This window comes from Chryseobacterium sp. 22458, assembly GCF_052044975.1.
Classification (GTDB): Bacteria; Bacteroidota; Bacteroidia; order Flavobacteriales; family Weeksellaceae; genus Chryseobacterium.
The window spans coordinates 1-57,671 of record NZ_JBQEOA010000004.1; the positions used below are offsets into that span (position 1 = coordinate 1).

Here is a 57,671-nt window from a genome sequence, read left to right on the forward strand (position 1 = left end):
CTTTACAACAGGTATAGATCCAGGTTTTGGCTAAAGCCTATGGAATTATTCTTTTGGATGAGAACGGGCTAAAGCCCGTCCCTATTGAATGAGGTGTGGCTTAATACTTCTATTATTATCCCTTACTCTTTTTTATCCCAATCCCAATCCTGTTCTTATTCAGGATTGCTCATTACTCATTACTTATTACTCATTATTAATCCATATCTGACGTTCAACCGTACAACAAAAACTATTTCTCCTGGTAAACCTGTTTTACTCAAATAATTTCAATAAGTTTGTACTGGTTTTCTAAAATAATTATAATGTCAGGAAACATTCTGATCATCGATGATGAGATCAAGCTCCTTAAGTTACTGGGGATGATCCTTTCTCAAGAAAATTTTAATGTAAAAGAAGCTTCTACGGCACGTTCTGCAATGACAATGCTTGAGCAGTATGATTTTGATGTTGTTTTAAGTGATGTCCGCCTGCCTGATGCTTTTGGTGTAGATCTGGTAAATTCGATCAAAACAAAATATCCTCATTTGGAAATCATTCTGATGACTGCATTTGGTAATATTACAGATGCTGTTCAGGCTATGAAAAATGGGGCTTATGACTATCTCGTAAAAGGCGATGATAATGAGAAAATTATTCCGCTGGTATATAAAGCTCTTGATAAAGTAAAAGATAACAAATCCAGAATCATTCAGCCTGCTAATACGGCAAAAGGTTTTGAACAGATTATCGGTAAATCACCAGCCATTCTGCAAGCTAAAAAATTGGCTGAAAAAGTTGCTTTAACAGATGCAGCTGTACTTTTAACCGGAGAAACAGGTACCGGGAAAGAAGTTTTTGCCAATGCCATTCATGAAGGAAGTGACCGTAAGAAGAATAGCTTTGTGGCGATCAATTGTTCCGCATTCAGTAAGGAAATTCTGGAGAGCGAACTTTTTGGCCATAAACAAGGAGCTTTTACAGGAGCTCTGAAGGATAAGAAAGGTCTGATTGAAGAAGCCAATGGTGGCACACTGTTTCTGGATGAAATTGGGGAAATGCCTGTAGAACTGCAGGCCAAGTTGCTTCGTGTTTTGGAAACAAAAGAGTTTATCAAAATGGGAGAAACTAAGGTCTCAAAATCCGATTTCAGATTGGTGGCAGCAACCAACAGAGATCTGGAACAGGAGATAAGGCAAGGAAACTTCAGAGAAGATCTGTATTTCAGGCTGAATGTTTTTGAAATCACTCTTCCGGCTTTAAGAGAGCGCAAAGAAGACCTGAAGATGCTGGCCAAGAATTTTATTGATCTTTTTTCAAACAAGCTGCATTTAACCTCTGTTGAAGTAACGCCTGATTATTACAAAGTACTTGAAAAAAATGATTGGAAGGGAAATATCCGTGAATTGAGAAATGCCGTAGAACGGAGCTTAATTTTGATGGATCATAATACACTGGATGCAGAAAGTCTTCCTCATTATGCTGAAAGAGCCACAGAAAGCGATTCTCTAAGCATCAGATCGTTAGAAAAAATACATATCCAGAAAGTTTTACAGTATACAAAAGGAAATAAAGCCGAAGCAGCCAGACTTCTTGAAATTGGTATTGCCACATTATACCGTAAACTGGAAGAATACGGATTAAAATAATCAATTTATCATTTTAATAAAGAGCCTATCATTTTGATAGGCTTTCGTGTTTTTATGAAGTATTGTAATTGTTTGTAATCATCTGTATGATAGTTTTTTAAGTGTTTTATTTTCAGATTGGAATTCCTTTTGGCATAAGGTATCTGAATAAAATATTTAAAAATGACAATTTCAAGAAAAACGTTTAAAAAACGGAAGCATTCCACTTTTAGTCTGCTGATTGTATCGTACGTATTGCTGACCCTTTTAACCCTAATGATTAAGATATGATGCTCATAAGTTTAATTCTGCTTTTTGCAGTTTTGTTTTGGCTTTTATATAAATCAGTTGAATTTTTTGATAGAATATAAATTATGTGGAGTTTATTTTTCCTTTCAATACTTGCCTTTGTGTATATCTGTTATGTTTTAATGAAACCTGAAAAATTTTAAACGGTTATGAATACAGAAATTTTAGGCATTATAGCAATGTTTGCCATCACATTAGTTATCGGGATATTTTTAGGTAAATACATAGCTAATGTATATGGATACAAAAAAACTTTTCTTGATCCGGTTTTTGAACCCATCGAAAAGTTAATTTATAAAATATCGGGAATTAATCCTAACCGTCAGATGAACTGGAAACAGAATATGTATGCCATGCTGGCGATTAATCTGGTTTGGTTCATCATTGGTTTTCTTCTTTTACTGAACCAATCCTGGCTTCCTTTAAATCCTGATGGAAATCCGAATATGTCACCCGATCTGGCTTTTAATACAACTATTTCCTTCTTAGTCAACTGTAATTTACAGCATTATTCGGGAGAAACAGGAGTAAGTTATCTGAGCCAGCTTTATCTGATGTTTTTACAGTTTGTAACAGCTGCAACGGGAATGGCGGCAATGGCTGTTCTTTTCAAAGCTTTTAAAGAAAAAACCAGTACTGAACTTGGTAACTTCTACGATTATTTCACCAAATCGGTGATCAGAATTCTGGTTCCTATAAGCGTAATTGTTGCTTTAATTCTATCTATCAACGGAAGTCCTATGACTTTCGAAGGAAAAGATCACATCATAACACTGGAAGGCCAGAAGGCTGATGTTTCCAGAGGTCCGGTATCTGCATTTGTTGCAATCAAACATTTGGGTACTAATGGTGGTGGCTTTTTCGGAGCGAACTCAGCACATCCCCTTGAAAATCCTAATTATATGACCAATATGACAGAGATGATTACTCAGATGATCATTCCTTTTGCATTGGTATTTGCACTGGGTTTTTATCTGAATAAAAGAAAGTTGTCATGGGTTATCTTTACCGTAATGACAGTTGGTTTTCTTGCTCTTACCATTCCGAATGTTGTGAATGAAACGGGTGGAAACCCTCTGATTACACAAATGGGAACAGATAGCAGCCTGGGAGCAATGGAAGGAAAGGAAATCCGCTTCGGAAGTGCAGCATCCGGTTATTGGAGTATTGCAACAACGGTAATTTCTACAGGATCCGTAAACGCAATGCATGACAGTACAATGCCTCTTTCGGGGATGAATGAATTGCTTGCGATGATGATCAACTGTTTCTACGGAGGATGTGGTGTCGGAATTCTGAATTATTTCATTTTTATTATTCTCGCCGTATTTATCAGCGGCCTGATGGTGGGAAGAACTCCGGAATTTATGGGTAAAAAGATTGAAGCCAAAGAGATGAAAATCGCTATGATTGTAGCTTTATTCCATCCTTTTTTAATTCTTGTAGGAACGGCCTTAACTGCTTATTTACCGGAATTTGGAGCAAAAACATTAAATAACCCGGGCTTTCATGGCTTCAGCGAAATGCTGTATGAATTTACCTCTTCTTCAGCCAATAACGGATCCGGTTTTGAAGGATTGGGAGATAACACCCCTTGGTGGAATATCTCAACAGGGATCGTATTACTGCTGTCAAGATTTATTCCGATTATAGGCCCGGTAGCGATTGCAGGACTGCTGGCACAGAAGAAATTTATTCCGGAAAGTTCAGGAACACTGAAAACGGATACAGCCACTTTCGGATTCATGACCCTGGCGGTGATTTTACTGATTGCAGCGCTATCTTTCTTCCCTGCATTGACCTTAGGTCCTATTGCAGAGCAGATTCAGTATTTCTCAAAATAAATGTGAACATTAAAAATTAAAATCAATATTCAACCATTAAGGGAGCTGAAAAGTGTGAGGAAGCTAGTCTGACACTTACTGAAACGTTCACTTATATTATCCATATCTATCCTTATTATTTGGCAGACCTTGATGGTGATTATTGATTTACAATGATATAAACTCTTTCAAAAAAATGAAAAATCAGTCACAAACATTATTTCAGAGAGATTTGGTAAACGAAGCGATCAAACAGTCCTTCGTAAAGCTGAATCCGAAAATTATGTTTAAAAATCCTGTAATGTTCCTGGTGGAGATCGGAACCATTGTCATGTTTATCGTAAGCATGTTTAGTCTTACTGGTGATAAAACCCAGGGAAGCTTTTCCTATAACTTTTTAGTATTTATTATTTTATTTTTCACCGTTCTTTTTGCAAATTTTGCAGAAGCTATTGCAGAGGCAAGAGGAAAAGCACAGGCAGATACTCTTAGAAAGACAAGAGAGGAAACTCCAGCTAAATTAGTGCTTGATAATAAACCAGGATTTCAGGTAGAAACAAGACTGAAGATGTCTGCTGAAATGACATTAGGCGATATTTTTCTTTGTGAGGCCGGAGATCAGATTCCGATGGATGGTGAAATTATTGAAGGTCTGGCAACCATTGATGAATCTGCCATTACCGGAGAAAGTGCACCTGTCATCCGTGAAGCCGGAGGAGATAAAAGCTCTGTAACCGGAGGGACGAAAGTACTTTCAGACAGAATTAAAGTAAAAGTAACTACAAAACCCGGAGAATCCTTCTTAGATAAAATGATTGCCCTTGTAGAAGGAGCATCAAGACAGAAAACACCCAACGAAATCGCATTAACCATACTTCTGGCAGGATTTACCCTTACATTTATTATTGTTACCCTCACTTTAAAGCCATTTGCAGATTATGCGCAGACTCCGATTACCATAGCGGCATTTATATCTCTTTTCGTTTGTCTTATTCCGACAACCATCGGTGGTCTGCTTTCTGCAATCGGGATTGCGGGGATGGACAGGGCTTTGAGAGCGAATGTGATTACAAAAAGTGGTAAAGCAGTGGAAACTGCGGGAGATATTGATGTTCTGTTGCTTGATAAAACCGGAACAATCACTATCGGAAACCGTAAGGCAACCCAGTTTCATCCTGCAAACGGAATCGAACTTGACAAATTTATTAAAGCTTCTGCATTAAGTTCCGTAGCCGATGAAACTCCGGAAGGAAAATCAATCATTGAACTGAGCGCTTTAAAATCTGAAGATTTGCTGGTTGCTAATCCTGTCTACATCGATTTTACAGCAGAAACAAGAACTTCAGGAATTGATTTTGACGAAACCAGAATTCGTAAAGGAGCTTATGATACCATAAAAAAACTGACTGAAAAAGCCGGGAATAGCTTCCCGCAGGAAACCCAGGATGCGGTAACCAAAATTTCTGAAAACGGAGGAACTCCTTTGGTAGTTTCTGTGAATGAGAAGGTGTGGGGCGTTATTGAGCTTCAGGATATCATTAAAACCGGTATCCAGGAACGTTTCCAAAGATTGAGAAAAATGGGGGTAAAAACGGTGATGGTAACCGGAGATAATCCTTTGACGGCAAAATTTATCGCAGAAAAAGCCGGAGTAGACGACTTTATTGCAGAAGCTAAACCGGAAGATAAGATGAACTACATCAAAAAAGAGCAGCAGGAAGGTAAGCTGGTCGCTATGATGGGGGACGGAACGAACGATGCACCGGCACTCGCCCAGGCTGATGTAGGTGTTGCAATGAACAGCGGAACACAGGCAGCCAAGGAAGCTGGTAACATGGTAGACCTTGATAATGACCCTACCAAACTGATTGAAATTGTAGAAATCGGGAAACAGCTGCTGATGACAAGAGGAACGTTGACAACTTTCAGTATTGCGAATGATGTTGCGAAGTATTTTGCGATTATTCCGGCATTGTTTATCACATTTATTCCATCTCTTCAGAAGCTGAATATCATGAACCTTCACAGCCCGGAAACAGCTATACTGTCAGCAGTGATCTTTAATGCGGTGATCATTCCGTTCCTGATTCCGCTGGCATTGAAAGGAGTCGCTTACAAACCAATCGGGGCCAGTGCATTATTGAGAAGAAATCTTTTGATCTACGGTCTGGGCGGAGTAATCGTTCCTTTCATTGGAATCAAAATCATTGACTTGGTCATCAGTTTATTCTATTAAAATTAAAAAAATGAAAAATCATATTGTTTCAGCATTCAGATTAACTCTTGTGATGCTGGTGGTTACAGGTATTTATCTTGGTGTTGTATACGGAGGTTCTAAAATACTTCCTAACAAAGGAAACGGAGAAATTGTTTACAATAAAGGACAGAAGTTTTATGCGAATATCGGACAGGAATTCAAATCTGAAAAATACTTCCACGGCCGTCCTTCTTCAGTCAATTATAATGCAGCAGGAAGCGGGGGAAGCAACAAAGGTCCAAGCAATAAAGAATATTTGGAAATTGTACAGAAAAGAATTGATACTTTAAAAATGAAAAATCCTGAAATGGGAAATACAAAAGTTCCCGTAGAGCTTGTTACGGCAAGTGGAAGCGGGCTGGATCCGGATATTTCTGAAGAAGGAGCTTTGTATCAGGCCAAAAGAATTGCAAAAGTGAGAAACCTTTCAGAAGAGCAGATCCAAAACTTAATTAATAACCAAACTGAGAAGCCTTTCTTAGGACTTTTCGGGCCTTCAAAAGTAAATGTTCTGAAGCTTAATATTGCTTTAGACCAATTAAAATAATAAATTTAATAATCAATCATGTCAAGATTTTAAAACTTGACATGATGAATACACCTTAAAACTAACGTGAAAAAATATCTAGCTATATGTGCACTATCAGGGCTGTTTTTAGCCAAAGCACAATCATCAGATTCATTGAAAACAGGCAATAAAATTACGTTTTCCGCTTATGCAGAACTCTTTTACACCTACGATTTTAATGAGCCTGGAAATCATATGCGTCAAAATTTTCTCTACTCATATAACAGACATAATGAAATGAATCTTAATCTGGGTTTAGTTAAAGCCAATTACCAAAGTGAAAATATCCGAGCTAATATTGCTTTAATGGCAGGAACTTACGCTCAGGATAATATGGCTGCTGAACAAAATGCCCTACGCTACATAAATGAAGCCAATATCGGAATCAAAATTTCTAAAAATAAAAACCTGTGGATTGATGCAGGGATTATGCCTTCGCATATTGGCTGGGAAAGTGCCATAGGAAAAGATAATCTTAACCTGACAAGAAGTTTTGCAGCAGAAAACTCACCGTATTTTGAAACCGGAGCCAAAATTTCCTACACCTCAGATAACGGAAAATGGTTTGTAAGCGGATTAATTTTGAATGGCTGGCAGCGTATTGCGAAACCGGAAGGAAATCAGAGTATTTCTTTCGGACATCAGTTGACTTATAAACCGAATGATAAAATTACCCTGAACAGCAGTTCATTTATTGGAAATGATAAAGCAAAAGAAGACAAGAGAATGCGATATTTCCATGATTTGTACGGAAGCTTTCAGCTGACAGAAAGGTTCTTAGCATTATTGGGATTTGATATCGGGGCAGAACAGAAATCAAAGGGAAGCAGCCGGTATAATATATGGTACAGCCCGAATGTGCAGATGAAATATCAGCTTGATAACAAATGGGCACTGGCAGGGCGGCTTGAGTATTATAACGATAAAAACGGAGTTATTATCAGTACAGAAACACCCAACGGATTTCAGACTTTCGGATATTCACTGAACGTAGATTATGCTGTTTTCAAGAATGTGGTTTTCCGTACGGAAGCAAGAGGTTTTACTTCTAAAGATGCTGTTTTTGCGAAAAATGATGAGTTCAGAAAAGGAAACTTCTTTGTGACAACAAGCTTAGCGGTGTGGTTTTAACCCGATAAAAAAGTGTTTAAAATAAAACTAAAAAGAATCAAATCAATGTCATCAGCAAAAGATTTTTTAGAACTGATCCAGAAATCCCGTAAAGGAAAATTCAAGATTTATATAGGGATGAGTGCAGGCGTGGGAAAGACCTTCCGGATGCTTCAGGAGGCACATTCTCTTTTACGGAACGGCATTGATGTAAAGATAGGATATATTGAAACCCATGGCCGGGAAGAAACCGTAGCCCTTGTAGAAGGAATACCTGAAGTTGGACGCAAATCCGTTTTTTATAAAGGAAAGAATCTGGAAGAAATGGATCTTCAGGCCATTATCAACGAACATCCGGAAGTGGTGCTGGTAGATGAGCTGGCCCATACGAATGTAGAAGGATCCAAAAATAAAAAAAGATGGCAGGATGTACTGGAAATTTTAGAGAGCGGAATCAATGTGATCAGCGCTATGAACATCCAGCACATTGAAAGCCTGAACGAAGAGGTAAAAAAAATTACCGGAATAGAAGTCGCAGAAAGAGTTCCTGATAAAATTCTGGCGCTGGCTGATGAAGTGGTAAATATTGACCTGACAGCCGATGAACTGCTTACCCGTTTGAAAGAAGGTAAAATCTATAAAAAAGAAAAAATTCAAACGGCACTCAGCAACTTTTTCCAAAGTGGGCACATTCTGCAGCTTCGTGAGCTGGCTTTAAAAGAAGTAGCTACTCACGTGGAAAGAAAAGTGGAAACTGAAATCAAGACCGGGAATTTTAAACCTATAAAATTCCTGGCCTGCATCAGCAGTAATGAAAAGATTGCCAAAACAATCATCCGGAAAACAGCCCGATTAGCCAGCTATTACAACAGCCCGTGGACAGTTCTCTATATTCAGAAACCGTCCGAAAATCCTGAAAAAATAGCGTTGGATAAACAGCGGTATTTGATTAATAATTTTAATTTAGCACAGGAATTGGGGGCAAAAGTGGTCCGGATCAAAGAAAACAGTGTTCATAACGGAATTCTGGAGTATGTGATTGCCCATAATATCACTACAGTCTGCATCGGGAAACCCCATGCAAAGTTCTGGCAGCGGCTGCTGGGATACAGCTGGATCTATACCCTGATGAACAGACTGAATGAGAGACAGATAGATATTATTATTTTATCTTAAAAGTAATGAAATCGTAATGACTTGGAAACACAAACCCCGATAAAGATGACGCGATTGCATAGGTCTTTTAAAAAGCAATAAGTATCTTCATATGAAACTTAAAACGAAACTTACCCTGGGCGTAGGCCTGTTATTTTTACTGATTGTTCTGCTTTCAGTGATAGGTTCTGTATACATCAACAAATTAAAATCCGATACTGAAAAGATCCTTACAGCCAATTACAACAGCCTGGAATTTTCCAAAAATATGCTTCTGGCTCTTGACAATATCAGTACAGACAGTACAGTGGCCATCGCTGATTTCCAGAAAAATAATAAGCTACAGGAAAAGAACCTCACAGAATTCGGAGAGAAAGAAGCCACCCAAAACCTGAACCTGCATTTCAACAGCTACCTGAAAGAACCAAGTTCCAATAAAGAAAAACTGATCCGGGAAGATCTGGCCAAAATAATGTCCTTGAATATGAAGGGAATAGAACGTAAAAGCGATATTGCCATCATCACGGCAGAGAATGCCACGTTCTGGATTGTGAGTTTAGGAACTGTATGCTTTCTGATTGCTTTTGTACTGCTTTTCAACCTGCCGCAGACAATTGCAGAGCCTATCAATCAGCTGACCTTCAGTATCAGACAGATTGCAGATAAGAATTATAACGAAAGAGTTCATTTTAAAGGAAGTGAAGAATTCAATGGCCTTGCAGAATCATTCAATACAATGGCAGAGAAACTGCAGGAATATGAAAGCAGTACACTTTCAAAACAGCTGATGGATAAAAAACGGATTGAAACCCTGGTCAACAATATGCATGATGCTGTTATTGGTCTTGATGAAAACCATTTTATCTACATGATCAATGATGAAGCGCTGAAGATCACCAACCTTCATAAAGAAGAGATTATTGGTAAAACAGCTCATGAAGTGGCAGTGAATAATGATCTGATGCGTGAACTGCTGAAAAACATTGATCATCCGGTAAAAGATCCTATTAAAATTGTCCGTGATAATAAGGAAAATTATTTTGAACAGGATATTGTTCCTATTAATATCATAAAAACAGGTGAGAGGGAGAAGAAAAATATCGGTAAAGTAATTCTTCTGCGTAATATCACTCCGTTTAAAGAGCTGGATTTTGCGAAAACCAATTTCATCGCTACTATTTCTCATGAATTGAAAACTCCTATTTCTGCCATAAAAATGGGGGTACAGTTACTTGGCAATCAAAAATTCGGGGATCTGAATGAACAGCAGCAGGAATTGCTGAAGAGCATCAATGAAGACGGGCAGCGATTACTGGATATCACCGGAGAGCTGCTTAATCTCTCTCAGGTCGAATCCGGCAACATCCGGCTGACCATTGAAAAATGTGCCCCGAAAGAGATTGTACAGACTGCCGTGAAAAATGTTGAAAAACTTGCCGAACAGAAAAATATCTCCATCAGTACAGAATTCTTTTTAGAAGATAATGACCTTGTAATGGCTGATTTTGACAAAACAGTGTGGGTCATGAATAATTTCCTGACAAATGCCGTGAAACATTCTTTTCAGGATGAAAGTATCCGTATTCTGGTAGAAAAAGAAGAATCCTTTATTCAGTTCAGTATTACCGATACCGGAAGCGGAATTGATGAAAAATACCACCGTCAGATTTTTGACCGTTACTTTCAGGTTCCGGGAGAGCATCAGAATGGTACCGGGCTCGGCCTGGCTATTTCGAAAAATTTCATTGAGAAACAGAATGGTGAAATTGGAGTAAACAGTTCCCTGAATCACGGCAGTACTTTTTATTTCAGATTACCGGTGTCATAAAATTGTTAGACTAATTTCAACCTTACAGGTTTTTTAAAGGCCTGTAAGGTTTATTTATAGAAGGTAAAAATAGTTTTATCAGATTTTTTATACCTCAGCTTTTTAAGTTTTATATATTTGAATGTAATAAAATTCAATAGTAAAGTTATAATCATGAAGGAAGTTCATTTCTATTCCGGTAAAATCAAAAGTCTGATCATGCTTATTGTCTCAAGTATCTTTACTGTTGGACTTTATCATATCGGTTTTAAGAATGACAGTCTTTTTCTGATGATGATATTATATCTCGCATTTGTACTTTTTTTATTTGGAATTGTCTATTCTTTACTGTTATTGTTCCGCACAAAACCTTTATTAACAGTTACCGGTCAGCAGATGATCATTTATAATGTGTTGAGAAAACCAACGACGATTAATTTTGATGATGTTCTTCTTTTTTGTACATCGGATATGAAGCATCATGGAATTAAAACAACCGAATTTATTCATATTGTACTTAAGCATCCAAAGAAAAATTCCAATCTGTTGAATAATATTTCTCCCGGACTGTTCGGGAATTCCGAGAGTCGTGAATACAGCTTTCAGATTGATATGATCAATGTGAAAACTAAAGTTTTGCTGGAATTGTTACAAAGTAAAATAAAACCTTACAGTCTGTTAAATAAGTAATAAAGTCATTAATTAACAGAATCACACAATTAAAAGAAGACGGATATACTAAATGATGTAAATTCGTCTTTATATTTGTTATAAAACTAGAAATGAAAAGATCAATAATTTCCAATAACAGATGAATGCATTAGAATCATCTGTCGAACATCTTTATGGGACCTTCTCAGTCTATCCGCCTGTACCCTGCATGAGCGGATGCCCTTGCTGTGTTTCGGAAGCAGACAAGGAAAACCTTCATATCAGGCCGTTGAGGGAATTGGAAGAGAATGATCTTCTAAAGTATGTATTTAAAGCTTTGACAACCTGGGGGAGTATTGAAGATTTTAAACATTTCCTTCCCAGGTTATTTGAAATTCTTGCAAAAGGAGGTTTAATTGCTTATTTAGATACGATAATAGGTAAATTAGAGTACGGGAAATTTGAAATGTGGCCGGAAAATGAAAGAGCTGCAGTTGAAACTTTTTTATTGAAGTGGTGGCAGAATCATGTGGAAACCCAATCTTATTTTGATCATGAAGCGTTTACCGGTATCTATAAAATAACCGGAGAGCTTGACAGAATGTTGGCGTGTTGGGAAACTGATTTTCAGAAAAACGGTTTTAGAGTCTTTGTTGATTGTATTGATCATTATTACCTTGATATGATTTACGATGGTAAAAATTTCAGGGACTTCAAAAGAGATGATATAAAAAGAATCAATTTATGGATTGCGAAAAATAAAGACAATCTGGAAAAAGGTTTTTTCTATTTTGAAAATAGAGAGGCAGAATTTGCAGAGATGATTTCCAATGCATTGTTTACTGTTGAAAAGAACTGTAAAAACCTGAAATAAATACCGTAACCAATGGAAGTTTTTATTATTTATACCGTTTCGGTTTTTGGGTTGGCCAATCTGTATTATTTTCAGTTTTCCATGAAAGAGAAAGAGACCTGGAAAAAAACTATGCTGAGGCTAATGGCAGGGTTTTCAGTCCTGATTTTTATGGCTGCGGTTGTTCTATGCATAGCAGATGTAAGAGGGAAGATCGAAGATGCCGGAACATTTTTTATTTTTTTACTTATTGGCAATATCATGATGCCAGTGTATCTGCTGCTGCTTTTACTTCTCAATAATGTGGTCAATAATATGATCGTGTTTGTTAAAAGCTATGGAACCTATACATTTATATTTTCCTTACTCACTTTTTTCGGATTGCCTCTGATCACTTTTATTTTGTACGGAGCTGCAGGCCTTCTTTTTGGTTTGGAATAAAAAAGACTGCATAACGTTATGCAGCCTTTTTATAAATGGTCTGAAAGATTATTCTTTAATGAATTTCTGTACAGATACTTTATCTTTTAAAAATAATTTAATCCAATAATTTCCTTTGGACAGGCTGGAAACATCTACGGTATTTTTTTTCGTTCCCATAGAATTCATAATTCTTCCGGCTGTATCATAAATTTCAGCTTTGATCACTTCATCCCAAGATTGGATATACAGAATATCTTTGACCGGATTAGGATAGATCCCAATTGTATTCTTATCATTTTTGATTTCTGAAGTTACCAATGTACCTGCAACTGAGGTTGTATAAGTATTGGTAACAACCGGAGCATTGTAATCAAAATAGATTCTGGCCGTATTGCTGAAACTATCACCGGTATTCAGAGTAGATTTTGTCTTAATCTTAAATGACAGATAACCGTCATTATGGGCATCATCAAAAGGTAACTGAATATTTTCGAAAATGAATTCTAAAATATTAGGACCTGTTACTCGTGTCACAAAGCTATGGCTTCCATGCAGAGGAATCAAACTGGAAATATCAAATTTTGAAGTGTCAATTTCATCCTTTACTACAATATTTCTGGCATTGGCCGTTCCCGTATTTTCAAACCGGATCAGGTAGTGCACGTAGTCTCCAACCTGGGTTTGGGTGATAGAAGTACCTTCCAGGCAGGTCTTGTCATTCGGATCAAAAGAGTTTACAACCGTCTGATTTAATGTAAAATTATTATCTGCAGGTGTTTCATCAGTCGCTCCATTAATCTGTGCGGTATAATGTAAAATATCACCACCCTCTAACGGCGGAGTCTGGATAGGGGTATTTAATTTAAAAGTTACCGTGATTTCTTTGGTTTCAAAAGGAAGAAGATTGGTGAAGTTCCAGCTCAATGTCCCAGTAGACTGAGAGACAGGCGTAAGGGTAGAACTTAGATAATCAACCACATTATCATTATAATTAAACAGCAGGGTACCGGATTGTGTGGTATTTGCTTTGTTTTTAAAGATGATTTTATATTGAGATTCAAAACCGGGTGAAGCTGCCGTTACAGGTATAATAACCGTTTCCAGATCATGATGTACACCACTAGGAGTTATACAGAAGTTTTGATTGAACGGGCTAACCTGTTGAGGAAAACTGACAGTGACATTGGCCGGAGAAATGTTGAAGTATGCCGGGTTTTCAAGGACCGGAGTTACTGTATGTGTACCTGTCTGCACCGGAACGGAATAATTTCCTGAAATATCGGCAATCATGCTTCCTGTAGTTCCGGCTCCTGCGATAGTAAATTTCTGGAAAGCCCTGTTGGGGTCATTCGGGTCACAACCGTTATTGTTGCCGTCTGTTTTTGTATTTCCCCGGATTGTATAGAATGTTCCGCCAGGAGTGAATGAGCAGTATGAATTGACTGTAGTGGTGGGTAATAATGAATTCATATTGGCAATCTCAAAGTCATCCGCACAGATATATTTAAGATTAGGCGTACCTGAAAAAGACGAAGGAATAACCTGCGTAAAATTATTAATACCGTTTTTAATCAGTAAAGACTGAAGATTGGGATTCATATCACATGCGAACACCTTGAGTTTTTCATTCTGTGAAAGATCAATGGTTGTAAATTTATTATAAGTACAATCCAATGTTTCAAGTTTTTGAAAAGCATTGAAATTGAGCGATGTAAAAGAATTTCCGGGGATCATTAGATAAAGCAGATTGGGCGTCTGGTTTAAAGGAAGTGTTTGAAGTTTATTGGCAGTTAAGTTTAAGTTGACAAGATTGGTATTGTTATTTAAATAAATATTTTGAAGCTGGCACTGTGTCATGTTTACTTCATATAAATTGGTCAGCCCGGATAAGTCGATGGAAGGCATGCTGCAAAAGAAGATATCCAGATCATATAGCTGGCTGCAGCCCTGAACATTTACAGATGAGAGCACATAGCATCTGCTGAGGTCCAGCTTATACAATGCTGTACTGTTACTCAGGTCAACACTTTGTAATAACGGAAAAAGGTCTATATAAAGATCAGTCAGATTGGTAAAGCTTTTTATCCCTTCTATTGAAACAACATTACTGGAAAAAGAGGTATAATTTTGCAGAACAAAAGTATCGAAGTTCAATTTACTGATGTTGGCCGCTTCAGATAACTGAATTTCCCCGTCATGATTCGTATCGATAGAGGTACTATTGCCCATAAGATCCCTGGCCATATAAGGGATATTGGAGGTCAGCAGTTTCTTAAAATTGGCATCAGGAATATTGACGGTCTGAGCGTGAAACACCGCAATAATCATCATGGAGATGATCAGGTAGATTTTTTTCATGGATTTAGTTGGCTGGTTTTTAGTTTTTAATTATTTGGTTGCAAATAGGAGACAAATGTAAACTTTTAAGCATATAGTCAGTTAATTTTTTTTAATTTTTTTTGATTGGCTTTTAAGGTTTTAAAAACAAAAAAAGCTGTGAAATTCATCACAGCCAATAGTATTATAATCAGGTTATAAATCTGTTATTGCTTTTCAATCAGATCCAGGAACTGCTGTTCATCAAGAATACCGATGGTTCCTATATCCTGTGCTTTTTTCAGCTTGCTTCCCGCTTTTTCACCTACCACAAGATAGTTGAGGTTTTTCGATACGGCAGAAATATTTTTTCCGCCATGTTTCTCTACCATTTCCTCAGCGGCTTCTCTGGTAAATAATGACAGTTTACCTGTGAAAAGGAATGTTTTTCCTTCCAGAATATCAGAGAGTACTTCATTGGTACTTTCTCCTTTCTCAAGCTGTACTCCGTAAGATTTCAGACGTTCGATCATCAGAACGTTTTCAGAATTGTTGAAAAACTCTGCAATGCTGATGGCGATCTTTGTTCCGATATCCTCTACCTGGCAAAGCTCTTCAACAGTAGCGTTTTTCAGCTCCTCAATGGTAGGGAAGTTTTTAACCAGTTTTTTCGCTACAGTTTCACCCACATGCTTGATCCCGATTCCGTATAATACCTTTTCAAATGGAATTTCTTTTGACTTTTCAATCCCCGTGATGATATTCTGTGCCGATTTTTCAGCCATTCTCTCCAGAGGAAGCAGCTGTTCTTTCGTTAAAACATACAGATCCGCAGGATTTTCAATCAATTTCTCCCTGTAAAGCTGTTCAATTGTTTCACCACCCAGATTTTCAATATTCAGAGCCTTTCTGGAAACATAGTGAATCATTCTTCCTACCACCTGAGGCGGGCAGTGAAGTTCATTCGGACAGAAGTGGATGGCCTGGTCTTCAACTTTTACCAGTTCCGTTCCACATTCAGGGCAATGTCTGATGTATTCTATTTCTTTGCTTTCTTCAGTTCTTTTATCCGTATTCACCCCTACGATCTTCGGAATGATCTCACCGCCTTTTTCTACATACACAAAATCATGCTCATGCAGATCCAGCTTTTTGATGATATCTTCATTGTGAAGAGAGGCCCTTTTCACGATCGTTCCAGCCAGCAAAACAGGCTTTAGATTGGCAACAGGAGTGATGGCTCCGGTTCTTCCTACCTGATAAGAAACACTTTGAAGCTCAGTTTCTACCTTTTCTGCTTTAAATTTATAAGCCATTGCCCAACGTGGGGATTTTGCGGTATATCCCAGCTGTCTCTGTTGCTGTAAAGAATTCACTTTTAAGACAATTCCGTCAATTTCAAAAGGAAGATTATGACGCTCAGTATCCCAGAATGTGATAAATTCCTTTACTTCATCCAGAGTTTTGCACAGCTTAGCCTGCTGGGAGGTTTTAAAGCCCCAGCTCTGCGCCTTTTGAAGCAGTTCCCAGTGGGTATCTGCCGGAACCTCATCTGAAATAAACTGATACAATACAGAAGATAAACCACGCTTTCTTACCTCACCGCTATCCTGCATTTTCAGACTTCCGCTTGCCGTATTCCTTGGATTCATGAATGGATCCAGACCTTCTTCCTCACGAAGCTTATTGATCTTGTCGAAATTTTTTCTGGTCAGGTAAATCTCTCCACGCATAAAAAACTGTGATGGAAAATCACCTTTCAACGTCAATGGAATATCTGAAATGGTACGGACGTTCGGAGTGATTTCATCTCCCTGAAAACCATCTCCACGGGTTACGGCCTGTGTCAGCTTCCCGTTTTCATAAAGAATGGAAATAGAGGCACCGTCATATTTCAGTTCCGCAACAAATTCTACCGGGTCAGCAATGGTTTTGATAATCCTTTTTTCCCAGTCTTCCAGATCGTCAAAATCATAGGAATTATCCAGTGAATACATTCTGAACTTATGCTGAATCGTAGGAAAAACCTTGGTAATACCGCCTCCTACACGTACCGTAGGTGAGTTTTCATCATAGAATTCGGGATGCTTGGCTTCCAGATCCTGAAGTTCCTGAAGGAGCATATCAAACTCATAATCAGTAACGGTAGGAGTATCCAGAAGGTAGTAATTTTCGTTATGCTGGTGAAGCTCTTTACGGAGCTGTTCTATCTTTTGTTGAATATTTTCAGACATGGGTTGTATATCTTTTGAGCAAAAATAACTAAAGTAACGTGAATTCGGGATAAAAACTTCCGGTTTTTAGACAGGTTTGAAACCGGGTGATGAAAGCCGGAAGTTGTGAAACTCTCAAAGAATAAGCATTCTGTGTATTTCCATCACTGGAATAATAACATCCGGCTTCTTTCTTCCAGCTCATTTTACTCTCAACTTTCTTAATCCGGGGTTCAGCCTAATGTCATCCATTAAAAAAATAGCAGAATTAAATGGCATAGGAAAATTAAAAATACGTAATATACCTCAACAAACTGGTTCTGTACGGGATAGAATAAGTGTTCAGATTAATTTAACATAATATTCGGATTTAATTAAAAAAATGTTAAAGTTCCCTTAAATAGTAAGCCTTTAAAGTCAAAATACCTTTGCACATCTAATTTGAAGACATGAGAAAAGTAAAGATTGTACTGGGATTATTGTTTTTAGGGCTTGGTTCAATGGCTTATGCACAGACCACACAGGCTTCTATCATAGGAAAAGTAACCGGACCGGGAAGTACCGCTCAGGAAAAAATGAAAGTAACCATCGTAAACGAATCCACAGGATTCAGAACGGAGACGGAAACGAACTCAAAAGGAGAATATATCTTTAAAGAAATTCCTCTTGGGGGCCCTTATACGGTGATTGTAAATGAGGATAAAAAAGAAGGATACAACATCAACTTTGGGGATCAGATTACTGTAAATATGGACCTGGGCGGTGAGAAGAATATTGAGGAGGTAAAAATTACCGGAAACCTGAAAAATAAGATCGGAAACCTTGGCGCAGCTACGGCCATTACTGCTAAAAACATCAGCATACTTCCAGTGAACGGAAGAAATTTTACCAGTCTTACAGAATTGTCTCCCTTAAGCGGAAAAGGCGGAAGTTTGTCCGGACAGCTCGGATCTTCCACCAATTTTACCATTGACGGAATGACGGCTAAAAATCCAACTTCTGCCGGATCTACAACCAGTAGAAGTGGTGCTCCTTTCTCCATCTCGATTGAAGCTGTACGTGAATTCAAAATTACCACCAACCAATATGATGTTACTCTGGGAAGAAGTGGTGGCGGAACCGTAAGTGCTGTTACTAAATCGGGAACCAATAAATTCTCGGGAAGTGCCTGGGAGTATCTGAGAACGAACTGGCTTTCCAGTCCTTATGATATCAGAGGAAACAAAAGACAGAATGATTTCTCTACCTCTCAGTTCGGATTTTCATTAGGCGGACCCATCATTAAAAATAAATTACATTTCTTCGTAGCATGGGATCATCAGCTGGATTCAAGACCTTTGCTTATTGCAGATATCAGATCTCCGGAGGACGAGAAAAGGTTGAATACCACCACACAGACCCTGAATCAGTTTCTGGATATTGCAAGATCAAAATATGGAGTAGGGAACAGCCCGCAGTTCGGAAGCTTTGATAAAGTAAGAAACTCAGATGCTGCCTTTTTACGTTTAGACTGGCAGATCAATGAAAAGCACTTACTGACATTGAGAAATAACTTCACCTACGATCTTAATAAAAACGGACTGGGAGATAATACCAATATCACTTTCTTTGAATCTTACGGAAATGACAAAAATCTTGACAACAGCTTATTGCTGACCCTGAGATCCAATCTGAAATCTAACCTGACCAACGAGCTGAAGGCACAGTATCTGTATACTTTCCAGAACAGTTATCAGAATGATGAGCTGGGTAAGCCGGTTCCAAGAGCTATTGTTGAAAATGTGATGTCTCCGGGAGTAGGTTCTACCAATATCCAGATCGGAGGCCACCGTTTTGCGCAGGAAAGCTTTAAAAATAATGTATTCCAGATTGTAGATAACCTGTATTACAACACAGATAAAGTAAAATATACCTTTGGAGCAGATCTCATGTATACCACTTCAAAATCTATATACGGAAGTGAGGTAAACGGAAGGTTCCATTTTCAGGGAATTGGGAATTTTGAAACCATGACGCCTTCACGGTTTTACAGGGAAGTTCCTTTGATGGAAGATCCGTCTGTAAGATCAAATATCTGGAATATCGGTTTTTATGGGCAATTTCAGACCAAAATCGCCAAAGGGCTTGATTTAATGGCAGGTTTAAGATTTGACTACGGTGGATATCCTAAAGCAGAATTCAATCAAAAGCTATATGATGAGATGGGTATCCGAACAGATAATAAAATAAAATCATTTGTGATTCAGCCCAGATTTCAGTTTGACTGGAATATCAATGAGCAAGGTAAGGATTTCTTAAAATTCGGAGCCGGAATATTCTCGTCTGATATTAATAATTATATGATCATCAATAACCTGGTGTTTGACGGGAAGCATCTGGCAACAGTGGATGTAACTTCTAATGAGGTTCCGTTCCCGGATTTCAACAGTTACAGAAACGATTACAATACGGTTCCTACACTTTCCCAATACCAGATTCCTACCATCAATTATACAGGAAAAGATGCTAAGATTCCGATCGTGTATAAAGCCAATATCTCATATACTCATTTCTTCAATGAAAGATTCAGAGCAGGAATTGCAGGGTATATGGCATTGGGAAGAAACAACTATTATTACTATGACAGAAATATGGCAGCCAATCCGTTCTTTACATTAGATAATGAAGGAGGAAGAGGGGTTTTTGTTCCGCTGGAATCTTTGAAAGAGGGTAGAATAGACTGGAAAGCAGGGAGAATCAACAACAAATTCGGAAGAGTGCTGGAGCTTGTAAGTGATGGTAAGGTGAATCAGTTCTCATTCGTGGTTGATACCAGCTACCGTTACTGGAAAGACGGAGAGATCACAGCAAGTTACACATGGTCTGATATCAAAGACAATACTTCTTATAACGGAAATGTAGCCAATTCTGCAACATTGTCTACAATGATACAAAGTGATCCGAGAGATCTGAGGATGACCTATTCTGATAACCAGTTCAGGAATAAAGTGGTCATCTATGGAAATTCTCCTACAATAGCAGGATTTACGCTGGGGATAAGATATTCAGGAATAGGAGGAACCCGTTTCTCTGTAACATCAGGAGGAAATGTGAACGGAGACTTTGTAGATAATAATGACCTTGCTTATATCTTCCCGAATATTGCCCAGACCATTCTGGACGATCCGCAGGTAGGTGAAGCCCTGAAAAACTACATCAGTGATTATAACGGTAAAATTGCAGAGCGTAACGGAGGTAAAAATGGTTTCTACGGAGTCTGGGATCTGAGAGTTGCAAAGAAAATAAAGTTTGACAAAATAGGCGCCTTTGAGTTGTCTGTAGATATTTTCAACGTAGCCAACCTTCTGAATAAAGAATGGGGAGTGAATAAATCATACGGAAATACATCGCTGTACAGGATCAATAAATTCAATCCGGATACAAGGCAGTTTGAATATGCGAAAAATATCAGCGGAAGCGGACTGGCGCCTTTAACAGGGAACCCATACCAGATCCAGATCGGAGCAAAATACAGCTTCTGATAGACAGTTTTTTAAACCACAAAGAATGTAAAAGAACCCTCAGTTTCTAAACCAATTTCAACCTTAGCTTTAGTCTGAAAATCTTTATGTCTTTGTGGTTTACATTTTTTAATACTTATCTTTATCAAAAAGTTCCAGGACTTTGTTTTAATTATCTAAATTATATTATGAAAAATTTTATCTTAGGCTTAGCAGTTTTAAGTACGGTTCTCATGAAAGCACAAACTCAGATTATAGCACACAGAGGATATTTTCAGACTCAGCCTCCAACAACGGAAAATTCTTTAAAATCTCTGGAAAATGCCCAGAAGCTAAAAGTTTACGGTTCAGAATTTGACGTGAGAATGACAAAAGATGGTGTATTGGTAATCAATCATGATGAGCATCACGGTAAAATGGAAATTTCGGAAACTTCTTTCAAAGAACTGGAGCAGCTGAAATTATCGAACGGAGAAAAATTTCCCACTTTAAAAGATTATTTAAAAAAGGGGAAGAAAGATCCGTCAGTAAAACTGATCGTTGAGATTAAGCCTGCCAAAACTCCGGAGATAGAAAACGAGATCACTCAGAAAACCATCCGGATGATCAAAGATATGAAGCTGGAATCTCAGAGTGAATTTATTTCATTCAGCTTAAATATCTGCAAGGAGATCAAAAAGCTGGCACCTTCTTTTAAAGTTCAGTATCTGAACGGGGAATTGTCGCCGGAACAGATCAGAAAAGAAGGATTGGACGGAATGGATTACCACTTCAGTGTATTTCAGAAAAACCCGACATGGATTGCTGAAGCGAAAGCACTCAACCTTATCACAAACTCATGGACTGTGAATGATGTTGCGGTATATGAAGAATTAAAAAAGCAGGGAATAGGATTTGTAACAACCAATATCCCTGAACAGCTGAAAAATAAATAGTATTGTCATTCTGATAGAGCTTAGCCATCTGTTATTTTCCAAAATTACAATGGGGAACCCTCATCATTCCCCTCCTCCGGAGGGGTGGCAAATCAAAGATTTGACGGGGTGGTTCACAGCTCATCCACAGTACTTAACAAAAGACACAGTCTGCACTTACAAAAGTGCAGACTGTGTCTTTTTTATTGAAAAAATCCCTAATTATACTAATCAATAGTCAATTAGAATAAGTTTATTTATTGTAATATATTGATTATTAAATTGTTGTATTTGTTTTGTGGTATTATCTCATGTGAAGACAATAAAGATACATAAATATAACCGTGAACCGGCATTAAAAATCCTTAATTCCTTAAAATCTTGTTTGATAGTATGTTATCTAATGTTGTTAAGGAAAAGTTAACATATTATTCAATAATCTTTTAAAAAACGTTAAAATAGTATTAAAACCGTACTCATAATGTCGTTTTAATTTTGCGCAAACAAAAGGAAATGCGTAAAGAGACACAAAAACTGTTGGTTTTGTCACTGTTAGGATTATTCAGTGCCCATCTGACGGCTCAGCAGAAAGCTAAGAAAGACAGTATTAAAGGAATTGACGAAGTAGTCGTTACTGCTTTGGGAATCAAAAGAGAAGACAGGTCTTTGGGATATTCTACTCAAACTGTCAAATCTGAGGAAATCCTGCGAACTCAGAACAACAACTGGGCGCAGGCGCTAGAGGGTAAAGTTGCCGGATTGAAGATTCAGACTGCCGGGGCCGGACCTCTTGGAACAAGCCGTATCACCCTTCGTGGAGACATTTCTATGAGTATTGGAAACAATGATGCGCTGATTGTTGTGGATGGTGTCCCTTTAAGCGGAAGAAAAACCGGGACCGGAACAGCCGCCTATGGTGCCGGATCAGGAGGAGATCTGCCCATTGATTATGGAGACAGTTTCAACAGCATCAATCCGGATGATATCGAATCTATTTCCATTCTGAAAGGTCCTACCGCATCTGCTTTATACGGTTCCAGAGGATCAAGGGGAGCAGTTATGATTACAACCAAATCCGGAAAGACCAGAAAAGGAAAAGTTCAGGTAACCTTAAACTCTTACACAAGCTTTGACAGCGTTCTGAAATGGCCGGATTATCAGTATGAATACGGGCAGGGAACCCAGCAGAGAGATAAAAACGGAAACTACTATTATTCTTACGGAGCTTCTGTGGATGGAGTGAATACAGGATCCACCAGTAGTGCTTTCGGGCCTAAATTTGAAGGCCAGTATTACTTTCAGTATGATCCGGCCATAGAAGGGCAGAGCCTGGAAAGAAAACTGTGGAGACCTTATAAAAACAATATCAAAGACTTCTGGCAGGTAGGTTCCAATTATTCCAACAGCTTGTCTGTGGAGCATTCCAATGAAAGTACTGCTTTCAGAACATCTCTTTCTTATCTGAAAAATGAATGGATGATGCCGAATACAGGTTTCGACAGATTAAATGCAGCCTTGTCACTGGATCATAAACTGAGCAGCAGACTGAAGATCGGAACCAAAATCAATTTCAGCAATACGAAAAGTGATAACCTTCCTGCAACGGGTTACAATAACCAGTCGATTTCCTATTTCATGATTTTCCAGAATCCGAATGTAGACCTGGACTGGTATAAGCCGATCTGGAGAAAAGGAGCCGAGCAGATAGATCAGGTACATCCTTTCAGTTCCTATATTGATAATCCTTATCTGATCGCTTACGAAAACCTGAACAGTACAAACAAAAAAATAATAACCGGAAATATCAACATCAGCTACCAGCTGGCAAAGAATTTTGATATCGTCTATAAAACAGGTCTGGAATGGAGCAATGAGCTTCGCACCCAAAGAAGACCGTGGAGCTCTGCCAATTATCTGAAAGGATTTTACAGAGAACAATACATCCGGTATTTTGACCTTAATAATGATATCCTTCTTACTTACAAAAATAAATTCGGTGACTTTGGCGTGACAGCTTCTGCAGGAGGAAATATCAGGTATCATGAATACACGATGAATGATTACAGGGCAATAGGACTCAACAGGGCCGGACTTTACCAGCTTTCCAATGCCACTTCACAGGATTTTAAGCTTGCCAGCCCTAATGATAACCAGGTGAATAGTGTATATGCATTAGCCAACTTCAGCTATAAAGATATGATCTTCCTGGATGTGACGGCAAGAAACGACTGGAGCAGTACGCTTCCAAGCCACAATAGATCATATTTCTATCCGTCGGTAGCTTCTTCATTTGTTTTATCTGATATTTTTAAATTAAAATCAGATAATTTAAACCTTTGGAAACTTAGATTATCATGGTCACAGGTAGGAAACGACACTTACAACTACATGCTTGAAAAATATTATGATAACAGTGTGTTTACAGGATCGGTAGAATCCCCTTCCTTATACCCGAATCCAAACCTTAAACCGGAAATGATCACGAACATAGAAGGAGGAATGGATTTCAATCTTCTGAAAAACAGACTGATCTTCAACTTTACATTTTATCAGAATAACTCCAAAGACCAGTCGATCATTATTCCTGTGTTGTATGAAACAGGGTATAATAAAAGGATCATCAACTCCGGTGAGCTGAGAAACAGAGGTATTGAAATGTCCCTGAGTGCTTACCCTGTCAAAACGAAAAACTTCTCCTGGAATGTGAATGCCAACTGGTCTATGAATAGGAACAAAATCCTTTCCTTACCTGAAGAATTTAAAGGAGCACCTTATACAATGGGAAGTATAGGCGGTGTGGTGTATTATAATGCTGTAGTGGGCGGTTCTTTGGGAGATATGTACGGATACGGACTGATGTATTCGCCGGACGGGCAGGTGATTTATGGCACTGACGGCCTTACCGCAAAACCGAATGAAATGAAAAAGATAGGAAATGCCTACCCGAAGTGGAGAGCAGGTCTTCAGAACGAATTCAGGTATAAAAATATCAGTGTAAGCTTTTCATTTGACGGCCAGTATAAAGGAACTGCCTATTCGCAGTCCCATCACAAAATGTCTGAACAGGGGAAACTTACCCATACACTTGTGGGAAGAGATAATCCGGGTGGTCTTATAATAGGGGAAGGAGTAGTTCAGAATCCGGACGGAAGCTTTTCTCCCAATACAAAAGGAATTCCTGTTTACACCTATTACGGAGATTATTACAGAAGGGCCAATGTGGAAACCAACTCATTCGATACCTCATTCATTAAGCTGAGAGATGCGAGAATCTCTTATTCTTTCCCGAAATCCACTATTGAACCTTTAAAAGTTACAGATATTACCCTTGCCTTATTCGGAAGAAACCTTTGGATGTGGTCAAAATTCCCATTATTTGATCCGGAAGTGGCTACCCTTGATAATTCCACCATTACTCCGGGTGTGGAAATAGGACAGTTGCCGCAGTCCAGAACAATCGGAATTCAGTTAAACGTTAAATTTTAAAAAATCAGAAAATGAAAAAACTAGTCTATATATGCTCATTTCTTGCCCTTGTAAGCAGTGTTGTTTCCTGTGACAGGAACCTTGACGAGATCAATAAAGATAAAAGCAGAATCAATGTTCCTGTTGCCAGTGCATTGCTGGTTCCGGTACAGTATAATATGTCTGTAGTGGGATACAACAGGGCTAATGATTTTACCTTTGACATCATGCAGGTATCCCTGGATTTCCCTAATGAAGGAAACTCACTGAGCAGGTATTACATCACAGAAAATACAGGATCCGGTTTCTGGAACAATTCTTACAAATGGCTGAAGCAGGTAGATGATCTGAAAAAAGCGGCCATTAATGAAGGAGACAAAAATTATCAGGCTATTTCCATGGTTTTGAATGCATGGATCTATTCCAACCTTACTGATACCTATGGCGATGTCCCTTTTTCACAGGCATCACAGCTGGATGATAATATTTTACAGCCTAAGTTTGATAAGCAGAAAGATATTTATGTGCGTTTGTTGGATGATCTTAAAACCGCCAACTCCCTATTCATTACCAATAAAATGCTTACGGGAGGAGATCTTTTCTATAAAGCAGATACAGATCCGAACGGGATCAACAACTGGAAAAAATTCTGTAATTCACTTTCCCTGAGATTACTGACAAGAATTTTAAGCAAAGAGGGTGAAGTAAACGTCAAAGAAAGAATTCAGGAAATTGCCAATAATCCTGCAGTATATCCGGTTTTTCAAAGCAATGCTGATGCTGCAAAGCTTGATATCACAGGAGTTTCCCCATTGATGCCGCCTATTGCAAGACCTCAGGATTTTACTACCGGAAGAGCCGCTTCAGACTTCTTTGTACAGGCTTTAAAAGCCAATAATGATCCCCGTATCCCAATGTTCCTTAGCCAGGCAAAAGACCTGAAAGGAAATAATATAGGATATGTGGGTGCACCGTCAGGATATCCTTTCGGGACCGTATTTACTTATCAGCCTTCAAACCTTAATCAGAACCTGGCAAAGGCACCCATGAAGATTTTTGTATATCCTTATGCCGAGCTTCAGTTTACAATGGCCGAGCTTGCCCTTAAAGGCATCATCAGCGGAAGTGCAAAAAACTATTACGAAAACGGTGTGAAAGCTTCTATAGAACAGTGGGGAGCGGTAACTCCTGCCAATTATTTCGACAACCCGAATGTCACTTATGAAGCAGATCTGAAAAAAATAATGCTCCAGAAATACATCGCCTTATTCTTTGTAGACCATCAGCAGTGGTTTGAAAAAAGAAGAACAGGATTCCCGGTACTTCCCAATAACGGAGGATTATTGAATAACGGCAATCTTCCGCAGAGACTGATGTATCCCCCTAATCCCAAAGTATTGAATACAGCAAATTATCAGGCAGCAGTACAGCAGATGGGCGGAGATGATATCAATGTGAAAATGTGGTGGAATAAATAACTGTTTTTTTAATTAAATACTAAAAAATATGAAAAGTAATATAAAACTTCTTTTGCCTTGTATGCTGGTTTCTGCAATGGCATTTTCCCAGTCTTCCGTTTCAGGGTATGTATATGAAGACATTAATAAAAACCAGAAAAAGGAGAACCGTGAAAAAGGAATGGAAGGAGTAGCAGTCTCTAATGGAATTCAGGTTGTGCTGACAGATAAAAACGGACGTTACAGTCTCCCTGTAAAGGATGATCAGACCATTTTTGTGATCAAGCCTTCAGGATATCAGACCGCTTTGAACAGTAATAACCTGCCTCAGTTTTATTATCATCATAAAACAAAAGGTTCACCGGCAGATTTTAAATATAAAGGAGTTGCACCCACAGGAGAACTTCCAAAAGAGCTGAACTTCCCGCTTTACAGACAAAATGAAAACAAAACCTTTGATATCCTTGTTTTTGGAGATCCGCAGCCTTACACAGAAAAAGAGCTGGATTACTTCAGGAGAGGAATTGTAAATGAAGTTAAAAATACCAGGAAAAATGCAGTATTAGGAATCAGTCTGGGCGATCTGGTAGGAGATAACCTGAGCTTACAGAAACCCTATGCTGATGTGATGAAGGAAATTGGCCTGCCGTGGTATAATGTAATGGGAAACCACGATATGAATTATGATGCCAAAGAAGATAAACAATCTGATGAAACTTTTGAAGCGAATTTTGGCCCGGCCAACTATTCTTTCAATTATGGTAATGTACATTTTATCATTTTAGATGATATTCTTTATCCAGATCCAAGAGACGGTAAAGGCTACTGGGGAGGCTTCCGTGAAGATCAGCTTCAGTTTATTGAAAACGACCTGAAATTAGTAAACAAAGACAAACTGATTGTAGTATCTTTCCATATTCCGCTGGAACATAAAAACGAGGACAGCTTCAGGAACAGTGACCGTCAGAAGTTATTTGACTTTTTAAATCCGTTCCAGAATGTATTGCTGTTATCTGCACATACCCATATTCAGCAACAGATTTTCTATGGAAAAAAAGAAGGCTGGAACGGAATCCGGGAACTGCATGAATATAATGCAGGAACTACTTGTGGAGACTGGTATTCCGGAACCCCTGACGATACAGGTCTTCCTACTTCTACTATGAGGGACGGTACAGCGAAAGGGTATTCTTTTATCAGTTTTAATGACAATCAATATAAAATAAAATACAAAACTGCAGGTAAACCTGAAGACTATCAGATCAAATTATATGTTCCGAAAGTGATTCCATTCCCGTCGAAAACATCTGCAAAAATATTGGCAAACTTCTTTATGGGAAGCAAAAAAGACAAGGTTGAATACAGAATAGACAACGGAAAATGGGAACAAATGGAGTATGACGAAACCATTGACCCGAATTTTGCCCTTTCTGTTTTCAAATGGGATACTACGGCAAAGATTTTAGAGGGAAGAAGACCTTCCAATCCTGAAATGTCAAAACATATCTGGGAAGCAGGTTTTCCAAAGAAACTATCATTGGGAAAACATACCGTGGAGGTAAAAGCTGTTGACATGTTCGGAAATGAATTCTCCGCTTCAGAAGAATTTGAAGTACAGAATTCAATTCAGATTCCTTAAGCTTTTTATTTTTTTTACTATACCTTTTTTAGATTTTGAAGCCGGTTCAGCAAAAGACCGGCTTTTATTTTTGCAGAGGTTAAACCACAAAAATTACAAAAGATTTCTTTAAGCACTTTAGTACATGAGTAATACTGTATAACTAAGTTCAATTTACATGAAAATCAGAGATTTCATAAACTTTGGTGTACTTTATATGCTCAAAGCTTGTTACTTCAAATTTCAAATACCTTAAGTGCTTAAAACTTTTTGGCCTTTTGTGGTTCAATAATATAAATCTCAGTTGTTATCCCAACCATAAAAAAGTATTAAATCTCCATTTTCCCCATCCCATAAAAATGTTCTTTCGTAAATTTGCATCACGAAAAGTATTACTACTATGAATATAAACGGAAAAAATGCCATCATCACAGGTGGCGGAAGAGGATTAGGGAAAGCTGTAGCTTTAGCTCTGGCCAATGAAGGAGTAAACGTTGCCATTACAGGAAGAAACGAAGAAAACCTTAAAATGACGGTTGAGGAAATCAAAAAACTGGGAGTAAACTCTGCCTATGCAGTTTTTTCTGTAGACAATGAAATTCAGGTAAAAGCAGGAATAGAATCTTTGGCAGAACAATTGGGAGGAATTGACATTTTAATCAACAATGCCGGAATCGGAGATTTTGGTACTATTGAAGAAATGCCTTCTGAAACATGGGAGCAGGTCATTAAAACCAATCTGTTCGGGGTGTACTACGCCGCTAAAGCAGCTCACCCGTTTATGAAAGCTAGAGGGGAAGGTGATATCGTAAACGTAGCATCTACAGCAGGATTGAAAGGAGGTCCGAATATGTCTGCCTATGCCGCTTCAAAAGCTGCAGTGGTATCTTTATCCCAGTCTATGATGGCAGAATGGAGAAAGCAGAACATCCGTGTGATCACCCTTACACCAAGTACCATTGCCTCTGATATGAGCATCCAGGGAGGTCTTACAGACGGAAATCCTGATAAAGTATTGCAGCCCGAAGACTTTGCAGAGTGGGTAAGAGATATTCTGAAAATGAACAGAAGAGCATTGATTGCGAATGGTTCTATTTTCTCTACCAATCCTTAAAAAGGATAAAATTCAGAAAGAAATAAAATTCAATAGGAGCGGGCTTTAGCCCGCTTTCTTTATAAAATACCTTCAAATGGCTTTAGCCGAAACCTAAAAATGAAGTCAGGATTTTAATCTGCGCAATCAGCATAATCTGCGAGCGATTAAAATGATAACAACGACCCTTCAGTTTTTGGAAAAGAAACGTAAATTCTCCGACTTTACCCAAAACTTATCCCTTCCATTTTTTTAACAATAATAACATTAGTATTTTTGCAGCAAATTACTCACATGCAAAATTATTTAGAATTCAATTTCAAGATTTCTCCATTACAACCCTGGAATGAGATATTAATGGCAGAACTTATAGAAATAGGTTTTGACAGCTTTACAGAAGAAATTGACGGAATTTTAGGATATATCCAGACTGATTTATTCAATGAAGATCAGCTGAAAGCACTTCCGATATTTGAAAATGAAAATGTAAAAATCGAATATTCTTTCGAAGAAATGCCGAATATCAACTGGAACGAAGAATGGGAAAAGAATTTCTCCCCGATCAATATTGATGATAAAGTACTGATCAGAGCAGAATTCCATGAATCGGTAACGGGAATGCATGAAATTATCATCCAGCCTAAAATGTCTTTCGGAACAGGGCATCACCCTACCACCCATTTGATGATCCAGCAGATGATGGATATTGATTTTAATGGTAAAAAAGTACTCGATATGGGATGTGGAACTTCCGTATTGGCAATCTATGCAAAACAGCAGGGAGCCGGAGATACCAAAGCAATCGACATTGATGAATGGTCTGTAGAAAATTCAAAAGAAAATGCAGTAAGAAACAATGTTGAGCTGGATATTGAACAAGGAACAGCTGAAAATCTTGGGCAGGAACATTTTGATATCATCCTGGCAAACATCAACAGAAATATTCTTATCTCTGATATCCCAACCTATGTTTCTGTATTGAATGACGGAGGAAAACTATTACTTTCAGGACTTTGTTTCTTTGATGTAGATGATATTATTGAAGTCTGCAGAGAAAGCGGTCTTGAGCTGAAAAAACAGTTGCAGCGTGAAGAATGGGTAAGCCTGCTGCTTGAAAAATAATAAAAACAAATACAAATATGAAAACTTTTTTGACGGCTTTATTTTTACTGACGCTGCAGTTGATGGCAGCACAGGAAAATGAAATCTATGCAGATGGTGTTTTTGGTTTTGAAGAGAATAAAACCCAGAAAATTTTTACAGATTGGACGAGAGTCAGAAAAGACCCCGCTGTGAATGCTCAGATTGTAGATTCATTACAGACCAATCAGCAGGTTATGATCATTAAAAAGGAAGAAACAGTTCCCGTTCTGAAGCTGGGGGAAAGAAAAGCCAATTGGTATAAAATTTCTTACCAGAAAGGAGATACAATTGCTGAAGGATATGTTTGGGGTGGTAATCTTTGTGTAGGATTTCGTAATAAAAACGGTTATGATTTCCTCTTCGGACTGTCAAAAACAGTGGAAAGAAAAAACAAGGAATATAACGATACTGAAAAGCAGAATATTGCCGGTATAAAAGTAATGGAAGGTAATATGCTTATTGATGAGGTCTTTTTCAATACAGGAATGGACGAAGAGTTAAGTACTGCAGCTTTTACTATTGAAAGCAATCATAAACTGCAGAATGTTGAATTCACTCTGAAGGCAATGGTTTCCGGAGAAGCATGTGGCGTGGCAACCTATGATCAGTATGCCTTTTTTAAGGATAAGAATCTGATTGTTATTCCTCAATTGATGAATGTAGCTGATGCAGGAGTGTTCTATCATAGCGAAGAATATGTCTTTCCCAATGATAAAGGGGGAATTCCGGGTGCATTTATCCTGAAAACCGAAGATATGGAAATGGATGATAAAGACAGGGAAATCAAAAAACACTCTTCCAAAACGTACCTGTGGAACGGAAGCATATATAAACAGAAATAACTGAATATTCAGATAGAGATAAAACCGTTGTATTAACAGCGGTTTTTATTTTTTCTAAAATCAGAGATGCTTTCAGAGTTGAAAAAATCAAATATTTTTAATTAAATCCTCATAATACAAGATTCTTTAAGTTTACAAAATCTCTCACAATACAAAAATAGGATTGGAAATAAACCAACCCTACCCAAACATGATTAAGCATATAGTTAAGCCATCAAAAATGGCTACAAGGAATATAAAGTGCACAAAAAGATTTTTATTGACTCTTAATCTATGTTCCTTAATAATTAAAACTAACTTTTTATCGGTCTTCCGATCAAGTTTACAGTAAAAGTACACGGATTTGTAATTCGTCTGTATAAAACATCTGCTGACTCAGCAAAATAAGCAGGCGAAACAGCATTTTGATGCGATGAAACGTAGAATTGTTATATTATTGTATGATAAGTTAATATTTAACAGATATTCCAAACCTAACAGGTTTTAAAAACCTGTTAGGTTTATTGATCGGACTAAAAAAATATGAAGCCATGTGATCTAAAAACAAAAAAACCTCACAAAAATAAAGTGTGAGGTTTCAGTGAGCGCGAAAGGATTCGAACCTTTGACCGTCTGCTTAGAAGGCAGATGCTCTATCCAGCTGAGCTACGCACCCTTAATTTTCTTAAGTCGGGGCGGCAGGATTCGAACCTGCGACCTCCTGGTCCCAAACCAGGCGCGATGACCGGACTACGCTACGCCCCGATGAGGTCATCTGTAACGAATTTTACTTCGTTTCGCATTGTAAAGATACAACACTTTTTGAAACAAAAAACTCACAAGATTACTGTGAGCATTGAGTGAGCGCGAAAGGATTCGAACCTTTGACCGTCTGCTTAGAAGGCAGATGCTCTATCCAGCTGAGCTACGCACCCTTAATTTTCTTAAGTCGGGGCGGCAGGATTCGAACCTGCGACCTCCTGGTCCCAAACCAGGCGCGATGACCGGACTACGCTACGCCCCGAGATGGCCATCAATAACGAATTTACTTCGTTTTTGCGGTTGCAAAGGTACAATACTTTTTGGAATAAAAAAATAAATTTTAAGATAAATTTTAATTAATTTTTTGAGAAAACTTTTTCATTAACTTTACCCGATTAATAACCATTGACTTACCCTATTTTGAAAAATGAAGAAAAACTTCCGGCTGTCCCACCAGTCTTGCATTTTGTAGGAATATTATGTTTGTAAAAAATACTAATTCCTATATTTGCCCCATGAAACGATTAATGTTGATGTATCTGTTTTTTCCGGTATTGATCTTCTCACAGACCAGCGGAAAAGTGATCAAAATTTCAGATGGAGATTCCATTACTTTACTTTTAGAAGGAAACCAACAAAAAAAGCTCAGACTGGCTGAAGTAGACTGCCCTGAAAACGGTCAGGCATTCGGGAAGAACGCTAAAAAGTTTACCTCCGCCCAGGTGTTTGGCAAAACTGTGAATTTTGTGGAAACCACTACAGACCGTTATGGACGTTCCGTTGCCAAGGTATATTATGATGATGGCAAATACCTTTCCAAAGAGCTGATCAAAGCAGGAATGGGCTGGTGGTACTTCTCTTATTCTAAAGATACCACTTTAGGTAAAGTTCAGGAAAAAGCTCAGGCTAAAAAAATTGGCCTCTGGCAGGATGTCAATGCCATGGCTCCCTGGGAATACAGGAAGATGAAAAGAGAAGCTTCAAAACTTAAAAAATCCGAAGCATTCAAAAATGAAATCAAAGCAAAAACGAAAGGAGTGATATAAATCGCTCCTTTGTTGTCTTTTGAATAACCTCTTAACTTCCATTCAGTTTAAATTAATTTTTTATTCACCTTTCTTTTTAATGAACAGATAAAAACTGGCAGCCATAAATAGAAAAATTGCAGCAATATTGGAATAGTCGAGCCTTTCAAAGACCGTATTTTCAATAATCAGATTATCAAGTGACTTATAGCCGCCTGTATAAATCAGAAAATCAGAAAACTTCTTCTCATGAATGATTGTGGAGAACAGCAGCATAAATACGCCGATACCAATAGGGTAAATAAAGTTTTTGAATAGAAGACTTAATGCCAATTGTACCATGGCAATGGCGGAAAGTGTAATGAAAAACTTAAGGAAAACATAAAAAATAACCTCTCTGAAATCATAATTCTGAAAGCCAAGCTCAGGAAAAATTATGCTTAAAAGATAGCCACTCAGCAGAAATGCTGCATAAGAGAAAAGGACTGAGAAAAAAACAGTAATCTGAATAAAGAGCGCTTTTGAAAAAAAGATCCTGGCCTTTGAAACCGGAAGCGTAAAAAGGATCTTATAATTGTTATTCCGGTATTCCACATCACAGCAGGCATGTACAAAAAGAGCTGTGAGAATAGGGAAAAGCAGATAATAGAACATGAATACTGTTTTGCCCAACATCATTTTCCATGGGTTTGAAGTTCCGTTTGCAGCATCGCTTCCGGAGCTGAGGACGTCATAAGCGATATACAGATCAATCGCAAGGATAATAAAAACAGGCAGCAGCAATATCCCGAAAATTTCTTTGTTTTTGGACAGTTTATACTGTTCAGATGAAAATGCCTTAAAGAAAGTATTGGTATTAGTCATGTTTCTTAGAAATTAAATTAATGAAGATCTGTTCAAGGTTGGTGCTTTGAGATTCCGTGTCATAGATCTCAATTCCGTTTTGAATAAGACTCTTCAAAAGGGTGTTGAAACCTTTATCATCAGTGATCTTTACCGAGATTTTACCGGAACTGTTTAATGCTGCGGAAAAAGATTCCTGTAATATAGATAAGGCCCTCTCAGGCTGATCAACTTTCAAAGTGACTTCTCTTTCAACCTGATTGAGCAGTTCATTTTTTGTTCCCTGAAAGATCATTTCCCCACCCTCAATAATCCCGATGTGCGTAGCGGTTTTTTCAAGTTCGCTCAGAATATGGCTGGAAAGAAAAATGGTTTTTCCCTCTTCGTTCAGGTATTGGAACAGCTTTCTCATCTCAAAAATTCCCTGTGGATCAAGGCCATTGAGCGGCTCGTCCAGAATCAGAAGCCCGGGATCATTAAAAATGGCCATGGCAATTCCCAGTCGTTGCTTCATTCCCATGGATAAGGCATTTGCTTTCTTCTTTTTCTCCTTGTGCAGATCTACCAGTTCCAGAACCTCATCGATTCTTTTTGAGCCTTTTCCATAGATAATATCCAGGTATTTCAGGTTTTCAAAAACGGTCAGTTTGGTATAAAAACAAGGTGATTCGATAAGATTTCCGGTATTGGCAAGGATCTCTGTCCGGTATTGTTTTAAACTTTTATTCTGAAAGAAAATATTGTCACTGCTTGATTCCAAAAGCCCTAACAGCAGCTTGATTGTAGTGGATTTTCCGGCACCGTTCCTTCCCAAGTAGCCATAAATGCTGCCTTCCGGAATGTTGAGGCTGATGTTATTCAAAATGGTTTTAGAGCCTATTTTATAACTGAGATCTCTGGTTGTAATGCTTTCCATTATTTGATGGGGGTTAAAGAAGTGTTGATGTCTATATAGAAAATTCCGTCAAAAAAACGGCTCCATACCTTCTTCTGGTCTGTTCTCTGATTGATGGTGGAAGTAAATTCCTTTTTTAAAATAGAGGTATTGGGAACAGCCCGCAGGTCAATAAAGAAATATGGAGTTTTCAATGCATGAAAGATATTTTCAATGGCGAGCTTTCCTGGCTTTTCGATAACTTTTCCTTTATCATTGAACAGAGCATACGATGAAAAATCAATCATATAAGAAGCTTTTCCATATTTACTTTTGATATAAGCCCCTATAGGACGGTAATCTTTACTTTCCTGATATGCAAAAGAATGAATATTGGAACACCATACGATGACTTTTTGATCCTGATAAACAGAATCGATCTGATGGATAAGATTTTGAGCCATCAGCGAGTCTCTGAACTGCATACTTGACAGGGTTCCGGATTTATATTTTGAGATCTTATACAAATAATTTCTCATATCATGCAGGTACCTTCCATACATTCTGTTTTCCGGAGTTTTTTCAAGTTTGGCAATGGCCTTTTCGAGTTGGTTCATTTCATTGAAGAGCTGTTCCTTCTGTTTGCCTTCTAGAGTTCTTCTGGCGAAACCTTCAAACATGAAATGATTAAGCTGATTCATGTATTTGCTGAAAACCTTGAAAGGTTTGAGATCAATCTTATTTTTGCTTAAAAACTCCTTAAGCAGATTATTTCTCCTGTCATACAGAACATTTCCGGTAAACTGTATATCAAATCCGCCGAGTTCTATGGGTTGGGCAGACGTTTTGGTTTTCTGATAGTAATTGATCAGCGGTCGGGTTTCTTTATTGTCCCACCAGAAATCAAACAGTCCGAGACCCCCGATAGAATCTGGATGAACCTTCAATGAATGATTTTTCATTTCCTCATTCATGATCCAGGTATCATATTGTCCGGCTTCATACAGAACCACATTATAACCTGAATTTTCATGCAGATATTGGATCATTCTGCCTTTGGCCTGCATGGTAGCACCATCGGAATGTACGTTCTCTCCAAGAATCAAAACTCTGTTGTCTTTCAATATAGAATCAAAGATTTTTAGATCACTGTTATTAGCATGATCCATAGAAATACTTGTGATAGGATGGGTATACCGCCGGACATCTTCAAGGCGCTCCTGTTTCTCTTTCTCAGGAATTTCTTTGAAAACAACTTTATTCAGGAATAAAACGGCTATAACAGAAATGATAAAAATATAAAGGAGTTTCTTCATCTGTTTAAAATTGCACGGTTATTAAATATAGATTTCTGTTTTTAATTTAATAAAAAATAGGGTGTTTTTATAAATAATATATATGTTTTTCATCGAAAATAGTGCCATTTGAAAATAATGTCAATTCGTCACTTTTTCTGATTCCGGAAATAGGAAACTGTTTGCAATGATAAATACATGTTTTTAAAAAGTTGGTATTTTTTATAATGAATAGTTGAATTTTTAGCTATGAGATTGATTGTGAGATCTATATTTGTTGAAAATGATTAAAATTATTACATTAGTGGAAATCTTTAAATTATATAACTATGACTAAAAAAATTTTATTGGGATCATTAATCATTGGAACCTTATCATTAATGAGTTGTGGAGGATCCGGTAACTCAGATCCTGCATCTTATAACAACGAAATTATTACAGTAATCAATGGTAGCGAAACCAATATCAGTGAGATGAATACAGCAATGGCGGGCTCTGATTATGCCAAAGCAGAGGAGGTTCGGGTTAAATGGGATAAACAGTTGGATACTGACATCAAAAAAGTAGAAAACTTAGGTGATTTCAAAGGGGATGCTTCGTTTCAAACAGCTGTTCTGACCGGATTGAAGGGATATAAAAAAATTGTAACGGAATCTTACCCGAAGCTGATAGAAATCCGAAAAAACAAAACTGCTGATCCTGCCGTTGAAAACAAATTGCTCAATGAGATCAATGAAGCATATCAGAATATGGCTAATAATGTGAATAAAGCGTCTGCGGACTTTGAAAGTAAATATAAAAAGTAATGCAATACTTTAAGTTATCTATAAAAAAACTCACAACAGAAGCTGTGAGTTTTTTTATGTGCTTATCCTTTTAAGGATTGGCTTTTACAGCATTATACATCATTGAATCTTTTTGTTGGTTGGTATAATCATATTTATACTGATAAAATGACGATTCCCAGTCTCCATAGCCAACATTCGGGATGATAATGAATTTTTTACCGAAATCTTTTGCTGCGCTTTTCACTGCTGCAGACCGTTCCTCTTCCGATTTTTTATCAAAAATATCAGCGAAATCAGCAAGGTTATCACCTAACAGCAATACAATATTATAATTTCTGGCAATATCCTTTCTTCGGTTTTCCTTACTGCTTTCCTTTGAGCGAAGAATTAAATTGGCATCACTTTGAAGAGGGTAGTGGTACTTTTTTAAATTTTTCAAAGTTCCTGCACGTTCCTGCTCTGCCCGGTTGGTTACATAAAAGACCTGTATACCCTTACTTGCCGCATACTGGTAAAACTCCTGGGAACCGGTAAGTGGTTTTGCAATCCCCTTGGCCGTCCATTCTTCCCATGTTTTCTGATCATAGTCCTTTCCCATTTTTGAACGCTCAACAGCATAATAGGAATTATCCAGAAATGTTTCATCAATATCTGAAACAATAGCCAAAGGTTTTTCTGTTTTTTGTAATAAAGCCTCATCCAGACGGAGTTTTGCAATATTATAGGCCTGCAGGCAAAGCGCTTCATATTCGGCTGCTCTTTGCTGGTAAAATGCAGCATATATTTTTCCGTTATGACCTAGATTTTGGTAAGAAGTATTCTCATTGGACGCTTTTAAAGCCGGAGCTGCTGTTTGGCAAGATACAACCAAAGCCAGAAAGCAGCCTGAAATTATATATTTAAAATTTTTCATTGAATTAAAATAGAGAAGAACAAAATTATAACAATTTGATTTTTATTGCAACTCAATATGTTTTTATTACAGGAGTAAATATTCTTTTTTTTACATAAACCTAACAGGTTTTCAAAACCTGTTAGGTTTTTAAAATTGCTCAAAAAATTAAAAGACTGTCTTTTTGAATATACAATAATGATTAGATTTGGATACTGGATTTGAGATATGATCCATAGATTAGATGGATAAGGAGAAAACAAAAGAGCAAAAAAATTGTAAAATGACTGATGTATTTGAAAATTACCTATCCTCAACAGAAGAATTATCAGTTGAGGAAATCGACTTTTCTGTAAAGTTCTTTAAACCGGTTCATTTAAAAAAAGGTGATTTTTTTATTCGTGAAGATGAAGTCTGCCGTCATATTGGATTTATCGCCAGTGGTGCTGTAAAAGCATATGCTGTCGACAGAGAAGGAAAGGAGAATATAACCTGTTTCAAGTTTGAAAATGAATTTGTCACCTCGTTTCCGGAGTTTGTAAATCAGGAAAAATCAAAAAGAAGTATCAGGGCCATAGAAGATTGTGTAATCTATAGAATAGCATACCCGGAGTATCAGCATTTGCTTGGTCAGGTGACCACCTGGAATGGAGTTATAAAACTGGTGATGGAGCAGGAGTATAACCAAAAGGAACGTTATCTGCTGAATTTTAATAACAGGTCGGCTGTAGATAAATACCGTCATATCCTGTCAGACGAACCGATGCTCATACAACGCACAACCACGCAGGATCTTGCCTCGTACCTGGGGGTCACTCAACGATCACTTACACGGGCTAAGGCACAAATACACAGGCCGGATGTATTATAGGACAAATGTCCTTATGTGGTTCTGATCAGCGATGTAGATTTGCACAAAAAAATTATGCTACGTCAAATTGCTCCGGAAGTATTCCACGTTCCACTGATGCCACGAAACAGCATCAACTGCTATATTATCGAAGGTGTATTGGTAGATTCCGGAATACGGAGTTCATATACCGCTGTAAAGAAAGCGCTACGGAAAATCCCGGTTGATCAGCATATACTGACGCATGCACATGCAGACCATCAGGGTTGTAGCGATCAGATATGTGCTGAGTTTGCTATTCCTTTATTATGTCATCCCGACGAAGTGTTCAGGACCGAAACAGGTATGGTAACCACGGATTATCCAGATTCAAAACATTGGTTGGCAAAGCTTCAGCAAAAATACTGGGCAGGGCAGGGACATAAAGTAGACGGAACGGTCATTGAAAATGATATGATCGGAAACTTTCGGGTAATAGAGACGCCCGGACATTCGCCAGGTCATATTTCTTTATTCCGTGAGCGGGATGGTGTGCTGATCATAGGAGACGCAGCAACAAATATGAATTTGCTCACAACAGCAACCGGTCTGCATCTTCCGCCAAACATATTCACATCAGACCAGCAGCGCAATATCAGGTCGCTCCAGAAGCTAGCAAAACTGAATCCTTCTATTATCTGCTTCGGACATGGGCCGGTTATGCAAAATAAAGAGCAGAAGTTTGAGCAATTTGTAGCTAAGTATAGTGCTGCTATTTAACGATAAACTGTGCTGTAATCTCTATTGCTTACCAGAAGAGATATTTTAGTTAGTCTTGAATCATTGAATTCATAAATAATAACAAAAAAACCTCACAAAAATAAATTGTGAGGTTTCAGTGAGCGCGAAAGGATTCGAACCTTTGACCGTCTGCTTAGAAGGCAGATGCTCTATCCAGCTGAGCTACGCACCCTTAAAAGTTGATTCCCGCTTAGTCAATAAGCGCATTAAAAAAGTCGGGGCGGCAGGATTCGAACCTGCGACCTCCTGGTCCCAAACCAGGCGCGATGACCGGACTACGCTACGCCCCGAATATATAAGAAGAGCGGAGGGTAAGGGATTCGAACCCTTGCGACACTTTCGCGTCGACAGTTTAGCAAACTGCTCCGTTAACCACTCCGGCAACCCTCCTTTTTGTTTATTTTTTAATGATCGTTGTTCCGTTATTGCGAGTGCAAATATAGAACAGATTTCTTTATTTACCAAATAAAATTCAAGAAAAATTTAACGTATTTTTGAAGTAATAAATTGTTAAAAACCCAAACTGATGCGTAAGACATTATATATCATCGGATTAAGCACTTTTGTTTTTTCATGTACTTCACAGCAAAATGTAAAAAAAAATACTTACAAACCGAAAACCCCGGTAGCACAGACGAAACCAGCCGTTCAGACACCGGCTCTGGCAGCTCCAAAACCAAAAGTTATATCTGATCACGGAGTGGATTTTTTTACAACCAATATAGCAGATGCCACAAAGAATGATAATACGGTAAGCTATGGTTCTATAGTATCTGCAAAACCGGCCGGATATAAAGTGGTAAAAACCTATTTCCCTGCCGTTGCACAAAATTTCAGACAGCGTTACCTTATATTGCATTATACGGCACTTCTGGATGATAAGTCAGTTAGCGTTCTTACCCAGCAGGCTGTAAGTGCCCATTATCTTGTAAATAATACAGGAGATAACGAGATCTATCAGTTGGTGGATGAAAACAAACGTGCCTATCATGCCGGTGTAAGCTCTTGGAGAAATGACAAAAACCTTAACGATACCTCCATAGGAATTGAAATTGTGAACACAGGTTATACAACAGACAGTACCGGTAAAAGAATATTTGCATCATTCAGTGATGATCAGATGAAAAAAGTGGCGGCACTGGTCAAAGACATTGTTACAAGATATCAGATTCCGGCAACCAACGTATTGGCTCACGCAGACATTGCACCTACAAGAAAACAGGATCCGGGCCCTATGTTCCCATGGAAGAAATTATATGACCAATACCAGATAGGAATGTGGTATGATGAAGCGGCCAAGCAAAATTATTTTGATCTTGCCCAGACAGAATTTGTCACTAGATATAGCGATCCTACTTTTATTTTCAGCATCCAGACTGCATTACAGAAATTTGGATACGGAATGGAACTGAGCGGAAAATGGGATGATGCTACAAAGAAAACAATCGAAGCCTTCCAGTATCATTTCCGTCCACAAAACTATGACGGAGTGATGGATGCCGAAACATGGGCGATACTGCAAGCGTTAAACCTAAAATATCCGGCAAAATAAATTCAAATTAAAGCGCATCGTTTAGATGCGTTTTTGCTATCTTTAAACGATCAAAAACAGTAAAATATCTGTAATGGAAAATTTCAGAAAAGAAAGCGATCTATTGGGCGAACTTAATGTGCCGCTAGACGCTTATTATGGGGTTCAGACACAACGAGCTATCAACAATTTCAAAATTTCAGGACAGCTTTTGTCTTCATATCCTGAGTTCATCAAAGGTTTGGCTTTTGTAAAAAAAGCAGCAGCAAAAACCAATTATGAATTGGGACTTCTTGACGAAAACCTGTATTTTAAAATAGCGGAAGCCTGTGACGAAATTGTAGACGGAAAATATCATGACCAGTTTCCGGTAGATATGATTCAGGGTGGGGCAGGAACTTCCATCAATATGAATGCAAACGAAGTCATTGCTAATGTCGTATTGGAAAAATTAGGAAAAAATAAAGGAGAATATGAATTCTGTTCACCTAACGACCATATCAACCTTTCCCAGTCTACCAATGATGCCTATCCTACAGCGATCAAAATGGGATTGCTGCAGATGAATACAGGGCTTGTAGAAAGACTGGAAAGTATTGTAGCCGCTTTCCGTGCCAAAGGAGTAGAATTCCAGGATGTTATCAAGATGGGACGTACGCAGCTTCAGGATGCTGTACCAATGACTTTGGGTCAGGAATTTGAGGCATATGCAGCCACTTTAGAAGAGGATATTTCCAAATTGAATAACAATGCCAGTCTTTTTGTAGAAGTAAATATGGGGGCAACAGCTATTGGTACAGGACTGAATGCTCCGGTAGGATATGCAACCCTTTGTGCTAAAAATCTGGCTCAGATTACAGGTTTCCCAATTGTTTCGGCGCCGGATCTGGTAGAGGCAACACCTGACACAGGTTCTTATGTTATCTATTCTTCAGCAACAAAACGTCTGGCTGTAAAACTATCAAAGATCTGTAATGACCTGAGATTATTATCATCGGGACCAAGAGCCGGCCTTTTTGAGATCAACCTTCCTCCGATGCAGCCGGGATCATCCATCATGCCGGGTAAAGTAAACCCTGTTATTCCGGAAGTGGTAAACCAGGTTTGCTTCAAAGTGATCGGAAATGACCTTACCGTAACGTTTGCCGCAGAAGCAGGACAGTTACAGCTTAACGTAATGGAGCCGGTACTTTCACATGCCATCATGGAAAATATCAATTTCCTTTGTAATGCATTAGACACGCTTCGTGACAAATGTGTAACGGGGATCACAGCCAATAAGGAAGTTTGCCTGAATATGGTAAAACACAGCATTGGTATTGTGACAGCTTTGAATCCTTACATCGGTTACAAGCAGTCCACACAAATCGCTAAAGAAGCATTAGAAACCGGAAAAAGTGTTTATAACCTTGTTCTTGAGAAAGGAGTTCTTTCGCAGGAGAAACTGGATGAAATTCTTGATCCGAAAAATATGCTGACACCGCATAACAAATAATAAAAAACATAAGTGGTAAATGACCCTAAGGAAATTTACCACTTATCATTCATCATTTATACCATAATTCGTGAGGTTTTTAATTATAATTCCTGCCCATAACGAAGAAGACAACCTCTCATTTACCCTTGATTCCTTAAAGCTGCAAAGTCACAGGGATTTTAAAGTAGTGATAGTGAATGACGGTTCCACAGACAGAACTCCTGAAGTTATCAGAACCTATACAGAAACTGATACCCGCTTTGAAACCATCAATCTTCAGAAATCTGAACACCAGCCAGGTTCCAAGGTGGTTCATGCATTTAAAAACGGCCTGCAGACACAAGCTGTTGATCAATTTGACATCATCTGTAAATTTGATGCCGATATCATCCTTCCGGAACATTATCTTGAAACAGTAAGTAACGCTTTTGCCCGGAACCCCGAATATGGACTGACAGGAGGACTATTGTATATAGAAAAAGACGGAAACTGGGTATATGAAGGGAATTCCAATAAACACCACGTAAGAGGACCTATGAAAGCTTACCGTAAAGAATGCTTTATTCAGATGGGAGGCTTAAGAGAGACATTAGGCTGGGATAATATCGATTCTATTCTACTGGAAAATCTGGGCTGGAAAGAAGTCGTTATTCCGGAACTTCATGTAAAACTGATCAAAGTAAAAGGAGCTGACTATACCATCAGACCGGCAGATTATTATGGCAGATATTTCTATTTCTTAGGGCTGAACAGATTTCTGGCTTATATTGCCGCTTCAAAAGAAGCAATGAAAAGCAAGTCACCATCATTTTTCTTTGACATTATCAATTCTTATGAGAACTGCAGATCAAAAAAACTTGAACTTAAGATCACTAAAGAGGAACAAAAAACGATAAATGATCAACGCTGGAAAATGCTGAAGAAAAAGTGGCTGAAGATATAGATGAAAAGAAATCATCATAAAGCTGCTTAAAAATCAGTGTTATCAGAAACCAAACGGAATATTTCAACAGCAACGGGCTTTAGCCCGTTTAAACAATAAATTAAAAATCAATTGGCTTTAGCCAAAACCTATAAAATAAAATCCATAATCCTTATTAGCAGGTGAAAAAAATAGCTTACATAGAAATCGATACTCATGCAGAAATTGCGCAGGCTTTTATAGATATTATGAAAGGAGCCCAGGATTTTGCTGTAGACTACTATTTTTCAAAAAAAATTAAAGATCAGGTGGTTTCGCATGATGAATCCGTATTCTTATCAGACAGTTCTATGATCCTGGAGCAGCTGAAAGTAAAAAAATATGATCTGGTCATTATCGGGACGGTTCATCGTTATTTTAATACGTTTTTTGCCCTGACAGAAAAATATAATACTGCTATTATTACCCACAATCTCAATTTTATTAATGCTTCAAAAATGAATCTTTTTAAAAGTATTTTCAAAGGAGATGTGATATTCAGGTTAAAGCTATGGCTGAAGGAAGGTCTGTTTTATAAAACGAAGGTCTATCAGAATTCCGGATCTCTTCTGGTACTGGATGAAATATTGGTTTCAGGAAAATATCAGTTTTTACCCCTGTTTTACGCAAGAAACTTTGATAAAACCGGAAATAGGGGGCTTACCGTGGTTATTCCCGGTGGAGTTTCACAGAAAAGAAGAGATTATCATTATATCTTTAAAACCATCCGGGATATAAAAACCACTGATCAGTGTGAATTTGTGTTCCTTGGAAAAGCAGCCGGTCATGAACTGAAGCAGCTTGAAAATTTATCTTCACAATTACCGGACAATATCAGGATCACTTATTTCTCTGAAAGAGTGTCTTCAGAAGATTTTGAAAAATGGATGCAGAAAGCTGATGTCCTCTGGTGTCCGATTCAGCAGGAAACAGAATTTTTCAGCATGAAAGAAACTTACGGGATTACTAAGATGACCGGAAATATCGGTGATGCTATAGCTTATGGTAAACTGGCGGTTTTTCCGCAAAATTATCCGTCGAAACTGAAATTTATCATTCCTGAAAAAGAAAATATCTTTGAGCAGTTAAAAGAAGTTTCTGCTACTCATTTCGACTTTCAGAATGTCTATGGAAGAGATGAAGTTCAGCATAATCTGAAGCATCTTTTAAGCCGTCTTATTTCCAAGTAAGAAAAAGGAATGTTTCTCTGTTTTTATTTGATTTTTAAAACACTCTTAATGAATCTCATGTTCAGATAGTCTTCAATCGGGAATACTTTCGTGAAATAATTACCGATGTAGATCAGTACTAAAACCACTGCAGGCTTATAAACCAGGTTGATGAAGTTGCTGTTGAAGTTCGGAAGAACAATAGCTACAGTGATCGCCAGAGTACAGATAATGGAAACAAAAATCATTTCAATGCTCAGAGGTGAAACTTTGAACATAATATAGTTGAAAATGATTTTTACCACATTGTAAATGGTCAGAGAAATGGCTGTAGACAAGGCAATTCCAATCAGTTTGAGATCTGTATTTTTAATGAAATAATAATTCAGTCCAATCGTTAATCCTGCCAATAAAAGCATCACAAGAATATTGAATCTGTAATACTTTGAAAGGGAAATAATATTTCCGTTGAAACCGGTTGCCAGATCGATCAGTACCGCAGAACCCCAGATCCAGACTACAGGTTCGTATTCCCTGAGCATGGTTCCGTTTTTCGGCATGAATTGCGTCAGGTAAGGAAAGCCTACCATAATGCATGAGAATAGCACTGCCCCCAGGAAATATAATGTTAAAGAGGTTTTCTTGTGAAATCTGTCCAGGTCTTCCATATCACCGTCAGCAAGATTTTTACTGATAATAGGTGCTGAAATATTAAACAATCCCAACTGCGGAATAGAGATGAGGGAAATCAAAGCATAGAGAACAGAATAAATACCATTTTCCTCCATTCCCATGAATTCTCCGATCATAAAGCTGTTGATTGCCAGATAATTTCCAAACGTTCCCAGGAATCCGAAGAAACTGTAATTCATAAACTCCTTCCAGAAGTTATTTTTTTTGAAATAATCCGTCCTGAAATCAAAATGAATTTTCTCAAGCTTATTGGTGTAATAAATATAACCGAAAAGCATTAACGCAAATACGCCGAAGAAGAATGCCAGGGCGATATTCTGAGACATGGAAAAATAAAAGAAGAGACAGAAGGCTCCAAGATTGGCTATTTTAGGAAAAAGATTGTCAAAAATATTAGAGACAACGATTCTTTTATAATTGGAAGTGTATTTATTGAAAATAGCACAAAGTGACAGTATTAAGATTAAAGGCAGAATAATTTCTTTAATTTTCCAGGCTTCCGAATGAATGAACTTCGGATAGAAATAAGGAAGAATAAAGAATACAGTGGTAAATATGAGAAAGTTGATCAAAATGATCATCAGAGAAAGCGAAAGCATATTCTGATTTTTACCGTCCTTCTGCAGAGAATTAAAAAACTTTACATTCGCATAAGAGATTCCGAAGACTACAAAGGGAACAAGCATCTCAGCGGTTTGCATACTGTAGCGAAGCTTTCCATAAAATTCAAAATCATTCGGAAAAATGAATATTGCGGAAACCGTGCCCAGCAAAAAACCAATATAACCGATAATGGAATATTTGAAGCCTTGTCTCGCTACTACACTCATAAAGTTGTTTTAAATGTTTTTAGGTATAAAAATAATATTGTTGATGTACTGAGTTTTATTTTTTTCGTCGTTTGTATTTTGCAATATAATTTCTTCTGTAAGAGATTCCAGCGTAAAGGTGTTTCTGTTGAGATATTTGGCATTATATCCCCAGCTTTCCACTTCGGAAATTTCTGTCCATATAGGTGTTTGGTGGTGTCTTTGTTCCATTTCAACCATTAAGGTAGGGTGGAACTGTCTGATGGTTTCTCTGGCTCCGGAAAGGGTTTTTATTTCATTTCCTTCAACGTCTATTTTGATGAAATCCAGCCTGTTGAAATGTTCCAGAGCTGCCCATTCGTCGAGTTTGATTACCTTTACCTGCTCCGTGTAGCTTTTTTCTTCTCCTTTCTCTTTGTAAGAAGTATTTAAAGTCCCGCGGGAAGCAATTGTTTTTCCGTTGATTACCGGAACTTTAAATTCCGCCATCGTATTTTCGTCAGAAAGTGCAAGAGGAAGAATACGCATGGAGGGAAACAGCCTCTTCAAGCGTCTGTACAGTTTTTTGTTGGGCTCAAAACCATAAATATGCTCATGGTTTAGCTTATTTTCCAACTGATAGAGGAAGGTTCCTACATTCGCACCAATGTCCAGTATTACAGCATTTTTGGGAAGGTATTCTTTGATCCATACCAGTTCCGGTTCTACATTACGTTCCGAAAAATTATATTTATTAAGATTGTTTAAGTTCTTAAAGTATCTTTTTTTGTAGAAATTCGGACTTATATATTGTAGTTTTTCTGCAATTTTTTGGTATAAAGACATCCTTAGCTTTTTGACGAACAGCAAAGATAAACAAAAATGTAAAACTTATCTTAAAAAATGTTAAATATAATTTATTGATTTTCAACAGATAGGCTTTATGTTGTATTTTGTAATGAGCTGAACTTTAATCTGTTTTCAATTTGTCGCAGAGACGCTTTGTAGAATAGGACGATTTAAAGTAACTTACCCTGTTATTATTTTTGATTAAACAGAATATTAAAATGAAACTATATGGGCCATGACAATGATTCGTTACCTGATTTGCTGGCAGAGACAGAAGTTATATATAAGCACTTTCTGGATCAGCAAATCTCATTATTAGATAGCTGGAGTGATAGTGTTTGTCACCAACAGAACAATTTGCCTTCTATTGACTATTCTGTATTGAATAGCTTTCATAAAAAAAATAATCTGGACGAACTGGAAAATATTTTTTTAGGATTTAAAACGATCAGACAAAAAGAAGAGCTTTTATCCCGGGAAAAATCTATAAGATTTAATGTTTTGAATTTCTTTCATATTGATGAAACTCTTCATAGTAAACTTTTAGGTTTTTTTCTTAACGATAGAGCAAGTCATGGGCAGGGTGATCTTTTCCTTAAAAAGTTTATTGAAATGCTGGGGTATACTGATTATGACAGAGGAAAGTGGAAGGTAACCATCGAAAAACAAAAAATAGATATTCTGATAGAAAGAAAACATCCGTTTAGTGCTGTTATTATTGAAAATAAATCTAACGGAGCTTACGATCAGGAAAATCAGATATACAGATATTGGCACAAAGTGATTTATAATAAAAGCAGAGAACATATAAATGAGGATTGTAAGTTTAAGATTATTTATCTGGTTTCGAATGACGGAAAGCTGCCTTCTGAAAATACACTTGTAAGACCTGTAAATTTCTCACAGGATTTGCCCGGAAAAGTTCCGATAGATGTCGATATATGGAATTTTAACAATCAAATTCAAGACTGGCTGGAAGAATGTTTGTCTTTTATACCTGATGAAAACTATAGATTAAAGGAATATATACAACAGTATATAGAATATTGGAATTAAAAAATAACTATGAACAGAGAATTTTTGAAACAAGCCATGAATTTATTTGATACCCCTGAAAAGTGGAATTCTTTTTTAGAACTTTCAAACAAAAAAAATGAAATAAATAATGAATGGTATAAAAAAGCCAAAACGGAGATAATTCATTATTTCATCAATGACCCTGCTGAAGGATGGTCTTTTGTAAACTGGAATACATGGGACTACAGATGGTTCTTAGAGGATTTTGGTAAAGAATCCTTTTGTCTTTGGATGTTTGGTAACAGAATTGGACTATGGCTAAATGGGAATCATTTCGAATCCGCAAAAGCAACAGCTTTACTCAGTACAGAAAAATATTCACCACTCTTATCTACCCTGAGACCGGATAGTATTTTTGATAATGACTGGAAAATATTTGAAGCAGGGAACTTCTTTTTTGATTCTGTGAATGACGGGCATATTGAAAATGATAAACTGGCCTGGTATGCAGGAAATAAAACTGAAAAGTTTGTAGAGCAGGTAACAGAAAAAGTCAACAGAATAAGAAAAAGCCCGGAACTTACTCAATTATTAAGAGAAATAAACGAGACCTGTAAAAAATAGTCTTAATTTAATAAATCCTTGCCTTTAAAAAAGCGGGGATTTATTAAATTTAAGGTTCTTAAAAGAATTACTGAAACGGCGTATTCAAAAAATCATTGAAAGGTTTCATCAGTTTAAAAACCTTTGTCATATTCTTCACAGCATTTTTATCCAGCACCTCTTCGTCTTTCAGAGAATAGACTACAATAAAGTTTTTAAGCTTTAAATATTCCGCCATAGGATCCTCCTTTTCAAATCCCTGCGGTACTTTTTTTAACTTGTCATCCTGGTCAAGTTCAGGAAAATGCTTCTTGAAATCCCTGTTGTTGATTATTTTAAGAAAGTCATCCCCATACAAAGAAATTTCTTTGCGCACATCTTTCAGAACAGAAGATTCAGGCATATAGATTCCGCCCGCCAGAAAAGATTTTCCAGGTTCCAAATGAAGATAATAGCCCCCTTTCTGACTGCCTTTTCCCATTCCCAAAGAAGCTCCGAAGTTGGTTTTATAAGGTGATTTATCCTTTGAAAATCTTGTATCACGATAAATTCTGAATAAAGATTTTTTACTGTCTATTTTACCAAGTTCTTCATCAAAAGCTGACATCTCTCTGATCAGCTCATCCAGAAATGAAACCACATTCTGCTGTGATTCCGTATAAAGATCTTTATTTTCATTAAACCATTCACGGTTATTGTTTTTATTTAACTTTTTTAAAAAATCAAAAGTTTTGGAAGAAATACCTGCAGACATATTGTGTTTGGTGTTTTATTATTGTTAAGAGAAATTTAAATGCTTTCTCGATCCCGGAAATCCCGAATACTGTAACTCAAATGTACAAAAACTATTGAGTATGGTACAATATTTTGATGACGATAAATAAGAATATCAAAAGAAAAAAAATACTTTTTCTGGCTTTATTTTTGAAAATTCATAAATAACACAGAAAAAATCAATCCAATTTAATAAAAAAAAATAATGTTTAACAACTTCTTAATCTATGCCTTGTTTTTTTGGATTTAATTTTCTAAAAATTAAAAATATATTAAAAAATTGTGAATTTAAGTTTGTATATTTAAAACTTTGTTCAAAAACAAATCAAATATTTATTGTATCTTTGCAAAAATTTTAAAATAGTTAATGAATTTATTTACGGAAACCAATTTAAGTCCTGATATCCTTAAGGCAATTGGCGAACTGGGTTACGAAAGCCCAACAGAAATCCAAAAACAGACTATCCCTTTTATTCTTTCAGATATTCGCGACTTGATCGCACTTGCGCAGACAGGGACAGGCAAAACAGCAGCGTTTTCGCTTCCGATTTTGGATATGATTGACGATACGAGTCGCAAAATCCAATTATTGGTGCTTTGTCCGACACGGGAATTATGTCTTCAGATTTCGAAGGACATAAAGAATTACTCTAAGTATATGAAAGACATCAAGACAACTGCGGTTTATGGTGGAAGTAGTATTGTAGAGCAGATGAGATCTTTGAAGGAAAAACCACAGATCATTGTGGGAACTCCGGGAAGAGTAATTGATCTTATCAACAGAAAAGCATTAGACTTTTCTGCCATTCATTGGTTGGTATTAGACGAAGCTGATGAAATGCTTTCTATGGGATTCAAAGATGAATTGGAAACCATTCTAAGCGAAACTCCGGAAACAAAACAGACTTTCTTATTCTCTGCAACGATGAATAAAGAAGTGGAAAGAATTTCCAAAAATTATCTTACAAAACCACATCGTATTTCTGTAGGTTCTATCAACGAAGTGAAGAAGAACATTACTCACGAATACTATGTAGTAGGATACCGTCAGAAAAAAGAAGCATTGAAAAGACTGATCGATGCAAACCCTAACCAGTATTCCATCATCTTCTGCAGAACGAGAATGGAAACTCAGGAGGTTGCCGATTTCTTGATGCAGAACGGATATGCAGCTGATGCTCTTCACGGTGATCTTTCTCAGGCGCAGAGAGATACGGTAATGAAGAAATTCAGATTGAAAAACATCGATATTCTTGTAGCTACAGACGTTGCAGCAAGAGGATTGGATGTAAACTCTCTTACTCACGTTATTCACTTCTCTTTACCGGATGACCCTGAAGTATTCGTTCACAGAAGCGGAAGAACAGGTAGAGCTGGAAAAGACGGTATTTCTATGGCTTTAATTAAGCCTGAAGAAAGCAGAAAACTGAAACAGATAAAATCTGCAACAAAAATTGAAATCCACGAAAGATTTATTCCTACAGGTGATGATATCATCAAAGCTCAGGTAGGTGGTGTATTCGAAAAATTATTGACGGAGCACGAAGATCTATTCGAATTTGATGACAGCTTAATCCCGGATCTGAGCAACTTTACCAAAGAAGAACTGGTACACCAGTTACTGCAGTTCCAATTGAAAGACCTTGCTTTATATTACAAAGACAAGCATGATCTTGCTGAGCAGAAATTAAGCAGCAGAGATGACGATTACTCAAGAAGAGACCGTGGACGTGACAGAGACAGAGATAGAGGTCGTGACAGAGATCGTGGAAGAGACAGAGACCGTGGTGGAAAACCAAGAAGAAAAGATGAGAATATGGTAAGATTCTTCTTCAATCTCGGTAAAAAAGACCATCTGAAGAAACTTGATGTTTTAGATATTATCAATAAAGCTACTTCTGGCGGAAAAAGCAAGAAAAGAGCTGAAATCGGGGATATCGAAATCTTAGAGAAATTCTCTTTCTTCGAAGTTGAAAAATCGTTCAAAGACAATGTCCTGAGCAATATTCAATCGATGAAGTTCAAAGGAAAAGATATGAGAGCTGAAGTAGCAAACTAATCTCTTCTTATACCATACAAAACCGGCAGTAATGCCGGTTTTTTTATTTGATAATCAGTAGTTAAGCGAATGTTAACAAAACTTAATGTTATATAGTTTCACGTACAATCCTTTTTTAAGAAATTTGCACACGAATTATAAATACTAAAAAATGGGAATTGGTAATATTTTCCACGCTTTTCAACCAAAAGATAAAATCTTCTTTGTACTTTTTGAAAAAGTAACTGAAAATCTAGTTGCAATGTCAGAAGAATTCAACGCAGGAATCAAGGATTTCGATCTTAATGACGATTCAATGTTGAAAAAAATGAGTGATTTTGAGCACAAAAATGATGAACTTACTCACGAAATCTTCGTAGAGCTTGGAAAAAACTTCATTACACCTTTCGATCGTGAAGATATCCATACACTGGCAACAGGATTAGATGATATCGCCGATTATATCTACGCTTCTACAAAATATATTTTCCTATACAAATCACCGGAGATGAAGGCGTATTCAGACTTCTCTTTACTGATCCACAAAGCATGTCTTGAGATTCAGAATGCGATGAAAAACCTTAAAGGTTTCAAAAATATGGAGCAGGTGAAAGAAGCTTGTATCAAGGTAAACTCTATTGAAAATATTGCAGACGACTTACTGTCCAATTCAATGGTAGAATTATTTGAAACCAATGATGCCATCAATATCATTAAAGTTTCATCTGTATTGAACTATCTTGAAATAGTAACAGACAAAGCAGAAGATGTTGCCAACACGATTGAGAACATCATGATTAAATACGCCTAATACATAGCAAAAATGGAATTTCCGATTTTACTTATAGTTATTATTGCGTTAGCCCTGATCTTCGATTACATCAATGGTTTTCATGATGCAGCCAACTCAATTGCAACTATAGTTTCTACAAAAGTTTTAACTCCATTCCAGGCTGTACTTTGGGCGGCGCTCTGGAACTTTGCAGCCTTCTTTATCGCTGCTTATATTATTGGAGAATTCAAAATTGGTAATACAATTGCCAAAACGGTAAACGAGAATTTTATCACCCTTGAAGTTATATTTTCCGGTCTTATGGCCGCTATTGCCTGGAACCTGCTTACATGGTGGTTCGGGATTCCTTCTTCATCATCACATACGCTGATCGGAGGTTTCCTGGGGGCAGCTCTTATGCACGCTTTCATGATGGATTATCATGACGTGGCAGCAGCACAGCCAGATCTTGGAACCTGGGAAACTATTAAGGAAGCTTTCAGCCAGGTAACCCACCAGAGCGTTGTAAAGTTTGATAAAGTAATTCCTATTTTCCTGTTCATTTTCATGGCACCGGTCATAGGGATGATCATCTCGATTATCATTACATTAATTATTGTTCATCTTTATAAAAGATCAAACCCTCACAAAGCAGATAAGTCTTTCAAAAGACTTCAGCTGGCTTCTTCAGCTTTATTCAGCTTAGGTCATGGTCTGAATGATGCGCAGAAGGTAATGGGTATCATTGGAGCCGCATTGATCTACTATCATGTTGAAATGCTTCAGGATCCTGTATATCTGAACATTCCGGCAGCTGGACGTTTTGATTACTTTGCACAGCATTATATCTGGGTTCCTTTAGTTTCATTTATTGCAATCGCTTTAGGAACAATGAGTGGAGGCTGGAAGATCATCAAAACAATGGGTACCAAGATTACGAAAGTAACTTCATTAGAAGGAGTAAGTGCAGAAACTGCGGGTGCTATCACGTTATTCATTACAGACCATTTTGGTATTCCTGTGTCTACAACACACACCATCACCGGTTCCATTATCGGGGTAGGGCTAACGAAAAGAATTTCGGCTGTAAGATGGGGGATCACAGTAAGCTTACTGTGGGCATGGGTTCTAACCATTCCAATCTCTGCGATAGTAGCTGGAATTACCTACCTTGTGGTAACCTTCCTTTTTTAAAATACAAATCATATTTATCATATAAACTTTGTCCGTTTGGGCAAAGTTTTTTGTTTTATAAAGCCTCGAAAAATCGTATTTTTGTTCAAATTATAAGATTTTATGGAATTTTTAGACAGATATCAGCAGATTGTTGCTGACGCCATTACCAAGTATACTTTCAAAGATAAACCTTCGGAGCTGTATGACCCGATGAATTATATCATTTCCCACGGCGGAAAACGTCTTCGCCCTATTATGGTACTGATGGCATGTGATCTGTTTGGAGGAGACCTTAAACAAGCTATCAAACCGGCGCTGGCCATTGAATTTTTCCATAATTTCACCCTGATCCATGATGATATTATGGATGAAGCTCCCTTAAGACGAAACAAACCTACAATACATACTTTACACGGGATCAATGTGGGAATCCTTTCCGGAGACGGGCTGATGCTTAAAGCCTATAAGTTTTTTGAGGATCTTGAACCTGAAATTTTCAAAGCCTGTATCAGGATTTTTACGCATACCGGACTTCTGCTATGTGAAGGACAGCAGTATGATATCAATTTTGAAACCCAAAAGGATGTTACTTTTGATGATTATATCAGAATGATTACTTATAAAACCGGAGTTTTAAGTGCTTCTTCGTTTGAAATCGGAGCCTTGATAGCAAGAGCGGATTTTAAAGATGCCAAAGCAATTTTCAATTTTGGAAAACACATCGGAATAGCCTTCCAGATCATGGATGATTATCTTGATGTATTCGGAGATCAGGCACAGTTCGGTAAAAAACATGCCGGAGATATCTACGAGAATAAAAAAACAGTCCTATATCTTTTGGCAAGAGAGCATGCTACAGAGGAAGAAAGAAAAGAACTGGATTACTGGTATTCTAAAAAGACCGATAATGTTGACAAGATTTATGGCGTTGAAAAGATCTTCAGAAGAACAAAGGTGGACGAAAAAGCATTACGCCTGATCGAAAAGCACAATGAGATCGGACAAAGCTATCTTCAGAAAATAGACGTTCCTGAAGAAAAGAAAAAACCATTCATCGAATTGGCAAATTACCTGTTGAGAAGAGAAAGTTAATATAGGAAGCAGAATGCAGGTTGCAGGTAATAATGATTTATCTGCAACCTGTTTTCCTGTAACCGAATCCCTGTACAATGAAATTCAGAACCGAAGTTGACATCCCCGCATCAGAAAAGAAGATAGAGATTGAAGATAAAATATTTTCAATAGGCTCCTGTTTTGCCTCTGAGATGACCGATTTGCTTGAAAACGGACAGCTTCAGACCCTCAGCAATCCTTTTGGGACTATCTTTAATCCCTTTTCAATCAATAATGCGGTACAAAGGCTTCACGATTCTGCATTCTATCAGGAAGAAGAGCTTATCACCTACAATGAGGAATATATCTCTTTGGACCATCATACAGGCTTTGATACCCGTTATATTCATCAGACTTTAGATAAGATCAACAAATCAATTGAAGAAGGAAATGCCTTTCTTCAGGAAGCAGACTGGATTATTATCACCTACGGATCTTCATTCATCTATGAATTTCTTCCGAAGAAAAAGCTGGTGGCCAACTGTCACAAAATTCCACAGAAGTTTTTCGAGAAAAGACTGCTTTCTCATCAGGAGCTCACGGGCTCTATTTATAACACGATTCTGGAACTTAAAGATATCTGTAAAGAAGGAGTGCAGATTCTGTTTACAGTCTCTCCTGTAAGGCATACCAAAGACGGGATGATAGAGAATCAGCTGAGTAAATCCAAACTGATTACAGCGATTCACGAATCAATTTCAATGTTTGAAGACTGCCACTATCTTCCTGTCTATGAGATTCTGATGGATGATCTTCGGGATTACCGGTTTTATAAAGAAGATATGATTCATCCAAGTACGCAGGCAGTTAATTATATTTTTGACAAATTTGGAAACGCTTATTTTTCTGGCGAAACTCAAAATTTTATCAAAGAAAACTTTAAGATCATCAAAGCTTTGGAACATAAGACCAGTGATAAAAAAGACCCGAAGTTTATAGAATTCAGGGAGAAATTAGATCAAAGAATTGAAATTCAGCGTAAAAAGGTAAAACATAAAATATTTTAAATGCTTGATTTTACCAGAATTGACTATCTGAAAAACGGGAATGAAAGACAGAAAAGGGCGTATAAAGTTCTTGCAAAACATCAGATTTTTGAAAAATTAAAGGAATATTCACCCATTTTAGCAGGAACCATTCCTATTGAAATTGACATTGATGGAAGTGATCTGGATATTATTTTTGAGGTTGATTTAAGATTTGAAGAAGACTTTCTGGATGATTTAATGTTCAGCAGATTTATTCCTCACGATGTAGACGTTGAACATCCTATCGTAAACGGTGAAAAATGCATCACATTAAATTTTATGCTGGAAGGATTTCCTATTGAAATTTTCGGACAGAATAAACCTACAAAACAGCAAAACGCTTACCTCCATATGATTGCTGAATACAAAATATTACAGGAAGAAGGAGAAGAATTTAAACAAAAAATAATAGAACTAAAAAAACAGGGAATAAAAACCGAGCCGGCTTTCGGAATATTGCTTGGGCTTGAAAATCCTTATGAAGATCTGTTAAAATACTAAGAAAAATGATTGATACACATACCCATTTATACGCAGAAGAATTTGATGAAGACAGAAAAGAAGCCATTCAGAGAGCTTTAGATAAAGGAATTAATGAATTTTACCTTCCTGCAATTGACTCCGAATCGCATAAAAAAATGCTGCAACTGGAAGCTGAATACCCGGGACAGATTTTTTCCATGATGGGGCTGCATCCTTGTTATGTAAAACCAGAGTCGTGGGAAAAAGAACTGGAGATCGTTAAAAATTACCTTGACCAGAGACATTTTCCCGCAATAGGAGAGATAGGTATTGATCTGTACTGGGATAAAACGACCTTAGATATTCAGGTGAAAGCGTTTGAACAGCAAATTGACTGGGCGATAGAAAAAGACCTTCCGATCGTTATTCATACAAGAGAAAGCTTTGATGAAACGTTTGACGTCCTGGAAAGAAAGAAGCATCCTAAATTGAGAGGGATTTTCCACTGCTTTTCCGGAAATCTTGATCAGGCACAGCATGCTATCGACCTTAATTTCATTTTAGGGATCGGTGGAGTAGTGACCTTTAAAAACGGGAAAATCGATCAGTTTCTGAACGAAATTCCTTTAGATAAAATTGTTTTGGAAACAGACTCCCCTTATCTGGCACCCGTACCGCACAGAGGGAAAAGAAACGAAAGTTCATACCTTGACCTGGTAGCCGGAAAACTGGTAGATATCTACGGTAAAGACTTTTCTGAAATAGACCGTATTACAACCGGGAATGCCAGGAATCTTTTTAAAGCAGAATAATCAATGAACAGATTGCTGGAACCCGTAAAAAATAACCGGTTAAATGGTAGTTTATTGTTTGCGGTTTATTTTATAGTGAATCTTTTGTTCCTTACAAAGTATGGGATCAGGCAGTCTTTTGTGCCCCTCAGTATTTTGGCTGCAGTTTTCTTTGTGGCAAATACATTCCTGTTTTCCCTGGAAAAATGGCCTCAGTTTAAGAAAATATGGACCGGAAAACTGGTTTATATCCTTATCGCCTTTATCAGTATAGCTTATATCGGTTTATGTCATGTCATGAAAGATCCGTACAAAATGAATATAGACAGGTGGCAGACGTTGGAATTTTCATTAGAATACTGGTTTAAAGGGAAATATATTTATGATACGCCTAATTTTATGGGCAATTTATCTTCTTACCTTCCGGGGCAGTTGGCATTATCCGGCATATTTTACTTTTTGGGTAATGTAGGGTATCTTCAGGTAGCAGCTTTTCTCCTGTTTTCATACACTGTTTTGGTTGAATTTAAGAATAACCTGATCAGGTTTAAAGCCATACTCATGTTGGGAATATCCCTTGCTTATATCTATGAGGTGGTTTGCAAAAGCGATTTTATTTCATCGTTTATTATTGTTACGGCGTTTATCCTGTTCTGGAGCAGCAGATTCAAACATGATTACTTTCAGAAACCTGTCTTATTGGGACTGTGCACAGGGCTTCTGTGTCTTACAAGAAGTGTGGTGGTAATTCCTTTGATTATTTTCCTCCTTCAGCCTTTTATAGTCACTTCATGGGAAAAGAAAATAAAGTTTGGGGTAAGCTTTTTATTCATAGTAACGGTATTACTGGCAACTGTACTTTTGCCCGCAAAAAGTATTGACCATCTTTTGCATTACAATCCTTTAACCCTTCAGGGACAAAGCAATAAATTTGTAATGCTGTTCTTCGTGGTGTTGGCAATCATCGCAGCATTCTATGTTAAAAAAATTCAGACCGTATTTTACTTTTCAGCCTATATTACCTTTTTAATTATGCTGTTTTTTGTGGGCGAACAGTATCTCACCTTAGACATTTCCTATCAGAATAACTTCTTTTCTACAACTTATCTGGCAGCCTGTCTACCTTTCTCTATCATCGGATATTGTTTTACAGTTCGAAATAGCTTGAATGAAAACTGAAAAGAAATTAAAGATCATATAACAAAAAAAGTTTCCCA

46 protein-coding genes and 7 tRNA genes are annotated in these 57,671 nt (G+C 37.5%); 36 read left to right on the forward strand and 17 right to left on the reverse strand.

Translation table 11 applies throughout. The features are described from left to right. Nucleotides 1-305 precede the first annotated feature (305 nt). The 10 genes from ACTJJF_RS14335 (at nt 306) to ACTJJF_RS14380 (ending at nt 12,581) form a co-directional block, all read left to right on the forward strand. Nucleotides 306-1,628, forward strand: coding sequence for a sigma-54-dependent transcriptional regulator (locus ACTJJF_RS14335; protein ID WP_440700078.1), 1,323 nt, complete (start codon nt 306-308; stop codon nt 1,626-1,628). A gap of 437 nt (nt 1,629-2,065) precedes the next feature. Continuing rightward, nucleotides 2,066-3,760, forward strand: coding sequence for a potassium-transporting ATPase subunit KdpA (gene kdpA / locus ACTJJF_RS14340; RefSeq protein ID WP_440700079.1), 1,695 nt, complete (start codon nt 2,066-2,068; stop codon nt 3,758-3,760). A 175-nt stretch (nt 3,761-3,935) separates the two neighbouring features. Beyond that, nucleotides 3,936-5,975 (forward strand): potassium-transporting ATPase subunit KdpB, encoded by a 2,040-nt coding sequence (gene kdpB / locus ACTJJF_RS14345; RefSeq protein ID WP_440700080.1) that lies wholly within the window; start codon nt 3,936-3,938, stop codon nt 5,973-5,975. Between the two features lie 10 nt (nt 5,976-5,985). Continuing rightward, nucleotides 5,986-6,543, forward strand: a complete 558-nt coding sequence (gene kdpC / locus ACTJJF_RS14350) for a potassium-transporting ATPase subunit KdpC (RefSeq protein ID WP_440700081.1) — start codon at nt 5,986-5,988, stop codon at nt 6,541-6,543. A 66-nt stretch (nt 6,544-6,609) separates the two neighbouring features. Beyond that, nucleotides 6,610-7,695 carry a porin gene (locus tag ACTJJF_RS14355; RefSeq protein ID WP_440700082.1) on the forward strand — a complete coding sequence of 362 codons (1,086 nt, stop codon included), beginning with the start codon at nt 6,610-6,612 and terminating at the stop codon, nt 7,693-7,695. A gap of 45 nt (nt 7,696-7,740) precedes the next feature. Beyond that, nucleotides 7,741-8,850, forward strand: coding sequence for a sensor protein KdpD (locus ACTJJF_RS14360; RefSeq protein ID WP_312298207.1), 1,110 nt, complete (start codon nt 7,741-7,743; stop codon nt 8,848-8,850). Nucleotides 8,851-8,941: 91 nt separating this feature from the next. After that, nucleotides 8,942-10,657, forward strand: a complete 1,716-nt coding sequence (locus ACTJJF_RS14365) for a HAMP domain-containing sensor histidine kinase (protein ID WP_312298206.1) — start codon at nt 8,942-8,944, stop codon at nt 10,655-10,657. 153 nt (nt 10,658-10,810) lie between these two features. Continuing rightward, nucleotides 10,811-11,326, forward strand: a complete 516-nt coding sequence (locus tag ACTJJF_RS14370; protein WP_440700083.1) for an STM3941 family protein — start codon at nt 10,811-10,813, stop codon at nt 11,324-11,326. A 121-nt stretch (nt 11,327-11,447) separates the two neighbouring features. Further along, nucleotides 11,448-12,161, forward strand: a complete 714-nt coding sequence (locus ACTJJF_RS14375; RefSeq protein ID WP_440700084.1) for a hypothetical protein — start codon at nt 11,448-11,450, stop codon at nt 12,159-12,161. 12 nt (nt 12,162-12,173) lie between these two features. Beyond that, the gene (locus tag ACTJJF_RS14380) at nt 12,174-12,581 is read left to right on the forward strand and encodes a hypothetical protein (protein WP_440700085.1); all 408 of its coding nucleotides are present in this window, start codon (nt 12,174-12,176) and stop codon (nt 12,579-12,581) included. A gap of 48 nt (nt 12,582-12,629) precedes the next feature. On the opposite strand, the gene ACTJJF_RS14385 is transcribed toward ACTJJF_RS14380, so the two are convergent. The 3 genes from ACTJJF_RS14385 to ACTJJF_RS14395 all read right to left on the reverse strand — a co-directional run bounded on the left by ACTJJF_RS14385 (nt 12,630) and on the right by ACTJJF_RS14395 (nt 17,297). Further along, nucleotides 12,630-14,921: a DUF7619 domain-containing protein gene (locus tag ACTJJF_RS14385; RefSeq protein WP_440700086.1), complete on the reverse strand. Its 2,292-nt coding sequence runs from the start codon at nt 14,919-14,921 to the stop codon at nt 12,630-12,632. A gap of 185 nt (nt 14,922-15,106) precedes the next feature. Then, nucleotides 15,107-17,113: an NAD-dependent DNA ligase LigA gene (gene ligA, locus ACTJJF_RS14390; protein ID WP_312298200.1), complete on the reverse strand. Its 2,007-nt coding sequence runs from the start codon at nt 17,111-17,113 to the stop codon at nt 15,107-15,109. Nucleotides 17,114-17,141: 28 nt separating this feature from the next. Beyond that, nucleotides 17,142-17,297 carry a hypothetical protein gene (locus tag ACTJJF_RS14395; RefSeq protein ID WP_440700087.1) on the reverse strand — a complete coding sequence of 52 codons (156 nt, stop codon included), beginning with the start codon at nt 17,295-17,297 and terminating at the stop codon, nt 17,142-17,144. A 244-nt stretch (nt 17,298-17,541) separates the two neighbouring features. On the opposite strand from ACTJJF_RS14395, the gene ACTJJF_RS14400 reads away from it, so the two are divergent. The 8 genes from ACTJJF_RS14400 to ACTJJF_RS14435 all read left to right on the forward strand — a co-directional run bounded on the left by ACTJJF_RS14400 (nt 17,542) and on the right by ACTJJF_RS14435 (nt 31,124). Further along, a complete protein-coding gene (locus ACTJJF_RS14400) occupies nt 17,542-20,613 on the forward strand; it encodes a carboxypeptidase regulatory-like domain-containing protein (RefSeq protein ID WP_440700088.1) in 3,072 nt (1,023 codons plus the stop codon). 167 nt (nt 20,614-20,780) lie between these two features. Continuing rightward, the gene (locus ACTJJF_RS14405; RefSeq protein WP_312298195.1) at nt 20,781-21,527 is read left to right on the forward strand and encodes a glycerophosphodiester phosphodiesterase; all 747 of its coding nucleotides are present in this window, start codon (nt 20,781-20,783) and stop codon (nt 21,525-21,527) included. A gap of 492 nt (nt 21,528-22,019) precedes the next feature. Then, on the forward strand, nt 22,020-24,992 hold the full coding sequence (locus tag ACTJJF_RS14410) for a SusC/RagA family TonB-linked outer membrane protein (protein ID WP_312298192.1): 2,973 nt from the start codon (nt 22,020-22,022) through the stop codon (nt 24,990-24,992). A gap of 11 nt (nt 24,993-25,003) precedes the next feature. Further along, the gene (locus ACTJJF_RS14415; protein ID WP_440700089.1) at nt 25,004-26,449 is read left to right on the forward strand and encodes a SusD/RagB family nutrient-binding outer membrane lipoprotein; all 1,446 of its coding nucleotides are present in this window, start codon (nt 25,004-25,006) and stop codon (nt 26,447-26,449) included. A gap of 28 nt (nt 26,450-26,477) precedes the next feature. Further along, nucleotides 26,478-28,067, forward strand: a complete 1,590-nt coding sequence (locus ACTJJF_RS14420) for a calcineurin-like phosphoesterase C-terminal domain-containing protein (RefSeq protein ID WP_440700090.1) — start codon at nt 26,478-26,480, stop codon at nt 28,065-28,067. Between the two features lie 379 nt (nt 28,068-28,446). Then, nucleotides 28,447-29,160 (forward strand): 3-ketoacyl-ACP reductase, encoded by a 714-nt coding sequence (locus ACTJJF_RS14425; RefSeq protein WP_440700091.1) that lies wholly within the window; start codon nt 28,447-28,449, stop codon nt 29,158-29,160. A gap of 273 nt (nt 29,161-29,433) precedes the next feature. Then, on the forward strand, nt 29,434-30,261 hold the full coding sequence (gene prmA / locus ACTJJF_RS14430) for a 50S ribosomal protein L11 methyltransferase (protein WP_440700092.1): 828 nt from the start codon (nt 29,434-29,436) through the stop codon (nt 30,259-30,261). 17 nt (nt 30,262-30,278) lie between these two features. Further along, complete coding sequence (locus ACTJJF_RS14435) at nt 30,279-31,124, forward strand: SH3 domain-containing protein (RefSeq protein ID WP_440700093.1); 846 nt, start codon at nt 30,279-30,281, stop codon at nt 31,122-31,124. A gap of 581 nt (nt 31,125-31,705) precedes the next feature. Here ACTJJF_RS14435 and ACTJJF_RS14440 read toward each other — a convergent pair. The 4 genes from ACTJJF_RS14440 to ACTJJF_RS14455 all read right to left on the reverse strand — a co-directional run bounded on the left by ACTJJF_RS14440 (nt 31,706) and on the right by ACTJJF_RS14455 (nt 32,127). Continuing rightward, a tRNA-Arg gene (locus ACTJJF_RS14440) sits at nt 31,706-31,779 on the reverse strand. Nucleotides 31,780-31,793: 14 nt separating this feature from the next. After that, a tRNA-Pro gene (locus tag ACTJJF_RS14445) sits at nt 31,794-31,868 on the reverse strand. 96 nt (nt 31,869-31,964) lie between these two features. Then, a tRNA-Arg gene (locus ACTJJF_RS14450) sits at nt 31,965-32,038 on the reverse strand. Nucleotides 32,039-32,052: 14 nt separating this feature from the next. Then, nucleotides 32,053-32,127: transfer RNA gene (locus tag ACTJJF_RS14455), tRNA-Pro, on the reverse strand. A 253-nt stretch (nt 32,128-32,380) separates the two neighbouring features. On the opposite strand from ACTJJF_RS14455, the gene ACTJJF_RS14460 reads away from it, so the two are divergent. Then, entirely contained in the window at nt 32,381-32,911 is a 531-nt protein-coding gene (locus ACTJJF_RS14460) for a thermonuclease family protein (protein WP_440700094.1), read from the forward strand. A 60-nt stretch (nt 32,912-32,971) separates the two neighbouring features. Here ACTJJF_RS14460 and ACTJJF_RS14465 read toward each other — a convergent pair whose 3' ends face one another. From ACTJJF_RS14465 to ACTJJF_RS14475, 3 genes are read right to left on the reverse strand one after another with little or no spacing between them, the layout of a single operon-like run. Continuing rightward, a complete protein-coding gene (locus tag ACTJJF_RS14465) occupies nt 32,972-33,754 on the reverse strand; it encodes an ABC transporter permease (protein WP_440700095.1) in 783 nt (260 codons plus the stop codon). Next, nucleotides 33,747-34,649 (reverse strand): ABC transporter ATP-binding protein, encoded by a 903-nt coding sequence (locus ACTJJF_RS14470; RefSeq protein ID WP_440700096.1) that lies wholly within the window; start codon nt 34,647-34,649, stop codon nt 33,747-33,749. The genes ACTJJF_RS14465 and ACTJJF_RS14470 overlap by 8 nt, the downstream gene beginning before the upstream one ends. Next, entirely contained in the window at nt 34,649-35,923 is a 1,275-nt protein-coding gene (locus ACTJJF_RS14475; protein WP_440700097.1) for an erythromycin esterase family protein, read from the reverse strand. The genes ACTJJF_RS14470 and ACTJJF_RS14475 overlap by 1 nt, the downstream gene beginning before the upstream one ends. Before the next feature lie 308 nt (nt 35,924-36,231). Here ACTJJF_RS14475 and ACTJJF_RS14480 point away from each other — a divergent pair, with 308 nt between their 5' ends. After that, on the forward strand, nt 36,232-36,708 hold the full coding sequence (locus ACTJJF_RS14480) for an LIC11966 family surface protein (protein WP_440700098.1): 477 nt from the start codon (nt 36,232-36,234) through the stop codon (nt 36,706-36,708). A 70-nt stretch (nt 36,709-36,778) separates the two neighbouring features. On the opposite strand, the gene ACTJJF_RS14485 is transcribed toward ACTJJF_RS14480, so the two are convergent. Next, the gene (locus tag ACTJJF_RS14485; protein ID WP_312298174.1) at nt 36,779-37,603 is read right to left on the reverse strand and encodes a 5'-nucleotidase, lipoprotein e(P4) family; all 825 of its coding nucleotides are present in this window, start codon (nt 37,601-37,603) and stop codon (nt 36,779-36,781) included. A gap of 262 nt (nt 37,604-37,865) precedes the next feature. Between ACTJJF_RS14485 and ACTJJF_RS14490 the strand changes: the two genes are divergently transcribed. Both ACTJJF_RS14490 and ACTJJF_RS14495 read left to right on the forward strand, forming a co-directional pair. Beyond that, nucleotides 37,866-38,453 carry a Crp/Fnr family transcriptional regulator gene (locus tag ACTJJF_RS14490; protein WP_440700099.1) on the forward strand — a complete coding sequence of 196 codons (588 nt, stop codon included), beginning with the start codon at nt 37,866-37,868 and terminating at the stop codon, nt 38,451-38,453. Between the two features lie 54 nt (nt 38,454-38,507). Continuing rightward, nucleotides 38,508-39,191, forward strand: coding sequence for an MBL fold metallo-hydrolase (locus tag ACTJJF_RS14495; protein ID WP_440700100.1), 684 nt, complete (start codon nt 38,508-38,510; stop codon nt 39,189-39,191). Between the two features lie 119 nt (nt 39,192-39,310). On the opposite strand, the gene ACTJJF_RS14500 is transcribed toward ACTJJF_RS14495, so the two are convergent. From ACTJJF_RS14500 to ACTJJF_RS14510, 3 genes are all read right to left on the reverse strand, one after another. Further along, nucleotides 39,311-39,384: transfer RNA gene (locus ACTJJF_RS14500), tRNA-Arg, on the reverse strand. Between the two features lie 43 nt (nt 39,385-39,427). Next, a tRNA-Pro gene (locus tag ACTJJF_RS14505) sits at nt 39,428-39,502 on the reverse strand. 15 nt (nt 39,503-39,517) lie between these two features. Beyond that, nucleotides 39,518-39,602 (reverse strand) — tRNA-Ser (locus ACTJJF_RS14510). A 136-nt stretch (nt 39,603-39,738) separates the two neighbouring features. Here ACTJJF_RS14510 and ACTJJF_RS14515 point away from each other — a divergent pair. The 4 genes from ACTJJF_RS14515 (at nt 39,739) to ACTJJF_RS14530 (ending at nt 44,371) form a co-directional block, all read left to right on the forward strand. Continuing rightward, nucleotides 39,739-40,764: an N-acetylmuramoyl-L-alanine amidase gene (locus ACTJJF_RS14515; RefSeq protein WP_440700101.1), complete on the forward strand. Its 1,026-nt coding sequence runs from the start codon at nt 39,739-39,741 to the stop codon at nt 40,762-40,764. Between the two features lie 73 nt (nt 40,765-40,837). Then, nucleotides 40,838-42,238, forward strand: a complete 1,401-nt coding sequence (gene aspA / locus ACTJJF_RS14520; RefSeq protein WP_440700102.1) for an aspartate ammonia-lyase — start codon at nt 40,838-40,840, stop codon at nt 42,236-42,238. A 70-nt stretch (nt 42,239-42,308) separates the two neighbouring features. Next, complete coding sequence (locus tag ACTJJF_RS14525) at nt 42,309-43,163, forward strand: glycosyltransferase (protein WP_440700103.1); 855 nt, start codon at nt 42,309-42,311, stop codon at nt 43,161-43,163. A gap of 161 nt (nt 43,164-43,324) precedes the next feature. Continuing rightward, nucleotides 43,325-44,371: a hypothetical protein gene (locus tag ACTJJF_RS14530; protein ID WP_440700104.1), complete on the forward strand. Its 1,047-nt coding sequence runs from the start codon at nt 43,325-43,327 to the stop codon at nt 44,369-44,371. 23 nt (nt 44,372-44,394) lie between these two features. Here the strand turns inward: ACTJJF_RS14530 and ACTJJF_RS14535 are convergent, their stop codons facing one another. Next, the gene (locus ACTJJF_RS14535) at nt 44,395-45,873 is read right to left on the reverse strand and encodes a lipopolysaccharide biosynthesis protein (RefSeq protein ID WP_440700105.1); all 1,479 of its coding nucleotides are present in this window, start codon (nt 45,871-45,873) and stop codon (nt 44,395-44,397) included. Between the two features lie 9 nt (nt 45,874-45,882). Then, nucleotides 45,883-46,677, reverse strand: a complete 795-nt coding sequence (locus ACTJJF_RS14540) for an FkbM family methyltransferase (protein WP_440700106.1) — start codon at nt 46,675-46,677, stop codon at nt 45,883-45,885. A gap of 231 nt (nt 46,678-46,908) precedes the next feature. Here ACTJJF_RS14540 and ACTJJF_RS14545 point away from each other — a divergent pair, with 231 nt between their 5' ends. Together ACTJJF_RS14545 and ACTJJF_RS14550 are read left to right on the forward strand one after the other, a co-directional pair. Then, a complete protein-coding gene (locus ACTJJF_RS14545; RefSeq protein ID WP_440700107.1) occupies nt 46,909-47,736 on the forward strand; it encodes a PD-(D/E)XK nuclease family protein in 828 nt (275 codons plus the stop codon). Between the two features lie 9 nt (nt 47,737-47,745). Next, nucleotides 47,746-48,321: a hypothetical protein gene (locus ACTJJF_RS14550; RefSeq protein ID WP_440700108.1), complete on the forward strand. Its 576-nt coding sequence runs from the start codon at nt 47,746-47,748 to the stop codon at nt 48,319-48,321. Nucleotides 48,322-48,388: 67 nt separating this feature from the next. On the opposite strand, the gene ACTJJF_RS14555 is transcribed toward ACTJJF_RS14550, so the two are convergent. Further along, the gene (locus ACTJJF_RS14555; protein ID WP_440700109.1) at nt 48,389-49,054 is read right to left on the reverse strand and encodes a DUF2461 domain-containing protein; all 666 of its coding nucleotides are present in this window, start codon (nt 49,052-49,054) and stop codon (nt 48,389-48,391) included. A 387-nt stretch (nt 49,055-49,441) separates the two neighbouring features. Between ACTJJF_RS14555 and ACTJJF_RS14560 the strand changes: the two genes are divergently transcribed. The 8 genes from ACTJJF_RS14560 (at nt 49,442) to ACTJJF_RS14595 (ending at nt 57,633) form a co-directional block, all read left to right on the forward strand. Further along, a complete protein-coding gene (locus ACTJJF_RS14560) occupies nt 49,442-51,133 on the forward strand; it encodes a DEAD/DEAH box helicase (RefSeq protein ID WP_440700110.1) in 1,692 nt (563 codons plus the stop codon). 151 nt (nt 51,134-51,284) lie between these two features. Continuing rightward, nucleotides 51,285-51,923, forward strand: a complete 639-nt coding sequence (locus tag ACTJJF_RS14565; RefSeq protein WP_065393534.1) for a DUF47 domain-containing protein — start codon at nt 51,285-51,287, stop codon at nt 51,921-51,923. A 12-nt stretch (nt 51,924-51,935) separates the two neighbouring features. Further along, a complete protein-coding gene (locus tag ACTJJF_RS14570) occupies nt 51,936-53,078 on the forward strand; it encodes an inorganic phosphate transporter (protein WP_312298149.1) in 1,143 nt (380 codons plus the stop codon). 102 nt (nt 53,079-53,180) lie between these two features. Next, the gene (locus ACTJJF_RS14575) at nt 53,181-54,152 is read left to right on the forward strand and encodes a polyprenyl synthetase family protein (protein ID WP_065396880.1); all 972 of its coding nucleotides are present in this window, start codon (nt 53,181-53,183) and stop codon (nt 54,150-54,152) included. Between the two features lie 77 nt (nt 54,153-54,229). Next, on the forward strand, nt 54,230-55,180 hold the full coding sequence (locus tag ACTJJF_RS14580; protein WP_312298147.1) for a GSCFA domain-containing protein: 951 nt from the start codon (nt 54,230-54,232) through the stop codon (nt 55,178-55,180). Further along, nucleotides 55,181-55,702 (forward strand): DUF4269 domain-containing protein, encoded by a 522-nt coding sequence (locus tag ACTJJF_RS14585; protein ID WP_312298146.1) that lies wholly within the window; start codon nt 55,181-55,183, stop codon nt 55,700-55,702. 5 nt (nt 55,703-55,707) lie between these two features. After that, the gene (locus ACTJJF_RS14590) at nt 55,708-56,475 is read left to right on the forward strand and encodes a TatD family hydrolase (protein WP_312298144.1); all 768 of its coding nucleotides are present in this window, start codon (nt 55,708-55,710) and stop codon (nt 56,473-56,475) included. A 3-nt stretch (nt 56,476-56,478) separates the two neighbouring features. Then, nucleotides 56,479-57,633: a hypothetical protein gene (locus ACTJJF_RS14595; protein WP_312298143.1), complete on the forward strand. Its 1,155-nt coding sequence runs from the start codon at nt 56,479-56,481 to the stop codon at nt 57,631-57,633. Nucleotides 57,634-57,671 lie beyond the last annotated feature (38 nt).

Excerpts from the sequence above, each read along its gene's own strand:
- kdpA (WP_440700079.1), top strand. The coding sequence starts at position 2,066 with ATGAATACAGAAATTTTAGGCATTATAGCAATGTTTGCCATCACATTA.
- ACTJJF_RS14470 (WP_440700096.1), bottom strand. The coding sequence starts at position 34,649 with ATGGAAAGCATTACAACCAGAGATCTCAGTTATAAAATAGGCTCTAAA.
- ACTJJF_RS14575 (WP_065396880.1), top strand. The coding sequence starts at position 53,181 with ATGGAATTTTTAGACAGATATCAGCAGATTGTTGCTGACGCCATTACC.
- ACTJJF_RS14570 (WP_312298149.1), top strand. The coding sequence starts at position 51,936 with ATGGAATTTCCGATTTTACTTATAGTTATTATTGCGTTAGCCCTGATC.
- ACTJJF_RS14395 (WP_440700087.1), bottom strand. The coding sequence starts at position 17,297 with ATGAGCTGGAAGAAAGAAGCCGGATGTTATTATTCCAGTGATGGAAAT.
- ACTJJF_RS14485 (WP_312298174.1), bottom strand. The coding sequence starts at position 37,603 with ATGAAAAATTTTAAATATATAATTTCAGGCTGCTTTCTGGCTTTGGTT.
- ACTJJF_RS14545 (WP_440700107.1), top strand. The coding sequence starts at position 46,909 with ATGGGCCATGACAATGATTCGTTACCTGATTTGCTGGCAGAGACAGAA.
- ACTJJF_RS14555 (WP_440700109.1), bottom strand. The coding sequence starts at position 49,054 with ATGTCTGCAGGTATTTCTTCCAAAACTTTTGATTTTTTAAAAAAGTTA.
- ACTJJF_RS14465 (WP_440700095.1), bottom strand. The coding sequence starts at position 33,754 with ATGACTAATACCAATACTTTCTTTAAGGCATTTTCATCTGAACAGTAT.
- ACTJJF_RS14490 (WP_440700099.1), top strand. The coding sequence starts at position 37,866 with ATGACTGATGTATTTGAAAATTACCTATCCTCAACAGAAGAATTATCA.
- ACTJJF_RS14370 (WP_440700083.1), top strand. The coding sequence starts at position 10,811 with ATGAAGGAAGTTCATTTCTATTCCGGTAAAATCAAAAGTCTGATCATG.
- ACTJJF_RS14585 (WP_312298146.1), top strand. The coding sequence starts at position 55,181 with ATGCTTGATTTTACCAGAATTGACTATCTGAAAAACGGGAATGAAAGA.
- ACTJJF_RS14415 (WP_440700089.1), top strand. The coding sequence starts at position 25,004 with ATGAAAAAACTAGTCTATATATGCTCATTTCTTGCCCTTGTAAGCAGT.
- ACTJJF_RS14385 (WP_440700086.1), bottom strand. The coding sequence starts at position 14,921 with ATGAAAAAAATCTACCTGATCATCTCCATGATGATTATTGCGGTGTTT.
- ACTJJF_RS14480 (WP_440700098.1), top strand. The coding sequence starts at position 36,232 with ATGACTAAAAAAATTTTATTGGGATCATTAATCATTGGAACCTTATCA.
- ACTJJF_RS14405 (WP_312298195.1), top strand. The coding sequence starts at position 20,781 with ATGAAAAATTTTATCTTAGGCTTAGCAGTTTTAAGTACGGTTCTCATG.
- ACTJJF_RS14365 (WP_312298206.1), top strand. The coding sequence starts at position 8,942 with ATGAAACTTAAAACGAAACTTACCCTGGGCGTAGGCCTGTTATTTTTA.
- ACTJJF_RS14460 (WP_440700094.1), top strand. The coding sequence starts at position 32,381 with ATGAAACGATTAATGTTGATGTATCTGTTTTTTCCGGTATTGATCTTC.
- ACTJJF_RS14580 (WP_312298147.1), top strand. The coding sequence starts at position 54,230 with ATGAAATTCAGAACCGAAGTTGACATCCCCGCATCAGAAAAGAAGATA.
- ACTJJF_RS14560 (WP_440700110.1), top strand. The coding sequence starts at position 49,442 with ATGAATTTATTTACGGAAACCAATTTAAGTCCTGATATCCTTAAGGCA.
- ACTJJF_RS14515 (WP_440700101.1), top strand. The coding sequence starts at position 39,739 with ATGCGTAAGACATTATATATCATCGGATTAAGCACTTTTGTTTTTTCA.
- ACTJJF_RS14425 (WP_440700091.1), top strand. The coding sequence starts at position 28,447 with ATGAATATAAACGGAAAAAATGCCATCATCACAGGTGGCGGAAGAGGA.
- ACTJJF_RS14420 (WP_440700090.1), top strand. The coding sequence starts at position 26,478 with ATGAAAAGTAATATAAAACTTCTTTTGCCTTGTATGCTGGTTTCTGCA.
- ACTJJF_RS14375 (WP_440700084.1), top strand. The coding sequence starts at position 11,448 with ATGAATGCATTAGAATCATCTGTCGAACATCTTTATGGGACCTTCTCA.
- ACTJJF_RS14535 (WP_440700105.1), bottom strand. The coding sequence starts at position 45,873 with ATGAGTGTAGTAGCGAGACAAGGCTTCAAATATTCCATTATCGGTTAT.
- ACTJJF_RS14495 (WP_440700100.1), top strand. The coding sequence starts at position 38,508 with ATGCTACGTCAAATTGCTCCGGAAGTATTCCACGTTCCACTGATGCCA.
- ACTJJF_RS14550 (WP_440700108.1), top strand. The coding sequence starts at position 47,746 with ATGAACAGAGAATTTTTGAAACAAGCCATGAATTTATTTGATACCCCT.
- ACTJJF_RS14335 (WP_440700078.1), top strand. The coding sequence starts at position 306 with ATGTCAGGAAACATTCTGATCATCGATGATGAGATCAAGCTCCTTAAG.
- kdpB (WP_440700080.1), top strand. The coding sequence starts at position 3,936 with ATGAAAAATCAGTCACAAACATTATTTCAGAGAGATTTGGTAAACGAA.
- aspA (WP_440700102.1), top strand. The coding sequence starts at position 40,838 with ATGGAAAATTTCAGAAAAGAAAGCGATCTATTGGGCGAACTTAATGTG.
- ACTJJF_RS14400 (WP_440700088.1), top strand. The coding sequence starts at position 17,542 with ATGAGAAAAGTAAAGATTGTACTGGGATTATTGTTTTTAGGGCTTGGT.
- ACTJJF_RS14475 (WP_440700097.1), bottom strand. The coding sequence starts at position 35,923 with ATGAAGAAACTCCTTTATATTTTTATCATTTCTGTTATAGCCGTTTTA.
- kdpC (WP_440700081.1), top strand. The coding sequence starts at position 5,986 with ATGAAAAATCATATTGTTTCAGCATTCAGATTAACTCTTGTGATGCTG.
- ACTJJF_RS14595 (WP_312298143.1), top strand. The coding sequence starts at position 56,479 with ATGAACAGATTGCTGGAACCCGTAAAAAATAACCGGTTAAATGGTAGT.
- ACTJJF_RS14590 (WP_312298144.1), top strand. The coding sequence starts at position 55,708 with ATGATTGATACACATACCCATTTATACGCAGAAGAATTTGATGAAGAC.
- ligA (WP_312298200.1), bottom strand. The coding sequence starts at position 17,113 with ATGTCTGAAAATATTCAACAAAAGATAGAACAGCTCCGTAAAGAGCTT.
- ACTJJF_RS14380 (WP_440700085.1), top strand. The coding sequence starts at position 12,174 with ATGGAAGTTTTTATTATTTATACCGTTTCGGTTTTTGGGTTGGCCAAT.
- prmA (WP_440700092.1), top strand. The coding sequence starts at position 29,434 with ATGCAAAATTATTTAGAATTCAATTTCAAGATTTCTCCATTACAACCC.
- ACTJJF_RS14540 (WP_440700106.1), bottom strand. The coding sequence starts at position 46,677 with ATGTCTTTATACCAAAAAATTGCAGAAAAACTACAATATATAAGTCCG.
- ACTJJF_RS14360 (WP_312298207.1), top strand. The coding sequence starts at position 7,741 with ATGTCATCAGCAAAAGATTTTTTAGAACTGATCCAGAAATCCCGTAAA.
- ACTJJF_RS14410 (WP_312298192.1), top strand. The coding sequence starts at position 22,020 with ATGCGTAAAGAGACACAAAAACTGTTGGTTTTGTCACTGTTAGGATTA.
- ACTJJF_RS14565 (WP_065393534.1), top strand. The coding sequence starts at position 51,285 with ATGGGAATTGGTAATATTTTCCACGCTTTTCAACCAAAAGATAAAATC.
- ACTJJF_RS14435 (WP_440700093.1), top strand. The coding sequence starts at position 30,279 with ATGAAAACTTTTTTGACGGCTTTATTTTTACTGACGCTGCAGTTGATG.